Source organism: Corallococcus sp. RDP092CA, assembly GCF_041903675.1.
Classification (GTDB): Bacteria; Myxococcota; Myxococcia; order Myxococcales; family Myxococcaceae; genus Corallococcus.
This window is the reverse complement of sequence record NZ_JAYESI010000004.1, coordinates 1-57671: the sequence shown is the minus strand read 5'-3', so window position 1 is coordinate 57671 and position 57671 is coordinate 1. Positions and strand designations below refer to the sequence as shown.

At 70.5% G+C, this 57671-nt stretch carries 45 protein-coding genes and 1 pseudogene (1 of these 46 running past the window's edge); 27 read left to right on the top strand and 19 right to left on the bottom strand.

The features are described from left to right. The 3 genes in view from U8525_RS06310 to U8525_RS06300 are tightly spaced (each overlapping or abutting the next) and all read right to left on the bottom strand, a layout consistent with a single transcriptional unit that may run on beyond the window. Positions 1-617, bottom strand: the 5' end (the start) of a protein-coding gene (locus tag U8525_RS06310) for a sigma-54-dependent transcriptional regulator (RefSeq protein ID WP_374262435.1). It extends 769 nt beyond the left edge of the window; only the first 617 of its 1386 coding nucleotides appear in the window; the start codon lies at positions 615-617; the stop codon falls past the left edge of the window. Then, entirely contained in the window at positions 614-3568 is a 2955-nt protein-coding gene (locus U8525_RS06305; RefSeq protein WP_374262433.1) for an ATP-binding protein, read from the bottom strand. The genes U8525_RS06310 and U8525_RS06305 overlap by 4 nt, the downstream gene beginning before the upstream one ends. Then, positions 3565-3726: a hypothetical protein gene (locus U8525_RS06300; protein WP_374262431.1), complete on the bottom strand. Its 162-nt coding sequence runs from the start codon at positions 3724-3726 to the stop codon at positions 3565-3567. The genes U8525_RS06305 and U8525_RS06300 overlap by 4 nt, the downstream gene beginning before the upstream one ends. An 89-nt stretch (positions 3727-3815) precedes the next feature. Here U8525_RS06300 and U8525_RS06295 point away from each other — a divergent pair, with 89 nt between their 5' ends. Further along, the gene (locus U8525_RS06295) at positions 3816-5123 is read left to right on the top strand and encodes a GspE/PulE family protein (RefSeq protein ID WP_374262429.1); all 1308 of its coding nucleotides are present in this window, start codon (positions 3816-3818) and stop codon (positions 5121-5123) included. On the opposite strand, the gene U8525_RS06290 is transcribed toward U8525_RS06295, so the two are convergent. Continuing rightward, on the bottom strand, positions 5089-6702 hold the full coding sequence (locus U8525_RS06290) for a PAS domain S-box protein (protein ID WP_374262427.1): 1614 nt from the start codon (positions 6700-6702) through the stop codon (positions 5089-5091). The genes U8525_RS06295 and U8525_RS06290 overlap by 35 nt on opposite strands. Before the next feature lie 414 nt (positions 6703-7116). On the opposite strand from U8525_RS06290, the gene U8525_RS06285 reads away from it, so the two are divergent. The 6 genes and pseudogenes from U8525_RS06285 (at position 7117) to U8525_RS06260 (ending at position 12293) form a co-directional block, all read left to right on the top strand. After that, positions 7117-7260 carry a hypothetical protein gene (locus U8525_RS06285; RefSeq protein ID WP_374262424.1) on the top strand — a complete coding sequence of 48 codons (144 nt, stop codon included), beginning with the start codon at positions 7117-7119 and terminating at the stop codon, positions 7258-7260. A gap of 14 nt (positions 7261-7274) precedes the next feature. After that, positions 7275-8491: pseudogene (locus tag U8525_RS06280) on the top strand (AHH domain-containing protein). A 5-nt stretch (positions 8492-8496) separates the two neighbouring features. Continuing rightward, a complete protein-coding gene (locus tag U8525_RS06275; RefSeq protein WP_374262421.1) occupies positions 8497-9069 on the top strand; it encodes an imm11 family protein in 573 nt (190 codons plus the stop codon). 118 nt (positions 9070-9187) lie between these two features. Beyond that, positions 9188-10375 (top strand): enhanced intracellular survival protein Eis, encoded by a 1188-nt coding sequence (gene eis / locus U8525_RS06270; protein ID WP_374262418.1) that lies wholly within the window; start codon positions 9188-9190, stop codon positions 10373-10375. A gap of 74 nt (positions 10376-10449) precedes the next feature. Further along, positions 10450-11424: an NAD-dependent epimerase/dehydratase family protein gene (locus U8525_RS06265; protein WP_374262414.1), complete on the top strand. Its 975-nt coding sequence runs from the start codon at positions 10450-10452 to the stop codon at positions 11422-11424. Between the two features lie 11 nt (positions 11425-11435). Beyond that, complete coding sequence (locus tag U8525_RS06260; RefSeq protein ID WP_374262411.1) at positions 11436-12293, top strand: WGR domain-containing protein; 858 nt, start codon at positions 11436-11438, stop codon at positions 12291-12293. A gap of 29 nt (positions 12294-12322) precedes the next feature. On the opposite strand, the gene U8525_RS06255 is transcribed toward U8525_RS06260, so the two are convergent. Then, complete coding sequence (locus tag U8525_RS06255) at positions 12323-13159, bottom strand: hypothetical protein (RefSeq protein WP_374262408.1); 837 nt, start codon at positions 13157-13159, stop codon at positions 12323-12325. A 151-nt stretch (positions 13160-13310) separates the two neighbouring features. Between U8525_RS06255 and U8525_RS06250 the strand changes: the two genes are divergently transcribed. Then, positions 13311-14501, top strand: a complete 1191-nt coding sequence (locus U8525_RS06250; RefSeq protein ID WP_374262405.1) for a substrate-binding domain-containing protein — start codon at positions 13311-13313, stop codon at positions 14499-14501. Between the two features lie 84 nt (positions 14502-14585). Here the strand turns inward: U8525_RS06250 and U8525_RS06245 are convergent, their stop codons facing one another. The 4 genes from U8525_RS06245 to U8525_RS06230 form a co-directional block, all read right to left on the bottom strand. Continuing rightward, a complete protein-coding gene (locus tag U8525_RS06245; RefSeq protein ID WP_374263037.1) occupies positions 14586-14858 on the bottom strand; it encodes a FruA-associating protein, FapA in 273 nt (90 codons plus the stop codon). 138 nt (positions 14859-14996) lie between these two features. Next, a complete protein-coding gene (locus U8525_RS06240; protein ID WP_374262402.1) occupies positions 14997-15878 on the bottom strand; it encodes an aldo/keto reductase in 882 nt (293 codons plus the stop codon). Then, on the bottom strand, positions 15875-16684 hold the full coding sequence (locus U8525_RS06235; RefSeq protein ID WP_374263034.1) for a hypothetical protein: 810 nt from the start codon (positions 16682-16684) through the stop codon (positions 15875-15877). The genes U8525_RS06240 and U8525_RS06235 overlap by 4 nt, the downstream gene beginning before the upstream one ends. 92 nt (positions 16685-16776) lie before the next feature. Next, complete coding sequence (locus tag U8525_RS06230; RefSeq protein ID WP_374262399.1) at positions 16777-17223, bottom strand: Spy/CpxP family protein refolding chaperone; 447 nt, start codon at positions 17221-17223, stop codon at positions 16777-16779. Between the two features lie 255 nt (positions 17224-17478). Between U8525_RS06230 and U8525_RS06225 the strand changes: the two genes are divergently transcribed. The 3 genes from U8525_RS06225 to U8525_RS06215 all read left to right on the top strand — a co-directional run bounded on the left by U8525_RS06225 (position 17479) and on the right by U8525_RS06215 (position 23044). Continuing rightward, positions 17479-20616: a tetratricopeptide repeat protein gene (locus tag U8525_RS06225; RefSeq protein ID WP_374262396.1), complete on the top strand. Its 3138-nt coding sequence runs from the start codon at positions 17479-17481 to the stop codon at positions 20614-20616. 52 nt (positions 20617-20668) lie between these two features. Further along, a complete protein-coding gene (locus tag U8525_RS06220) occupies positions 20669-21550 on the top strand; it encodes a sigma factor-like helix-turn-helix DNA-binding protein (RefSeq protein ID WP_374262394.1) in 882 nt (293 codons plus the stop codon). A 162-nt stretch (positions 21551-21712) separates the two neighbouring features. Then, complete coding sequence (locus U8525_RS06215; protein ID WP_374262391.1) at positions 21713-23044, top strand: matrixin family metalloprotease; 1332 nt, start codon at positions 21713-21715, stop codon at positions 23042-23044. Between the two features lie 45 nt (positions 23045-23089). On the opposite strand, the gene U8525_RS06210 is transcribed toward U8525_RS06215, so the two are convergent. The 3 genes from U8525_RS06210 to U8525_RS06200 all read right to left on the bottom strand — a co-directional run bounded on the left by U8525_RS06210 (position 23090) and on the right by U8525_RS06200 (position 26294). Further along, positions 23090-23914, bottom strand: coding sequence for a serine hydrolase domain-containing protein (locus tag U8525_RS06210; protein ID WP_374262388.1), 825 nt, complete (start codon positions 23912-23914; stop codon positions 23090-23092). Between the two features lie 142 nt (positions 23915-24056). Continuing rightward, on the bottom strand, positions 24057-25994 hold the full coding sequence (locus U8525_RS06205) for a glycoside hydrolase family 15 protein (protein WP_374262385.1): 1938 nt from the start codon (positions 25992-25994) through the stop codon (positions 24057-24059). Between the two features lie 84 nt (positions 25995-26078). Then, complete coding sequence (locus tag U8525_RS06200) at positions 26079-26294, bottom strand: DUF4267 domain-containing protein (protein ID WP_374262382.1); 216 nt, start codon at positions 26292-26294, stop codon at positions 26079-26081. 39 nt (positions 26295-26333) lie between these two features. Here U8525_RS06200 and U8525_RS06195 point away from each other — a divergent pair, with 39 nt between their 5' ends. The 15 genes from U8525_RS06195 (at position 26334) to U8525_RS06125 (ending at position 42929) form a co-directional block, all read left to right on the top strand. Beyond that, complete coding sequence (locus U8525_RS06195; protein ID WP_374262380.1) at positions 26334-26738, top strand: helix-turn-helix domain-containing protein; 405 nt, start codon at positions 26334-26336, stop codon at positions 26736-26738. An 82-nt stretch (positions 26739-26820) separates the two neighbouring features. After that, on the top strand, positions 26821-27432 hold the full coding sequence (locus tag U8525_RS06190) for a hypothetical protein (protein ID WP_374262378.1): 612 nt from the start codon (positions 26821-26823) through the stop codon (positions 27430-27432). A gap of 902 nt (positions 27433-28334) precedes the next feature. After that, on the top strand, positions 28335-29144 hold the full coding sequence (locus U8525_RS06185; protein WP_374262375.1) for a YncE family protein: 810 nt from the start codon (positions 28335-28337) through the stop codon (positions 29142-29144). A 563-nt stretch (positions 29145-29707) separates the two neighbouring features. Beyond that, the gene (locus U8525_RS06180) at positions 29708-31027 is read left to right on the top strand and encodes an aldehyde dehydrogenase family protein (RefSeq protein ID WP_374262373.1); all 1320 of its coding nucleotides are present in this window, start codon (positions 29708-29710) and stop codon (positions 31025-31027) included. Further along, on the top strand, positions 31024-32160 hold the full coding sequence (locus U8525_RS06175) for a long-chain fatty acid--CoA ligase (RefSeq protein WP_374262370.1): 1137 nt from the start codon (positions 31024-31026) through the stop codon (positions 32158-32160). The genes U8525_RS06180 and U8525_RS06175 overlap by 4 nt, the downstream gene beginning before the upstream one ends. Then, positions 32157-33110: a hypothetical protein gene (locus U8525_RS06170; RefSeq protein ID WP_374262368.1), complete on the top strand. Its 954-nt coding sequence runs from the start codon at positions 32157-32159 to the stop codon at positions 33108-33110. Before U8525_RS06175 ends, U8525_RS06170 begins: the two co-directional genes overlap by 4 nt. Before the next feature lie 171 nt (positions 33111-33281). After that, positions 33282-34361, top strand: coding sequence for an LLM class flavin-dependent oxidoreductase (locus U8525_RS06165; protein ID WP_374262366.1), 1080 nt, complete (start codon positions 33282-33284; stop codon positions 34359-34361). Between the two features lie 158 nt (positions 34362-34519). After that, positions 34520-35464 (top strand): NAD-dependent epimerase/dehydratase family protein, encoded by a 945-nt coding sequence (locus U8525_RS06160; RefSeq protein ID WP_374262363.1) that lies wholly within the window; start codon positions 34520-34522, stop codon positions 35462-35464. After that, positions 35461-36666 (top strand): DegT/DnrJ/EryC1/StrS family aminotransferase, encoded by a 1206-nt coding sequence (locus U8525_RS06155; protein ID WP_374262360.1) that lies wholly within the window; start codon positions 35461-35463, stop codon positions 36664-36666. The genes U8525_RS06160 and U8525_RS06155 overlap by 4 nt, the downstream gene beginning before the upstream one ends. After that, a complete protein-coding gene (locus U8525_RS06150) occupies positions 36663-37580 on the top strand; it encodes a hypothetical protein (RefSeq protein WP_374262357.1) in 918 nt (305 codons plus the stop codon). Before U8525_RS06155 ends, U8525_RS06150 begins: the two co-directional genes overlap by 4 nt. Further along, positions 37577-38854, top strand: coding sequence for a M20 family metallopeptidase (locus U8525_RS06145; protein ID WP_374262354.1), 1278 nt, complete (start codon positions 37577-37579; stop codon positions 38852-38854). Before U8525_RS06150 ends, U8525_RS06145 begins: the two co-directional genes overlap by 4 nt. Next, positions 38851-40146: a DegT/DnrJ/EryC1/StrS family aminotransferase gene (locus U8525_RS06140; RefSeq protein ID WP_374262352.1), complete on the top strand. Its 1296-nt coding sequence runs from the start codon at positions 38851-38853 to the stop codon at positions 40144-40146. Before U8525_RS06145 ends, U8525_RS06140 begins: the two co-directional genes overlap by 4 nt. Then, entirely contained in the window at positions 40143-41090 is a 948-nt protein-coding gene (locus U8525_RS06135) for a GNAT family N-acetyltransferase (RefSeq protein WP_374262349.1), read from the top strand. The genes U8525_RS06140 and U8525_RS06135 overlap by 4 nt, the downstream gene beginning before the upstream one ends. Positions 41091-41140: 50 nt before the next feature. Further along, positions 41141-42136 (top strand): homoserine kinase, encoded by a 996-nt coding sequence (locus tag U8525_RS06130; RefSeq protein ID WP_374262347.1) that lies wholly within the window; start codon positions 41141-41143, stop codon positions 42134-42136. A gap of 7 nt (positions 42137-42143) precedes the next feature. Next, positions 42144-42929, top strand: a complete 786-nt coding sequence (locus tag U8525_RS06125) for an inositol monophosphatase (protein ID WP_374262344.1) — start codon at positions 42144-42146, stop codon at positions 42927-42929. A gap of 6 nt (positions 42930-42935) precedes the next feature. Here U8525_RS06125 and U8525_RS06120 read toward each other — a convergent pair whose 3' ends face one another. The 7 genes from U8525_RS06120 to U8525_RS06090 form a co-directional block, all read right to left on the bottom strand. Then, positions 42936-43985, bottom strand: coding sequence for an alpha/beta fold hydrolase (locus U8525_RS06120; RefSeq protein WP_374262341.1), 1050 nt, complete (start codon positions 43983-43985; stop codon positions 42936-42938). Continuing rightward, positions 43952-44779: a class I SAM-dependent methyltransferase gene (locus tag U8525_RS06115; RefSeq protein ID WP_374262338.1), complete on the bottom strand. Its 828-nt coding sequence runs from the start codon at positions 44777-44779 to the stop codon at positions 43952-43954. Before U8525_RS06115 ends, U8525_RS06120 begins: the two co-directional genes overlap by 34 nt. An 11-nt stretch (positions 44780-44790) precedes the next feature. Next, positions 44791-45567, bottom strand: a complete 777-nt coding sequence (locus U8525_RS06110) for a hypothetical protein (protein ID WP_374262335.1) — start codon at positions 45565-45567, stop codon at positions 44791-44793. Beyond that, positions 45564-46676, bottom strand: a complete 1113-nt coding sequence (locus U8525_RS06105; protein WP_374262333.1) for a saccharopine dehydrogenase family protein — start codon at positions 46674-46676, stop codon at positions 45564-45566. The genes U8525_RS06110 and U8525_RS06105 overlap by 4 nt, the downstream gene beginning before the upstream one ends. Then, on the bottom strand, positions 46673-47785 hold the full coding sequence (locus tag U8525_RS06100; protein ID WP_374262331.1) for a saccharopine dehydrogenase family protein: 1113 nt from the start codon (positions 47783-47785) through the stop codon (positions 46673-46675). The genes U8525_RS06105 and U8525_RS06100 overlap by 4 nt, the downstream gene beginning before the upstream one ends. Positions 47786-47805: 20 nt before the next feature. After that, the gene (locus U8525_RS06095) at positions 47806-54135 is read right to left on the bottom strand and encodes an amino acid adenylation domain-containing protein (RefSeq protein WP_374262328.1); all 6330 of its coding nucleotides are present in this window, start codon (positions 54133-54135) and stop codon (positions 47806-47808) included. A 117-nt stretch (positions 54136-54252) separates the two neighbouring features. Further along, a complete protein-coding gene (locus tag U8525_RS06090; protein ID WP_374262325.1) occupies positions 54253-55446 on the bottom strand; it encodes an MFS transporter in 1194 nt (397 codons plus the stop codon). Between the two features lie 688 nt (positions 55447-56134). On the opposite strand from U8525_RS06090, the gene U8525_RS06085 reads away from it, so the two are divergent. Continuing rightward, a complete protein-coding gene (locus U8525_RS06085; RefSeq protein WP_374262322.1) occupies positions 56135-57439 on the top strand; it encodes a nucleotide sugar dehydrogenase in 1305 nt (434 codons plus the stop codon). The last annotated feature ends 232 nt before the right edge of the window (positions 57440-57671 follow it).

Here is a 57671-nt window from a genome sequence, read left to right as displayed (position 1 = left end):
TCGCTCTCCAAGAGGCCCTCGGGGATGGCGGCGCAGTTGACCGCGACCAGGGGCCCTTCCGCGCGCGGGCTCTGCGCGTGGACGGCGCGGGCCACCAGCTCCTTGCCGGTGCCGGACTCGCCCAGCACCAGCACGGTGGCGGCGGACGGGGCCACCTTGCGCACGCGCTCGAACACGTCGCGCATGGCGGGGGAGCTGCCCACCATGCCGCCGGGAGACCAGGTCTGCTCCACCTCGCGCTTGAGGGCGGCGTTCTGGCGGGTGAGGCGGCCCTCGCGCAGCACGCGCTCCACCTGGAGCAGCAACTCGTCGTGGTCGAAGGGCTTCGCGATGTAGTCCACCGCGCCCAGCTTCATCGCGTCCACGGCGGACTTCACCGTGGCGAAGCTGGTCATGATGAGCACCGGCACGCCCGGACACAGCGCGATGATGTCCGTGCCCGGCGGCCCGGGCAGGCGCAGGTCGGAGAGGACCAGGTCGAAGGCGTCCAGCGCGTGCTCGGCGGCGGCCTCCGGCACCGCGCCCGCTTCCGCCACGTCGTGGCCCGCGCGGGTGAGCAGCCGGCGCAGCTCCGTGCGGATGATGGGCTCGTCCTCGATGACCAGGATGCGGCTCAAGCGGAGGCCTCCTGCTTCAGTGCGTCCGCGCGGGGCAGGCTGAGCGTCACGCGGGTGCCGCCGTCGTGGAGGCCCTCGATGTGCAGCGTGCCGCCGTGCTCGCGCACGATGCCCTCCGCCAGCGTGAGGCCCAGGCCGGTGCCTTCGCCGGGCTGCTTGGTGGTGAAGAACGGCTCGAAGATGCGCTGCGACAGCTCCGGGGCGATGCCGTGCCCCCGGTCCTCCACCTGGATGCGCACCTGGTCTCCCGAGGCTTCCGCCAACAGGTCCACGCGCGAGCCCGCGGGCGACGCGTCGATGGCGTTGGTCAAGAGGTTCACCAGCACCTGCTCCAGCCGCTGCGCGTCGCCGCGCACGTCCAGCCCCTCCGGGCTCTGGTGCGCGCACGCCACGTCGCGCCCCTTGCGCGACAGCCGGGCCAACTGCGCGGCCTCCGCGAGCAGCGGGCCCACCGCCACGCGCGTGAAGGGCCGGGACTCGCCGCCGACGGTGCCCGCGTGGCCGAAGCCCACGAGCGCCCGCACGATGGCGTCGATGCGGCGGCACTGCTGGAGGATGAGCCCCACGCGCTCGCGCACGGCCTCCGGGTCCTCCAGCTCGTACTTGAGGTTCTGGCTGATGCTGGCGATGGCGGTGAGCGGGTTGCCAATCTCATGCGCCACGCCCGCCGCCACCCGGCCCAGCGACGCGAGCCGGTCCTGGTGCGCGAGCCGCGCATCCACCGCCTTGCGCTCCGTCCAGTCCTCCACCAGGAACGTGATGCCCGCCTCCCCGGTGCTCGCGCCGTCCGAGGGCGCCAGCCGCGAGCGGTGCAGGCGCAGCGAGCGGGGCCTGCCGCCCACCGCCACGCGCGCCTCGTCGTCGCCTTGGGGCGCCCGCGCGAGCTCCGCGAACAGGGGCCCCCACGGCTCCGGCAGGCGCGCGAGCGGCTGGCCCCGCGCGGCGTCCATGGGCACGCCCGACAGCGCCTCCAGCGCGGCGTTCCAGATGACGACCTCGCCGTCCGGGCCCATGGCGCACACGCCCAGGGGCAGGTCCTCCAGGATGCGGTAGAGGTAGCGGCGCACGACCTCCAGCTCGCGCAAGGGGCCGCGCATGTCGCGCGCGTCGCGCAGCCGCTCCTCCACGAAGCGCAGCTGATCCGCCAGGGCCGTGCGCGCGCCGGGGTCCAGCCGCAGCGCCTCGCCCACCGCGAGCCGCGCCAGCACCGGGCCGATGAGTCCGGAGAGGTTGCGCTCCACGCCGTCGCGCAGGCGGCGCAGCTCCGCGGGGCGGCGCTCGTCGGGCGACAGCTCCAGCGCCTCGCGCGCGCGGTCCACCTCCGCGGCGGCCACCTGCGCGCCCAGCACGGGCTCCAACTGCCGGCGGAACTCGTCGGGCGAGCTGGCCGCCACGCTGCCCTCCGCGAGCCCCGGCGCCTCGCGCGCGCACACCCGCGCGGCCTCCTGCTCCTCCACGGACTGGCGCGTGACGAGCGACACCGCCACGAAGCACAGCCCGTTGAGGGTCAGCGAGGTGAAGGTGGCGAAGCCCCAGGGCTCGTCCGCGCTGAAGCCCAGCGCCTCGGAGAGCTGGTGGGTCCACGCCACCAGCGCGGGCGGCTCCCACAGCGGGGCCAGCAGCGTGAAGGCCCACGTCGCCCCGCCCGCGAAGAGGCCCGCGAGCAGCCCCGCGCGCGTGGCCTTGGGCCACGTCAGGAGCCCCAGCACGCCCGGCGCGAACTGCGCGGTGGCCACGAAGGACACGAGCCCCAGGTCCACCAGGCCCGTCTCGCGGGTGTCCAGCAGCAGGTAGAAGCCGTAGCCCGCGAGGATGACGGCGGCGATGAGCACGCGCCGGGCCCAGAGCAGCCACCCGTAGAGGTCGTCCCGGCCGCGCGCGGTGCCCAGCGGCAGCACCAGGTGCGTGAGGCACATGGGCGCGAGCGCCAGCGTGGTGACGATGACCATCGCGCTCGCCGCGGACACGCCGCCCAGGAAGGCGATGAGCGCCAGCAGCGGGGCGCCCTTCGCGGCGGGCACGGAGAGGACGTGGAAGTCCGCGGGCCAGGGCAGGCCGAGCGCCTCCCCGGACCACAGCAGCACGGGCACCGCCACGTTGATGAGCAGCATCAGCAGCGGGTAGGCCCACGCGACGGTGGCCAGCCCGTCGCGCTCCGGCGCCTCCGTGAAGGCCACGTGGTACTGCCGGGGCGTGAGGAAGGCGGCGATGGTGGAGAGCACCAGCAGCGGCGCCCAGGACGCGTCGCGCGCGGGGCGCTGGAGGGCCTCCACCGCCTCCGGGTGGCGCGTGAGCCAGTCGTCGAGCCCGCCCACCCCGCCGAAGACGGACACCACGCACCAGCCCGCGACGACGAGCAGCGCCAGCAGCTTCACGCCGGACTCGAAGGCGATGGCCAGCATCAGCCCCTCATGGCGTTCGCGCGGGGCGGGGTGGCGGGCGCCGAAGAGGAGCGAGAAGACGATGAGCACGCCGCAGAAGCCCGTCCCCACCAGCGCCGGGGCCGCGGCGGGGCTCAGGATGCGCGCGGACTCCACGACGGCGCGGAGCTGGAGCGCCAGGTAGGGCATGCTGCCGGCCAGCGCGAACAGCGTCACCGCCGTGCCCGTGGCCTGGCCGGGGTAGCGGAAGGCGAGCAGGTCCGCGAGCGAGGTGAGCTGCCGCTCCCGCGTCAGCCGCAGCAGCGGGCGCCACAGCACGGGGGCGAGCAGGCACGCGAGCGTGAGGCCCAGGTAGATGCCCAGGTAGCGGAAGCCGTGGCGGGCCGCGTAGCCCACGCTGCCGAAGTAGGACCAGGACGTGGCGTACACGCCCAGGGCCAGCGCGTACGTGAGCGGGTGCTGGGTGATGCGGGGCGGGATGTGGCCCCGCTCCGCCGCGTAGGCCACCAGGAACAGCGCGCCCAGGTAGGCCACGGAGGCGATGACGAGCGGGCCCAGCCCCAGCGTCATGGGCGCAGGCTCCGGTGCGCCACCCAGCCGCCCAGGGCGATGACGCCCAGCCACACGAGGAAGGGGAGCGCGGCGGGGGCCCCCTCGGCCAGCCACAGCCGGCGCAGCGGCGAGCCGAACAGCAGCACCGCCACGGCGAACACCAGCAGCGACGGCATGGCGGGAGGGTCCGCGGGAGGCCGCGACATGCCGGGGAGGATAGCAGCCCTGGCTGGACGCGAGGGGCGCCGTGATAATCCGGCGGGTCATGGCTCTCCCGGACGTGCCCCCGTTCTCCGAACTGCCCCAGTTCACCCTGGACCGCGACTCGCTGCGCCTGCTCCCGGAGTCCTTCTGCCGGCGCCTGGGCGTCGCGGTGATGGGGAAGGTGGACGCGGCCAACGACAGGGAGGCCGTGATGGTGGCGATGCTGGACCCCGAGGACGTGTCCGTGCGCCGCCGCATCGAGGACTTCCTGTGCCGGCCGGTGCGCCCGGTGCGGCTCAACCGCTACGAAATCGACTCCGCGCTGGAGGTGGGCTTCGGCGCGGGCGCGCCCGCGTCGGTGGACGTGGTGCTGAAGGCGGGCGCGCCGCTGTCGCGCCACCCCACGGCGGTGGAGCTGGTGAGCCACGTGCTCGCGGTGGCGGTGGCGCAGCAGGCCTCCGACATCCACCTGGAGAGCTACACGGACGACGTGGACCTGCGCTACCGCATCGACGGCATCCTCCACCACATGTACACGGACATCTCCCCGGCCTCGCTGCCGGAGGTGGTGAGCCGCATCAAGGTGATGGCGGGGCTGGACATCGCGGAGAAGCGCCGGCCCCAGGACGGCCGCCTGCGGGCGCTCCACGAGAGCGAGGCGGGGCGGAAGTTCGTGGACTTCCGCGTGAGCGTGGTGCCCTCCCCGGCGGGCGAGGACGTGGTCATCCGCCTGCTGGACGCCACGGTGGGCCTGGTGCCGGTGGAGCGGCTGGGGATGACGCCGGAGGTGCAGGCCACCGCGCTGCGGCTCTTGGGCAACCCGGAGGGGCTGGTGCTGGTGACGGGCCCCACGGGCAGCGGCAAGACGACGACGTTGTACGCGGCGCTGGCGCGGCTCAACGACGGGCGCAAGAAGATCATCACCGCGGAGGACCCCATCGAGTACGTGGTCCCCAAGGTGAACCAGAAGCAGGTGTCGCCGCAGATGCCGCACCTGACGCTGCTGCGCGCGCTCTTGCGGCAGGACCCCAACGTGATGCTGGTGGGGGAGATCCGCGACCTGGAGACGGGCAGCACCGCGCTGATGGCGGCGTCCACGGGGCACGTGGTGCTGGGCACGCTGCACACGGCGGACGCCATTGGCGCGGTGAGCCGCCTGCGCGGGCTGAAGCTGGAGGACGGCGACATCGCGGAGGCGCTGCTCGCGGTGCTGGCGCAGCGGCTGGTGCGGCGCGTCTGTCCGGAGTGCTCCGCGCCCAGCACGCCCACGGCGGATCAGCTGGCGCTGCTGGGGCCGCTGCTGGACGGCATCCAGCCCCGGGCGGGCTACATCGTCACGGCTCGGGAGGAGCGTCGGGCGCGGGGGTGATGTTCGCTTCGGCGATGGGGCCCGGGGGCAGCATCACGGTGAAGGTCGCGCCCTGGCCGGGGATGCTGCGCACCTGGACGATGCCGCCGTGGGCCTCGACGATCTGCTGGGTGATGAAGAGGCCCAGCCCCAGGCCGCCGTAGTTGCGCTCGGAGACCGCGCGCACGAAGCGCTCGAAGACGCGGGGCTGGTCCTCGTGCGGGATGCCGATGCCCTCGTCGCGCACGCTCAGCACGGCGAGCCCCGAGTCCATCCGCACGCGGAGGTGGATGGGCTTGCCCGCGCCGTACTTGAGGGCGTTGGTGAGCAGGTTGGTGACCACCTGGTCCACCCGGGCGCGGTCCCAGATGCCCTCGATGGGGGTGGTGGCGTCCAGCGTGACGGCGCAGCCCACCTGCGCGGACTGGGGCGCGTAGCGGGCCACCACCTCCCGCGTGAGCGCGGCCAGGTCCATGGGCGCCCGGTCCAGCCGCAGCTGGCCCATGCTGATGCGCGACACGTCCAGCAGGTCCTCGATGAGGTCGGACAGCTTGCGCACCTGCCGGCGGGCCACCTCCAGGTCCCGGGCGATGCGCTCCACGGGCAGGGTGGCGGAGGGGTCGTTCTCCACGGTGCGCAGCAGGGCCGTGAGCTTGAGCTGCAACGGGGTGAGCGGCGTCTTCAGCTCGTGCGAGGCGACGGAGAGGAACTCGTCGCGGGCGCGCACGGCGTCGCGCAAGAGCTCCAGCTCGCGCCGCTCCTGGGTCTGCTTGCGCTGGGTGATGTCGCGCGTCACCTTGGCGAAGCCCCGGAGCTTGCCCTGCGGGTCGAACATGGCGGTGATGACGGCGCTGGCCCAGAAGAGGCTGCCGTCCTTGCGGACGCGCCAGGCCTCCTCCTCGAAGTGGCCCTCGCGGGCGGCCACCTGGAGGGCGTGCCAGGGCTTGCCCCGCGCCACGTCCTCCGGGGGGAAGAAGCGGCTGTAGTGCTGGCCGAGGATCTCCGCGGACGTGTAGCCCTTGATGCGCTCGGCGCCGGCGTTCCACGTGGAGACGCGGCCGTCGGCGTCGAGCATGTAGATGGCGTAGTCCTGGATGTGCTCGACGAGCAGGCGGAAGCGCTCCTCGCTCTCCCGCAGGCGCTCCTGGACGAGCTTGCGCTCGGTGAAGTCGCGCGTCACGTGGCCGTAGCCCACGAGCTGGCCCTGCGGGTCGTGCATCGCGGTGATGACGACGTTGGCCCAGAAGAGGCTGAGGTCCTTGCGGACGCGCCAGCCCTCTTCCTCCAGGCGGCCCTCGCGGTTGACGACCTCCAGGTCCTGCTGGGGCTTGCCGGCGGCCACGTCCTCGGGCGGGTAGAAGCGGCTGAAGTGCTGGCCGAGGATCTCCGCGGACGTGTAGCCCTTGATGCGCTCGGCGCCGGTGTTCCAGCTCATGATGTGGCCCGCCGGGTCCAGCGTCAGGATGGCGTAGTCCTTCACGCTGTCGATGAACAGGCGCAGCTGGGCGCTCGGGTCGCGGGGCGCTTGGGGACTCGCATACGCGATGTCGCCGCCGCTGGCGGACGCAGGGGGCTGGCTGTCGTCCAGGGGGCTCCTCATAGATTGTCCAGCGTAACGCACGGTAGGGGGGCTCCGGGGAGGAACGTCAAGGTGGATCCATCCACCATCCAACCCTGCTGGGGCACCGGGCTTCCGAGCAGGGCGGAAGCTCACACCCAGCGTGGAGAACGCGTCGTCTTCGTTGCGTCATCCCGGCTTGGGGTCACTGCGCGGGCCCGGCGCCCGTGTGGCAGGCGGTGGAGCAGGCGGGGACTCGCGACAGCCAGGGGCCCAGGCACGCCGGGCGAGGAGCGGGGGCCGGCGGCGAGCGTTTCTGGGAATCCGGTGGCGATGGAGCCAGGGAATCCGGCTCCTTTCGCTTCCGCCTGATGTCCGGTCCTTGGCGCCGGGGGCGTGGAGGCACCTGCTAGAACGACGGGGCCCGTTGTCCGCACGGCAGCCGAGGGAGGTGCCATGGGAATCCTGTGGGGGCTGGGGTCGGTCCTGACGCTCGCCGCCGGGGTCGCGCTGTGGCTCCAGGCCACGGGGCCCACGCGGGCGCTGAGCGAGGTGCACGTGGAGAACCGCACTGGCCAGGACGTGAGGTCGGATCCGTGAGTCGCGGAGGGCACATGAAGCTCTGGGCGATGGCCTTGCTGCTGTGCTTGACGGCTGGCTGCGCGACGACGCGCGTGGTGCACCTCGACACGGGGCGGGGCAGGTCCATCGCCTATACGCCGGTGGAGACGAAGCCGGTCCGGATCGACGAGGAGGCGTTCCGGGACGCGGTCGCGCAACTGGTGCTCGAGCTGAAGCTGGACGTCGCGTTTCGGGAGGAGGGCCGGTACTCCCTGCTCGCGTCGGCGGGCGGCATCGTCGATGGCGTTCGAGGTCGGCAGGCGCTCCGCTTGACGGATGGCGTCCCCCTGGACCCAATGGAGCGGCGGATGCTGGCGCTCTCCTTCGCGCTCGATACGGTCTGGGACGCGATGGAGGACCTGCTGGACCCCGCAGCGCTTCGGGCCATGGTCACGACGATGATTGGCACCGCGATGGTGATGCTGGTCGCGCCAGAGCCCATCACCAAGCTGGTCGCGGTGGTGCTGACGGCCTCGCTCATCGCATATCTGGGCACAGGGCCTGTGTGGAACATGGGGCAGGCCTTCTTGCGGCTCATGGCGGAGTCGCGGGACGCGCGGGACGTGGCCGCCCTCAATGAGGCGGGGCATCGCTTCGGGCGTGTGCTGGGAGACAACGGAGCCCGGGTGCTGGTCCTCGTCGCGATGACGGCGCTCGGGGGCCGGAGCGCGATGGCCGCGCATGGGCCACGGATGCCGGGCTTCCGGCAGGCGGCGCTGAGGGCGGAGGTCGAGGGTGGGTTCCAGTTGTCTCGGGCACTGGCCGGCGAGGTGCGGTCCATTTCCGTGTCGTCTGCGGGAGTGCTCAACGTCACGTTGGCTCCCACGGCCGTGGCGGCCGTGGCCATGGGGCCTGGGGGCGGAATCCAGGGCGATCCTGATGGAGAGGTGCATCACATCTGCACGGACAAGAACGAGGTATCGGAGCAGTCAGGCGGTCCCTGGACGCCCATCTTCGAAGACCTCTTCCAGAGCGCTGGACTGAAACTCTCCGATGTCGCGAATCAGGTGCGCATCCAGGGGCATCGGGGACCGCATCCTCGCGAGTACCATGCAGAGGTGCTGCGCCGGCTCGACTTGCCATTCAAGGATGCCAGGACGCCGGGCAGTGCAGGGCCGCATTGGTTGATGAACTGGCGAGGATCGCGAAAGAGCTCATGACTGCGGGGACCCGGCTGCGGAAGCTCGTCACGAAGAACCCACAGGGGTAGCCACCATGCCGCGACGCTTCTTCGAGCTCGACCTCGACATCGATGTTCCGGGTCGCTGGTATCTGCGGGAGCCCACGGACCTGGATGGGAAGACGGTTCCGGACATCTGGGCGTTCGTCTCTGGGAAGCCCATCACGGCCCCCGGGCCGCTGCGGGTGCCGCTGTCTCGTCCCGGTCAGACGCTGGACTTCGACAAGACGACGGTGGCTGGGACGCCGATCGTCAGCGCGCGCATCGCGTCCGTGTTCCGCGAGCTGGCCCCGAATGACGTGCAGCTCTTCCCGGTGGACGTCCAGGGGCAGTCCGAGCCCTTCTCCCTGCTCAATGTGATGCGTGTGATCCGCTGTATCGACGATGCCGCCTGTGAAGAGGCGCGGCTCTGGACGACCGAGGACGGACGGCCCGACAAGGTGGGGGAGTACCACGTCGTCTCCGGCCTGCGCATCGACACGTCGAGGGTGGGGGACGCCGGTGTCTTCCGCCCCTGGGGATACCTCCTGCCCATCATCGTCGCTGGCCACCTCAAGGAGGCCCTGGAACGGACCGGCATCGTGGGGGGGCGGTTCGTCGAAGTATAGAACCCGGGCCCGCCGCCAGCCCCGAAGCCCACGAAGCGACAGCGGCTCCGCCCGGCCTTCCCTGGCCTCCATCCGCTGCGCCATGCTGCGCCGCCTGACGCCAGCAAGGGGATGCGGGATGGAGACGGACGCCTACGGACCGCCGAGGGATGAAGAGGAACTGGCCGCCATCGCGGACATCACCACGCAGGCGTTCGCCATGCCGCTCGCGGACTCCGAGGCCGTGGTGCGCAAGAACTTCTCCGAGTCCTCCCTGCGCATCCTGCGCGTGAACGGCGACGTGGCCGCCACGCTCACCCTCATCCGCATGGGTCAGTTCCTGGGCGGTCGCTCCGTGCCCCTCATCGGCGTGGGCGGCGTGGGCGTCGCTCCCGCCCACCGGGGCGCCGGCGCCGCCACCCGCCTCTTCCACCGCTTCCTGCGCGAGATGCGCGACGAGGGCGCCCCCCTCTCCGTCCTCTACCCCGCGACCCAGCCGCTCTACCGCCGCGTGGGCTACGAGGTCGCCGGCGCGCGCCATGAAATCCACGTCGACGCGGCCGCGCTGGAGCTGGGCGAACGCTCGCTGTCCCTGCGCCCCCTGCGCCCGGACGACGACGCGGCGGTGGAGGCGTGCTACCGGCGCTTCGCCGCCCGGCACCACGGCTGGCTGGACCGCGGAGGCTACATCTGGCGGCGCGTGCGCTCGCCGCGCAACGACACCGCCTACGGCTACGTCGTCGAGGGGGCCTCGGGCGTGGAGGGCTACGTGTACCTCGTGCGCAGCCTCTCGCCCCAGGGCGCCGTGCCCCGGCAGGTCCTGAAGCTCACGGACCTCGTCGCCACCACGCCCGCCGCCGCGCGCCGGCTGCTGCGCTTCCTCGGCGACCACCGCTCGCTGGCGCAGGACGTGATGTGGTTCGGCGGCGCGGACGAGCCGCTCCTCGCGCTGCTGCGCGAACAGACCTACCAGGTGAAGCTCTCCATGCACTGGATGACGCGCCTGCTGAACGTCCCCCAGGCCCTGGAGGCGCGTGGCTTCACCCCCGGCCTGTCCGGCGCGCTCCACCTGGACGTGGAGGACGACCTCCTCCCGGAGAACCAGGGGCGCTTCGTGCTGGAGGTGGAGGACGGAGTCGCCCGCGTCCGGCCCGGAGGCGAGGGACACCTGAAGCTGCACGTGCGCGCCCTGGCCCCGCTCTACACCGGCTTCCTCACGCCCCGCGCGCTCCAGCTCGCCGGCATGCTGACCGCGGACGACGCCTCGCTCGACGCGGCCAGCGCCCTGTTCGCGGGCCCCGCCCCCTCGCTGCGCGACATGTTCTGACGCGCGGGCGCGGACTACCCGGCCCGCGGCGGGAGTGGTAGGAGCGGCGTCCTCGGACGGAGGAGGCTTCACACGTGCGCGCGTTCGTCACCGGTGGCTCGGGGTTCGTCGGGAAGCACCTGCTCGCGGCGCTCGCGAAGCGAGGCGAGCCGGCGCGCGCGCTGGCCCGCTCGCCGGAGGCCGCGCGGGCCATCCAGGCCGCGGGCGGCGAGCCCTGGGAGGGCGACCTCACCGACGCGGAGCGCCTGCGCCTGGGCATGGAGGGCTGTGACACCGTCTTCCACGCCGCCGCGCACGTGAAGATGTCCGGCCCCCGCGCGGCCTTCTATGAGACCAACGTGCGCGGCACGGAGGCCGTGCTGGAGGCGGCGCGCGCGGCGGACGTGAAGCGCTTCGTGCACGTGAGCACGGAGGCCGTGCTCGTGGACGGCGGCCCCATGGCGAACCTCCACGAAACGCGCCCGCTGCCCCAGCGCCCCGTGGGCCCGTACCCGTCCACCAAGGGCGAGGCCGAGCGGCGCGTGCTCCAGGTCAACTCGCCGGAGCTCACCACCGTCGCCGTGCGGCCCCGGCTGGTCTGGGGACCGGGGGACACCACGGTGCTGCCGCAGCTGGTCGCCGCGGTGAAGGCCGGGCGCTTCCGCTGGATTGGCGGCGGGCACTACCTGACGTCCACCTGCCACGTGGAGAACGCCGTGGAGGGCCTGCTCCTGGCCGCGGAGAAGGGGCAGGGCGGGCAGGTGTACTTCCTCACCGACGGCCCGCCCGTGGAGTTCCGCGCCTTCGTCACCGCGCTCCTGAAGACGCAGGGCGTGGAGCCCGGCGACAGGTCCCTGCCCACCGCGCTGGCCGCGACGGCGGCCGTGGTCGGCGACTTCGTCTGGGACCTGCTGGGCCTCAAGAGCACGCCGCCCCTGTCGCGCACGGAGCTGCTGCTCGTGGGCCAGGAGGTGACGGTCAGCGACGCGAAGGCCCGGCAGGAGCTGGGCTACACGGGCCACGTGTCGCGCGAGGAGGGACTGCGCGCGCTGGCCACGAAGGTGGAGTAACCTCCGCGGCCATGCGCAGGTTCGAATTCGTCGACGGCAACAGCTCCAAGTTCTGGATGCCCGAGCTCCAGGGCGCCACCTTCATCGTCACCTACGGCCGTATCGGCACCGCGGGGCAGCGCAAGGAGAAGGTCTTCCCGGACGAGGAGGCCGCCCTGCGCGAGTACAACAAGAAGGTCGCGGAGAAGGTGCGCGAGGGCTACGCCGAGGTGACCTCCGGCGAGGCCCCGCCCGCGCCGCCCCCGAAGGCCGCCGCGCCGCCGGCCCCCGCGCTCGTGCTGCCGCGCCGGGTGGCCCCCGCTACGCCCGGCCCGGAGGCCGTGGCCGCCGCCGCGTCCGCGCTCGCGCTGCTCCAGTCGAAGCTCAAGGGGCCCAGCTGGAAGGTGACGCGGCTCGCGCGCAAGGCCCGCCACGCGCTCCGCGCCCTGGGCGGCGTGGACCCCGCGGCGCACCCGTCCCTGGCCGCCCCCTTCGCGGCCCTGATGGCGCACGTGGTGGGGCCCAAGGCGGAGGGCCGGCTGCCGGTGCGCCACGCGCTGGGGCTCCTGTCCCAGGTGGACGTGGCGGCCTTCCAGCGCGCGACGGAGCTGTGGAAGGCCGCGCCCGCGGGCTCGGTGCCGTCGGGCGTGGCCGCCGCGCGGTCGCTCAACGACCCGGAGCTGGCGCTGCGCGTGACGGCGCTCCTCACCGAGCGCCCCGACCTTCGCGACGGCTCCGAGGACGCGTGGACGAAGCGCTGGGCCGCGCTCAAGCCGCACGTGGAGGCCCACCTGTCCGGCGTGGGCCAGTCCCTGGCTGCCTTCGTGGGCGGTGTGGACGCGGGCCAGGACGCGCACCTGTCGAAGCGGCTCGCCCGGCTGGGAGCGTGACGGCGGAGGCCCGCGCGGCACGCCTCTTCCTAGGGGGCGCCTTCCGCCGCGCTGCCGCCTGCGGACGTGGCGGCCTTCTGGAGGGTGGCGGCCGTGGGCTGGCGGTCCACCTCCTCCGGCGGGTAGGCCAGCGCCGCGTCCAGGTACTTCTTCGGCTGGATGCGCCGGCGCTCCCACTTCGACAGCCCCTCGGGGCTCAGCAGCGTGGGCTCCGCGTCGCCGGACTTCTCCACGACGTGGCCGTCGCAGAAGAACCACTCGATGCGCCCCCCTTCCGGGGACTGCCGCGCGAAGAAGAGGTCCGGCTGCCCCACCTTGGGGGGCTTCGGGCACCAGGTGTCCTTGGCCTTCGCCTCGCGCTCCGCGCCCTGCTCGCGCCACTGCTTCTGGGCCTGGCGCAGCGCCGCGGCCGCCTGGATCTGGGGCGCCAGCGCCATCCGGCCCCGCGCCTCCGTCAGCAGCTCCGCGCCGCGCTGGGCCAGGTCCGGGAACGCCCCCGAGCGCCGGAAGCCGCAGTCCTTCAGCGCCCGCAGGTTGTCCTCGTGGACCTTCAGGACCGGGGGCAGCGTGCGCAGCCCCTCCTCCAGCAGGGCCAGGTGCTTCGCGTGCTCCAGCGCCTCCGGGTCCAGGGCCTGCTCCGTCTCCTTGACGAAGCGCGCCAACAGGCCGTTCACGGCGGTCAGCTCGTCCTGGAACCAGCGCGGCTCCGCGTCGCAGGGGCTCGCCTTCGCCCCCGTGTAATCCCGATACTCCGCCCGGGACATGCCCAGCGCGTAGTGCTGGACGGGAGGGGGCTGCTTCGCCGCGCAGCCCCCGAACACCGCTCCCAGTCCCAGGAGCGCGATGCTTCGTGCCAGTGTCCTCATCTGGGCCATTGTGCCACCCCTATGAGGACAAACAACCCATTGGACGGGTTCCTGGACGGGGAGCGGCCTGGGGAGAAGCCGTGAGTGACAGGGTTGTGACAAAAGCACCGCCGGGCTTTCCAGGCCGGCGGCCCAGGGTACGAGGGGGGGAATGAAGGCCCGGATCCTCCTCCTCATTGGCGTGCTGGCCGCGGCGCTGGGGGTGTTCTACCTGCTGGCGGCCCCGGAGGCGCCCCGCCCGGAGGCGCCGGAGCCGGAGGCCTCGCCGCTCCCGTCGCGCAAGCGGGTGACGGACATCACGTTCCTCTACAGCACGGAGAAGCGGGCGTGGGTGGAGGCGGCGCTCGCGGACTTCGAGCGGACGCACCCGCACGTGCGGGTGACGCTGGAGGGGCAGGGCTCGCTGGAGGCGGCGCGGGCCATCCTGGAGGGGCGTCAGCGGCCCACGGTGTGGAGCCCGGCGGACAGCGCCGTGCTGCGCATGCTCGCGGCGGACTGGGCGACGGACGACTCGCACGGGCCGCTGTTCGCCACGCGGGGGGACGCCGCGCCGCAGCCGCTGGTGATTACGCCGCTGGTGTTCGTGGGCTGGCGGGACCGGATGGACGTGCTGCGCAAGGCGGGCGGGGGCGCGGCCCTGTCGTGGAAGACGCTCCAGCGCGCGGTGGCGAGCGGCCGGGGCTGGCCCGCGGTGGGCGGCCCGCCGGAGTGGGGCTTCGTGAAGCTGGGCCACACGGACCCCACGAAGTCCAACTCCGGCCTCCAGGCGCTCCTGTCCGCGACGCTGGAGTACCTGGGCCGCCGCGCGGGCGTGGAGGAAGGGGAGCTGCTGGAGCCGGCCTACCAGGCGTGGCTCCAGGGGCTGGAGCGGGGCGTCACGCGCTTCGAGCCGTCCACGGGCACGTTCATGACGGACCTGGTGCGCTACGGCCCGTCCCGCTACGACCTGGCGGTGGTGTACGAGAGCCTGGCCATCGCGCAGCTGGGCAACGCCGAGGGGCGGTGGGGCCAGCTGCGGGTGGACTATCCGCCGGTGACGCTGTGGAGCGACCATCCGGCGGCGGTGCTACAGGCGGACTGGGTGACGCCCGAGCAGCGCGAGGCGGCGCTGGAGTGGGTGTCCTTCCTGCGAAGCCCGGAGGTGCAGGCCCGGGCGCTGGCGTTCGGCTTCCGGCCGGCGGACCCCTCCGTGCCGCTGAAGACGCCGGGCGCGGACAACCCCTTCACGCGGCTGGCGGCGCAGGGCATCCGCGTGGACGTGCCGCCCGCGGCGGACGTGCCGGACGCGTCCGTGCTGCGCACGCTGCTGGAGCTGTGGACGCGCATGGGCGTGGGGCGCTGAGCGCCGCCCTGCTGCCGGAGCTTCTCCCGGGGCTCCGGCGGAGGCGGAGCGCGAGCGTCCGACACCCATCGACACCGCGACGACCTAACGCACCTGCGCCACGAACTCGGCGACGCGCAGGGCCCAAGCCTCCGCGGAGTCCAGCTCGGCGCGGGCGTCCGCGTAGCGGTCGAGCGAGGCGTCCGAGCCGTCCCGCTCGAAGACCGCCGCGTTGAAGTCCTTCTGCGCCGTGGTGAGCCACTGGCTCGCGCGCATGCGCAGCCAGTTCGCCACCTGCGGCGTGGGCTCCACCTGGTTCAGATCCAGCGCCGTGGGGTGCAGCTCCACCGCGTCTCCATCCTTCTGAGACTCTGGCATCACGTTCATGGATCGGATGGTTGCCACGGCCCCGAGGCCTAGCACCCGGCCCGTTTGGACGAGACAAACGTCGGTCCTGCACAGTTGCCAGCGCTGAAATCTTCGCTGGAGGACGGAACCTCGGACTGGCGGGCTGCGTCAGATGACGCCATCCCAACCGTTGTCATGGCGACGGAAGGCGTCCCGGATGGCCTGGACGGTGGGGTCCGGGAGGGGCCCCTGCTCCAGGGTGCGCGCGTTGGCGCGCAGGTTGTCCAGCCGCGTGGTGCCCACGATGCAGGTGGCCACGCCCGGCGCGAACGCGGTGAAGCGCAGCGCCAGCTCCGGCCACTCCAGGCCGTCCGTCGGGAGCGCCATGCGCTGCATCCGTTGCCAGTACTCGCCCACGTCGTGCGCGTAGGGGCGCCCCGGGAAGCGCCAGGGCGCGTTGGCCAGGGGGCGCTTGGCGATGACGCCGACGCCGCGCTCGCGGGCCTTCGCCACGCCATGGTCCAGCGAGCGCTGGTCGAAGAGGTTCACGGACGTCTGCACCACGGCGAACGCGCCCGTCTCCAGCGCGGCGTCCAGCCCGGCGTTGTCGCCCGAGTACGCGGCGGCGCGCACCTTGCCCGCCTCCACCGCGCGGGTGAGCGCCTCGATGAGCCCCGGGCGGAGGAGCACGTCCGGCGGACACGAGTGGAGGTGCAGCACGTCCAGCACGTCCGTGCGCAGGCGCTGGAGCGCCAGGTCCACGCCGCGCGTGATGCACTCGGGCGTCCAGTCCTCCACGCCGGGCACGCCGTAGCCGCACTTGGTGGACAGCACGAACTCGCGGCGGCGCGAGCCGAGGAACCGGCCGATGCGCTCCTCGGACACGCCGTAGCTGGGCGCGGTGTCGATGAGGGTGATGCCCGCGTCGAGCACGCCGTTGAGGAGCGCCTCCGCGTCCGCGTCGCTCAGCGCTTCGTTGCCCAACGGCCCCGCGCCGAAGCCGAGCGCGGACACGGTGAGGCCACTCTTTCCCAGGGGACGTTGAATCATCGGGTGGGGCCCTCTCCACGCGCGGCCAGGTCGATGAAGCCGCGGATCCAGATGAGGTTCACGGCGTCGCACGCGTCCTGCGGCGTGGGCGTGGTGGTCTCCAGCGCGGCGGTGTAGGGCACGCCCTGGCGCATGTACCAGTCGGTGACGCTGCCGTCGTGGAAGAGGACGAGGCCGTGCTCGTCGGCGTAGGCGTGGTCATCCACCTTGCGGCTCGTCACCACGGTGGCGTGCGCGGCGGAGGCCTCCAGCATCGGGAGGTAGGCGGCCTTGTCGCCGAAGGCATACGCATAGGTGGCGACGCCGCCCAGGTAGTTGTCCTGGTGGATGTCGAGCGCGGCGTCCGGGGCGGGGAAGCGCGCCAGGTCGCCTCTCACCGCGCGCGTCTCCTTGGGGCCGCCGTCGTACAGGGCCCAGCGGAGGATGGACGGGTCGCCCACGAGCTCGCCGCGCCACTCGCCGGGGGCGACCTCGTAGCGCATGAAGTCGTTGTTGGGCTTCTCGCCGCTGCGGTTGTAGCGGGTGCCGTCCTCGAAGCCGGAGGGGTTGATGCACGGGTAGACGCGCAGGCCCACGCCCTTCGACTTCGCGTACGCGACGACGTCCGGCAGGTGCCTCGCGAGCGTCAGCGGACCGGCGGGCTCCTCCCCATGGAAGCCGGACGTGATGACGAGCCAGCGGTCGCCCGGGACGATGAGGCGGAAGAGGGGATAGTCGCGCCCCCCTTCGTGCACCTGGCCGTATTCAGAGAGCTCCCCCAGGGAGGCGTGGGAGCGGATGCGTCGAGCGTAGTCGGTGTAGTCCACCGTCCGACCATAACCGCGCGCGTCAGCCCTGCCCACGGCAGGTTCCGGGGGCGCCGCGGAATGTGTCATTCCGCGCGCACCGTGGGCGGGCGTTACTTCTCGCCGGCGCGCTCGCGGAAGTCGCTGACCAGCTCCTGGCGCTGGGCGGGGGTGAGCGTGCGGTGGACCTCGAGCACGGCATCCACGGCCTTGTGGGCGAAGGCGCGAGCGGCGTCGATGCGCGCGTCGACCAGGGCGTGGAGCTTCGCGGCGTCGGGCGTGTCGGACGCCAGCTGGGTGACGGCCTCGGAGCGGGCGGCCTGCTGGTCCTTCATGAGCGCCTGGCCGTCGCTGAAGAGGCGGTCCTTCACGGCGTGGATGGAGGAGCGCTGGGCCTCGGTGGCGTTCAGGTCATCCAGCTTGTCATCCAGCTTCCAGGTGACCATCTGGTGGATGCGCTCCGGGTCGGGCGCGCCGCGGTGATGGCGGCCGAAGCCGAAGCCGGTGAGCAGGGTGACGGCGACGACGGCGGTACCGGCGATGATGAGCGTCTTCTTCATGGCGTGTGGCTCCAGGCGGAGGGGCTGTTGTTTCCCGCTGCTTGACTGGAACCAAGATGGAAGCCGCGGGTTGCGGTGGCTTGAGCCGGCGGTGAAGAAGTGTGAAGGCCGCGGATGTCGCGGGCTGGTGGGTCGCCGCGCCGTCTCGGCCATGCAGCGCGTTCGCGCCAGGGCACCAGCCGGCGCCGCTGCTTCTGTTCCCGGGGGCTTTGCGTTTAGATGCCCGCCGCTCCCCCAGCGCCGCGCGGTTCATTCATGTCTCAGTGCCCTGACGAGAACGAGCTGCTGGATGGGGCGCGAGCGCGGCTGTCGGCGGAGTCGCAGGCCCGGCTGGAGGCGCACCTGGACGGGTGCGCCGCGTGCTGCGAGGTGCTGGCCGGCCTGGAGGGCGGGCGCTCCCTGTCCCAGCGTCCCCCGCCCCGTGGCGCGCCGCTGGAGCCGGAGGCGACGCCGCGGCCCGGGGGGCGCGTGGGCCGCTACGTGCTGCTGCGGCGCGTGGGGGAGGGCGGCATGGGCGTGGTGTTCGCCGCGTATGACCCGGACCTGGACCGCCAGGTGGCGCTCAAGCTGCTCAAGCCCGGCCGGGTGGCGGACGCGGAGGCTCGCGCGCGGCTGATGCGGGAGGCCCAGGCCCAGGCCCGGCTGTCCCATCCGAACGTCGTGACGGTGCATGACGTCGGCCTGGATGGCGACACGGTCTTCCTCGCCATGGAGCTGCTGCGCGGTGGGACGCTGCGCCGCTGGTTGGCGGAGGCTCCGCGGCCCTGGCGCGCGGTGCTGGCGCGCTTCGTCCAGGCGGGACGGGGGCTGGCCGCCGCGCACGCGGTGGGCCTCGTGCACCGCGACTTCAAGCCGGACAACGTGCTGCTGGGCGAGGATGGCCAGGCGCGCGTCGCCGACTTCGGCCTCGCCCGCGCCGGGCCCATTCCGTCAGGCGCACCGGACGACACCCGCGCCGAAGCGTCCCCCGCCCGCGAGGCGCCGCGCCCCGGAGGCGCGACGCCCCCTGGCGCCGCGCTGGGCACGCCCGCGTACATGTCCCCGGAGCAGTGGCGGGGGCACCCCGCGGACGCGCGCAGCGACCAGTTCAGCCTCTGCGTCGCGCTGTACGAGGCCCTCTTCGGCCAGCGGCCCTTCGCGGGGGAAACGGCGCGGGAGCGTGGGCTCGCGGTGCGCGAGGGCCGGGTGCTGCCACCGCCCCGGAACACGCGGGTGCCCGCCGGGGTGAGGAGGGCGGTGCTGCGCGGCCTGGCCCCCGAGCCCACCCGGCGGCACCCTTCGCTGGACGCGCTGCTCGCGCGGCTGGAGCCTGCTCCGCGCGCGTCGCGCTGGCGGCTGGCCGCGGCGGCGCTGGCCCTGGGCGTGATGATCAGCGCGGCCGTGGGCTTCGCCGTGATGCGGGGCGGCGCCCGGCAGCGGGTCTGCGCCGGCTTCGAGGCCCGGCTCGCGGGCACGTGGGACGCGGCGCGACGGGCGCGGCTGGAGCAGCGCTTCCGCTCGGGGGCGCTGTCCGCGCCCGAGCGCGCCTTCCAATCCACCGTGCGCGCGCTGGACGCCTATGCCCAGGCGCTGGTGGCCCAGGAGCAGCGGTCCTGTGAGGACACGCGCGTGCGCCAGACCCAGTCCGAGCGGCTGATGGACCTGCGCGCGGCATGCCTGGATGGCCGGCGCCAGGCGCTCCACGTCCTGGTGGAGCTGCTCGAAGGCGGCGAGCGCGAGGCGCTGCTCCGGGCTCCCGAGGCGGCGCGACGGCTGCCCTCGCTGGCCGCGTGCGCGGACCTGGCGGTGCTGGCCCGGGTGGATCCGCTGCCGGAGGCCCCGGAGACCCGCGCGCAGCTCTCGTCGCTCGTCCGGGAGCTGGACGGGCTGCGCGCGCAGGGCGCGGCCGGCTTCCACGCGCGGGTCCTGCCCCGGCTGGAGGAGGTCGTGGCGGCGCTCCGCGGGCTGGGACACCGCCCCACGCTCGCGCGGGCCCTGCTCCTGCTGGGTGAGCTGCGGGGCACCGACGGCGGCTTCACGGCGGCGCGCGAGGTGCTGGAGGAGGCCGTGCGCGTCGCGGAGGCCGGACACGACGACGAGACGGCCGCGTACGCCTGGAACCGCCTCCTCTACACGGAGGGCGAGGGGCTGGGCCTGGTGAAGGAGGCCCAGCGCACCGCGCGCATGGCGGAGGCCGCCCTGGCCCGGCTGGGGCCCGAGGGCTCCGCGGAGGTGGCGGCGGAGCTGTACCGCTTCCGCGGCGCGCTGAGCTACCGGCAGGGCGAGTTCGCGCGGGCCCTCGCCGACGCCGAGCGGGCCGTGGCGCTGCTGGAGCACGCGGAGGGCGCGCGGGACGAGGCGCTCGCGGAGTCCCTCGCCTGCATGGGCCGGGCGCTCAACGGCCTGGGCCGCTACGCCGAGGCGGAGCGGCACTCCGCCCGAGCCCTGGCGTTGGTGGGCGCCGTGTACGGGCAGGACCACCCGCTGCGCGCGGTGTACCTCAACAACGTGGCCACCGCGCTGCGGCTCCAGGGCCGGGTGGCCGAGGCGGTGGCGCGCTATCGCGAGGCGCTCGCCCTGGGCGAGCGCCACTACGGGGCGGATCACCCCACCACGTGCGTCATGCGCGCGAACCTGGGCGACGCGCTCGCGCGACAGGGCCGGCTGGAGGAGGCGCTGACGCACTACGAGCGCGCCCGGGCCAGCCTGTCCGGCGGCGGGGACGGGGAGCGACTGCGGCTGACGGCCGTGCTGCTGAGCCTGGGCAACGCGCGCTCGGACCTGGGCCAGCTGCGGGAGGCGGAGGCCGTCTACCGCGAGGCGCTCGCGCTCCAGCAGGCCCAGCTGGGCCCCCGGCACCCGGACGTGGCCCTGTCGCGCAACAACCTGGGGACGGTGGCGCTCGACGCGGGTCGCCTGCGCGAAGCGCGCGAGCACTTCGAGGCGGCACGGGAGCTGTGGGAGGCCGCGCTGGGACCGGAGCATCCGAAGGTGGCGAGCGCCCTGTACAACCTGGGCCACGTGGCGCTGCGCATGGGCCAGGTGCGCCCGGCGATCGCCTACCTGCGGCGGGCGCTGGCCGTGCGCGAGGCGGCGCTCGGCGCGGAGCACCCGCGCGTGGTGCCGACGCTTGGGCTGCTGGGCGAGGCGCTGTGGGACGGCGGCCAGCCGCGCGAGGCCCGTGAGCGGTTGGAGCGGGCGGTGGCGCTGTCCACGCGGGTGGAGGTCCCCCCGCCGGAGCATGCCCGGGCGTGCTTCGCGCTCGCCCGTGTCCTCTGGCCGACGCGCGCCGAGCAGCCCCGGGCGCTCGCCCTGGCGCGGGAGGCGCTGGAGGCCTATTCGCGTGGCTCGCCCATCGACGCGCCCCGCGCGCGCGAGGTGCGGGCCTGGCTGTCCGCTCACGGCCCGTCGTGAGCGGGAGCGCGTGTCCCCGCCCGCGTGGGCGGGTCTGTCGCAGGAGGTGGCCATGCCGTCCGAGCAGACCGAGTTCTTCCTCTCGCGGGCCCCCCGCGCGCTCGTCCCGGCGCTGCGGGCGCACCCCGGGCTGGAGGAGGTGCTCGCGGGCCTGGTGCGGACCGCGCGCGAGGCCTGGCCGGAAGTGGGCCTGGACGTGGAGGCCTTCCTGGCGCACGCCGCGGAGCGGCTGCCCGCCACGGGTGACGCTGGTGACGCGCTCGCGGGCCTGTGCGCGCAAGACCTCGCCCTGGCCTTCACCTGCGCGCGCGGCGACGCGCGGGCCCTCCAGGCCTTCGACGCCCACGTCCTGTCTCAGGTGGGGACGTGGCTGCCGGGCGAGGCACCCTCGCAGGTGGACGAGCTGCGGCAGTTGCTGCGCCAGCGGCTGCTCGTCCCGGTGGGCGGCGGCGCGCCGAAGCTGGCCTCCTATTCCGGGCGCGCGCCGCTGGCGCAGTGGGTGCGGGCGGTGGCGCTGCGGCTGCACATCGACCAGCAGCGCGCCGCGCCGCGCGAGCAGCCGGTGGGCGAGCGGCTGCCGGGGCTGGCGGAGCGGCTGGGCGCGGACCCCGAGCTGGCCTTCATCCGCGAGCGGCACCAGGAGGACTTCCGCGGGGCCTTCCGCTCCGCGCTGGGCAGGTTGGACACGCGGGAGCGCAACCTGCTGCGGCTGCACCACGTGCATGGCCTGTCCATGGACGCGATGGCGGCCACCACGCAGGCGCCGCGCTCCACCGTGGCGCGTTGGGTCGCCCGCGCCCGAGAACGGCTCCTGGCCCTCACCCGCGAGGAGCTGACGACGCGGTTGGGGCTCACCCCCGGCGAGCTGGACAGCCTGCTGCGCCTCGTGCGCAGCGAACTGGACATCAGCCTGCGCCAGCTGCTGGCGGACTGACCCCGCGCTCCGAAATCACGGCCGGGTGAGACGAAATTCGCGAACTCTCGTCCCTGGGGAAAAACCGCAACCGATGGAACCACGGGCCGCCGCCGCGTCGAGTCGCGCGGCGTCGTGGACGCCGTGTGTCCGGAGGTGCGCGTCACGCCAGGGAGGAAGCCCATGAAGCCGTGGACCCGATGGAGCACCGCCAAGTCCGAAGTCACCGCCTGTCTGCGGGCGCCCCGCGCCTGGGCCGTGCCGCTGGCCTTGCTGGGCATGTTGGGGTGCACGAACGACGCGGGGAAGGAGGAGGCCGTCACCTCCGCGCCGGGGGACGCGCACGTGAAGGCGTGGGTGCCGGAGACGCCGGTGCCCGCTCCTGCGCACGCCGAGGGGACGGAGCACACGCTCCAGGTCGACTGGGTCCTCCAGGAGAAGACCGTGGAGGCGCTGACGGACCACTCGGCGCTGATCATCGACGGGACGGTGGAGTCCACGCGCTACGACGTCCTGCGCACCTACGCGCGGTCGAAGGAGGAGGGGGCGGTCCCGGGTGAGCTGAGCGGCCTCTACACGGACCTCCCCGTCACCATCGCGACCGTGAGGATCTCCGACATCGCGCGCACGTCGAGGGAGCTGCGGAGCGCGTCGGGTGGCGTCGTCGCGCAGGGAGCCACCGTGGACGTCATGTATCCCGGCGGCCTGCTCGCCGATGGCTGCACGCTCGCGCCGGAAGACAGCCCGCTGCCCGAGGTGGGGGAGCAGGCGGTCCTCTTCCTCGCGCCGCAGGACGGCGTCAAACCGCTGGCCACGCAATCCCTGACGGGCGTCTACGGCGTGACGGGGGGCCCGGTGGGGCGCGTCCTCGTGAAGGGGGGCTTCGTGCAGGGCCCGAGCTCGCCGCTTCACGCCACCGCGCTCAAGGCGCACCTGGGCGGCCCCGTCGGCGCGCTGCTCGCGAGCGCCAGCGCTCGCGCCCGGGCCGTCGAATACGTCCGCCCCGAGGCGCGCGCGCTGCCTTCGGTGGAGGACGCGCCGGGCGGACCGACCGCCCAGAGCTGGTGCGGGGTGCCGCTCTTTGGCTACAAGTGGTGCCGCCGCCCCACGAACGTCACCTATACGGACTACACGACCACGCGCTGGCCGGTTGGCGACGCGATGAACGCGTGGATGTATACGAGCGTCTCGAACAGCCTGTACCTGTACTGGCGCGGCAGCGGCTCCTCCGACGTCATGGTCTATGAGAACTGGTACGGCACCAACGGCTGGTATGCCTATACCTGGAACTACGCGTCGGGGGGCTGCATGACCGGCAGCATCGTGAACATGAACAACACGTATCACGCGGGTGCGTACCACGCGAAGAGCGTCAGCGTTCATGAGATTGGTCACACCCTCGGCATCGCGCACCATCGGGATTGCAACTCAATCATGTATTACAATCCCCCCGCCTGCGGCTCCGCCGTCACGTCCTGCGACGCGCAGGTGGCGTCGGAGCTGTATCGGTACTGAAAGCCGCTGGCAGGCGAGGTGGCGGCGGTGGACGGGCGCTGATGCTCAGCGTCCGTCCCAGAACGCCATGTCGCCGTACTCCCAATCCCAGGGCACGCCAGCCTCGCCCAGCACGAAGCGAACCAGGTGGGGATAGGCGGGCTCGGCGCGGACGTCGTTGCTCAGGATGAGCACGCAGCGGCGTCCGCGCGGCAGGCACACGAGGGTGTTGGCGGTGCTGTCGTTGTGGCCGTTCTTGAAGAACCCGCGTCCCTGGGGGCCGTCGAACACCACCACGCCCAGCCCCGCCGCCAGGTCCTTGCGCCGCGACTCCGGCGGCAGTTCATCCTGGAGGGTGGGGAACTGGCTCCGGGGGGTGATGGGCAGTTGCGGCGAGGTCATCCGGGTGAAGGTTTCAGGCGACAGGCCCTCACCGCTCACCAGCGCCGCGGCGAAGCGCGACAGGTCGTCGAGGGTGGTGTCCATGGAGCCTGCCGCGCGCACCCGGCTGCGTTCGTCGTGCGGCTCCACGCCGCCGTCGAGCTTCCAGCCGTCCGCCAGGTTCGTTGCGAAGTCGGGCCGCCACGTCATGCTGGTCGTGCGCATGCCGAAGCGGTCGAACACGCGCCGTTGCAGCTCCGCGCCCACGTCCAGCCCGAGCCCGCGCTCGAGCACGAACTGCATCAGGATGATGCCGTCACCGGAGTACGCGAAGCGGCTGCCGGGCGCGAAGTGGATGCGCAGCCGCTCGTCCGGTTCAAGGAAGCCGAAGTTGGCGAAGCCCGCGCTGTGGGTGAGCAACACGCGCGGCGTGATGTCCCGCCAGCGTTCGTCACCCGCCAGGTGGGACCAGGTCGAGTAGCGGTCCTCGTCCGGGTACTGGCGGCTCACGAACCGCTGACGTCGTGGCACAGCCGCTGGCAAGCAACACACACAGGGCCCAGGTCCGCAGCGCGTTCCGCAATCGGCTCTCCTCCAGCGCGAAACAACCGCGAAGCACGAAGCGTACTCCACGGCTGGAGACCGCCCAGGGTCACTCGATGGAGGGCGGCTCGGGCTCCAGGAGGTGCGGGGGCTCCGACTGCCCTTCATCTCGGAGCCTGAGCGCGCGGTCGATGCGCGCGGCGGCGCTGATGAGGCCGAGGTGACTGAAGGCCTGTGGGAAGTTCCCCAACTGCTCGCGCGTCAGCGGGTGGAGCTCCTCCGCCAGCAGGCCCAGGTGGTTCGACGCCTCCGCGTGCGCGACGAAGACGTCCTCGGCCTCCTGGATGCGATTGGCCAACGCCAGCGCCTCCGCCAGCCAGAAGCCGCAGAGGATGAAGCCTCCCTCCGGCCCCGCGACCCCGTCCTCCATCCGGTACCGGCGCAGGAACGGGCCCGCGCCCAGCTCCGCGCGCAGCCAGTCGAGCGTCCTCAGGATGAACGGATCCGTCCCCCGGAAGCAGCCCACGATGGGCAACTGCAGCAGCGCGGCGTCTGGCTCGTCGCCTCCGTAGACCCCGACGAAGTGCTTGCGCGCCGGATCCACGCCGTTGCGCAGGATGTCCGCCCGGATGACGTCCGCCAGGTCGGCACTGGACTGCTCCAGCGCCGTCTCCCCGAAGAGCCGTGCCAGGTGCTGCCCCCGGCGCAGGGCCAGCCACCCCATGAGCTTCGAGTGGACGTTGTGCCGCATCTCCCGGCGCGGCTCCCAGATGCCGTGGTCGGGCTCGCTCCAGCGGCGGGCGGTGGCGTGGATGACCGAGCGGAGCAGCCGCCAGGTGCGCAGCGGCAGCCGCCCGCCGGAGCGCTCGTAGAGGTACGCCGCGTCGAGCAGCGCGCCCGCGGTGTCGAACTGGAATTGGTCCTTCGCGTCGTTCCCCAGCCGCACCGGCCGCGAGCCCTGGAAGCCGGCCAGGTGGTCCAGCTCCCGCTCCGGCGGCACGGAGGCACCGTCCAGCGTGTACATCACCTGAAGCGTGTCACCGCGCTGCAACGTGTCGCGCACGAAGTAGAAGAACTCGCGGGACTCGCTCTGGAAGCCGAGGAGGTTGGTGGCGCGCACCGCCATCGCGGAGTCGCGGACCCAGCTGAAGCGGTAGTCCCAGTTGCGAGGCCCTCCCATCCACTCGGGGAGCGAGGTGGTGGGCGCGGCCACCATCGCGCCCGTGGGGCCGTACATCAGCAGCTTCAGCGCCAGCGCGGAGCGCAGCACGTGGTGCCGCCACGGCCCTTCGTAGTGGAGCTGCTGCGCCCACTCGCGCCAGGCCTGGCGCGTCTCCCGCAGGTGGTCGAAGGGCCGGTATGCGGCCAGGGGCTCCGGCCGGTCGGAATCCCACGACAGGATCATCCAGCGCCGCTCGCCCGGTCCCATCCGGATGCGCGCCTGGAGGCCCGTGTCTCCCCGGCAGGGTTGGCCGCGCAGCGCCTCGCAGGGCCGCCACTCCGCCTCCCCGCTGAGCACGGCGACCAGCCGCTCCCCTCCCGAGCCCCGGGCGACAAGGCCGTGCTCCTCCCGCTCCACCCGCGTCCGCGACGCGCCGTAGCCGAAGCGCGGGTCGAAGACGATGCTCAGCTCCACCGGGCCCTCCAGGCACTCGATGCGCCGGTGCACCTCGTGGACGGTGGAGCGGGGGTCGTTGCTCCACGGCATGTAGTCGATGATGCGGATGGCTCCCCTGCGCTCGAAGCGGAACAGCGTCTCCAGGACGTTGGTGTCCGGGTCGTAGCGTTGCAGGCTCTCGAAGGGCCACACGACGGGGGTGATGCCGGTGATGCCGCCCTTCGCGTCATCGAGGATGCCCGCGAAGACGCTCGGGCTGTCGAAGCGGGGGAAGCAGAGCCAGTCGATGACGCCGTCCGGCCGGACGAGCGCGCAGGAGCTTCCATCGCCAATCACCCCGCGGGCGGCCAGGGAGATCTCCCGGTAGGACGCCGGGTTGGTGAACCGGAAGGGGCGGGCCATCCGCCTGGCGGCGCTGTAGAGGTCCATGAGCAGGCGTGTCGCGGGGCAGGAGCGCGACCTCCCGCCCTCAAAGTAGCCACGCCCGCCAGACGGCCGCGCCTGGACGCTGAATCAAGCGGTGCCCTTCTGGGGGCGCAGCAGCGCGGCGGCCAGCACGGCTCCGTCGGCCGCCGCGCTTCCATGAACGGCGAGCGCGAAGGCGAGCGAGGCACCGCCATGCAGCACGGTCAGCGCGTCCACGGTGGGCATCACGATGCAGGCGAGGACGAAGACGCCCGCGGCCTGTCGCTGCCGGATGGCCACCAGGGCGAACATCGCCAGTGCCACGCCGAGTCCCTGCCTGCCTTGACGTAGTAGAGCCAGGGGATGACCTCGCCCCCGGAGTTGGGGGCGCTCGGCGACCAGACGCTCGCCAGCGCCCTGGGCTGGATGCACGCGGAGCCAGGGCGGAGCTGGACCGTGAGCGAGCTGGCGCGGCGCGCGGGGGCTTCGAGGGCGACGCTCGCGCGGCGCTTCGCGAGCGAGGTGGGCGTGGCGCCTCATGAGTACCTGACGCGGCTTCGGATGCAGGAGGCCGCGCACGCGCTGCGGGAGGGGCAGGACGGGCTCGCGGCCATCGCGGGCCGCGTGGGCTACGAATCGGAGTTCGCCTTCAACCGGGCGTTCCGGCGGGAGATGGGAGTGCCTCCCGGCGAGTACCGGCGCCGTGCGCACCGGCTGGAGGGAGCTTCTTCCGGGACCCCTCAAGGCGCCATCCCCCAGAAGAGGTAGAGACAGTCAACGTCCGCCTGGACATCGTGCGCCCCGAACACCGACCTCTTGGGGGCGTCACACAGGTATGAAGATTCATCGGATGTTGGCAGTGGTCGCGGGACTGTCCCTGGCGGGTTGCGGCGGCGGTGACGACCCGGGGGAGGACAACACCCCGCCGGTGACATGCTCCGCGGCGAACTGCGCGGGCTGCTGTTTCAACAACACCTGTCAGACGGGGAATACCGCTTCCGCGTGTGGAAAGGCCGGGGCCACGTGCCAGACGTGCAACGCGGCCCAGGTCTGCAAGACGGAGCAGACGTGCGGCGCGGACCCGGCGGGTGTCTGGCTCGTCCAGCCCCTGTCCGCTCAGATCACGGCCAACAACAATGGCTCGGCCTGGGATGCGGATGGCTCCGCGCCGGATGTCTTCGTGGAGATGCAATGCCCGGGGGCGACGCTGGCCTCCTTCACACCGGAAGTGGAGAGCTATACGCCCGCCTGGGCTTCGGGCGGTTGCACCGCCACGGCGGGTCGCCTGCTCTCGGAGCCATGGGGCTTCCGCGTCTGGGACAGTGATATCAGCGTCAATGACACCATCACCGGCGTCCTCCTGTATCAGTTCAGGGAGGAGGACCTCACCGCGGGCCGTGTCACGCTCCAGTCTTCGGGGGGAATGACGTCCATCACCGTCGGCGTCCGGAAGCAACCGTAAGGGCGCGAACCAGGACCTGCCAGGGGATGGCGGCACCGAGCGCCGCGCCTGCTGCTCGAAGCGCCGCGTGGCCGCTGTCGAGCAGCACCGGGCTGAGCATGTGGGCGCAATCGAAGCTCAGCCCGGAGCGCGCCGTGGCGGACGGGTCATATGGCTTTGTCTCATTGCCCGACGTGGCGACGAGCAGGTGCGCAGGGCAACGGCGGCGAGGTCTTTCTCCTCTTGCGCGAACCGGGGCGCCACCCTCGTCCGCCATGGCTTTCCCCTCCGAGCCGTCTTCCGTCGCCAACCCTCCCGCTTTCGCACCGTCCCCACGCCTGGACGGTGCTGCTCGCGTTCGTGCTCCTGCTGGTGACGCTCGTCGTTGGGAGCGTCAGCGTGGCCAGCATCGCGGCGGCCATTGGGATTGCGCGGTCCGGTGTCGCTCCTGGGACAGCGCCGCCATGGCCGCGCTGATGGAGAAGCTCAAGGTCATGACGCTGCTGGCGGTGTGCGCGCTGGCCTTCGTCGGCGCATCCGGGGGGAAGCTGCGAGGATTTGTAAGGTGTGTGCCTCCGCCCTGGCACGTGGTTCGCGGTGCCGGGGGCAGCGGGATGAGACCCAGGGCCCGGTGCTGCCCTGAGCCGCCATGTTCTTCTCATGACGCGTCCGAAGGCATGAGACGCCAGTGACATGCTCTGGTGCGTCCTTGACGCGCCCGGGATGAGGCGAGCAGATTTTGAGCTGGCACGGGCCCGATGTGTGTCATCGGCGCCTCATTGCTCATCGCCTGTCCAGCGCAACGGGCGGACCGGTCATCCAAGCGAGGTCTGTTGATGGTTGCCGAGAGCCGGAGCTCGACCCCCCTCTTCGTGGCGAGCTGTCTGGAGGACCGTGTCTGGTGCCTGGACGGTGACTCCGGGATGATCCTGGCGAAGATCCCCGTGGGGCATGAGCCCCGCTCCGTCGCGCTGAACAGTGACAAGAGCCTGCTCTACGTCAGCAACAGCGGCGATGGTTCGGTCTCGGTTGTCTCGACGCGTGAGCTTCGGGTCGTGGACACCTTCGCCGTCGGCCCGGATCCGCGAGGCCTGGCCGTCAGTCCCGAGGGGCGCTGGTTGTGGGTCCTGAGCAGACAGGGCTCCAGGCTCTGCGTGCTGGAGGCGCTCAGCGGTCGGCCTGTCCACGAAGTGGCGGTCGGGCGCGGACCCCGGAACCTGACTCTGGCGCCCGAACGGAACCTGCTCTTCATCACCAACAACGCGGACGACACAGTCTCCGCGGTGGAGCTGGATTCGCTGAGGGTACAGAGGACCTTCCCCGTCAGGGGACAGCCATATGGCGTGTTGTATTGCGACGGCCTCCTGTATGTGACGTCCATCCGAGACCACGTCGTCTCCATCCACGACCCGGGCTCGGGCCGGGAGGTGGGCTGCATCCTCGTGGGAAGACATCCCACCAGCATCGCCCCCAGCCCGGATGGGCGCTGCCTCTATGTCACCAACCTCGACGATGACGCGCTCTCACGGGTGGACCGGCACGCTCGACAGCGGCTGGAGTCACTCCGCGTGGGGAAGAGCCCCTTCGCCGCCACCCTGAGCGCGGATGGGCAGCGGCTCTTCGTGTCCTGCAATGGAGACCACTCCGTGTGGGTCATGGAATCCTCAACGGGTAGAAAACTGAGCGTTGTTCAGGTCGGCCGCGACCCGCATGGCCTTGCCGTGGCGGATTAGCAGGCCCAGCGCGCCTTGGGACAAGACCGTGGAGGTTACAAAGACAACCTCTCACGTCTGGGTGCTCGAACGTGTGAGCCCTTGGCTACATACCCAGGATGACGGGGCGCGACCAGCCAATATCAAGAGTTTCGTCTGCTCCTCAAGTGCTGGATTTCACACGGCGTTCGAGTCGCAAAAGGCCAATCCTCATCAGGATTCCTGGCTCGCGTGAGGTGTCCCAATACGGTGTGTTCATGCGAGAGGGATTGATTGGGAGGAACGCGGGATGAAACGGGAGAACCCGTTTTTCTTTGATGGCGGCTTGAAGTGTGTTTGGGTCTCTGCTAGGTAATCAACAACTCATGCACGCGGGCGGGGCAGTGTGAGCCGCCATGGGGCGGCAGTCCTCGCATTGGGACGCGGCTGCTGGTCTCGCTGAGAAGCGTTCGAGGGGGCTCTAAATGATCAGGGATGTGCCATTCATCATCAGGGGGGAGAAATACAGCCCGAGCGAGGGCTCTCATCGTCTCCTGACGCTTGATAATGGCTCGGTCGTCAGGTTTCCCATCCTTGATGCCGCCATGACGAAGCAGATCGTGGAGCAGGACACCAAGGCCCTGGAGAAGCTGTCACTGCATGAGATTGTCGGCTTCCTCTACAACGCGGGACAGAGCTGGAAGTCCAAGGAGTATACCCGGCGCAAGATGTACATCCGGGCGCTGGTGAGCCACCTCGGCTTCTCCGAGAAGATGGCGGAGCTGGAGGCGAACTGGATCTCCATGCTGCTGTCGTCCCACGCCGTCACGTACGACATCGTGACGACGGAGCTGGGCAGCCGACACATCCTGGACAAGTGGGTCCTTCGCGAGGAGGCGGAGGTCCGCGCCTATCCCAAGGGGCTGTCGCTCCACACGCTGGCCGGCAACGTCCCCCTCTCGGGGGTCGGCTCCATCGTCCGGGCGCTCATCACGAAGAACAGCGTCGTCGTCAAGTCCTCCTCGGGGGACCCCTTCACGCCGCTCTTCCTGGCCCAGAGCTTCCAGGACATCGAGGCGAACCACCCGGTGACCCAGGCGATGTCGGTGATCAACTGGGCCGGTGGGCAGGAGGGGGCGCTGGAGGATCAGATCGCGCGGGCCGCGGATGTCATCTGCGCATGGGGAGGCCGGGATGCCATGCGGTGGGCGGCGCGCTACGCCTCGGAGAAGACGGACGTCGTCAAGTTCGGCCCCAAACGGAGCCTGGCCGTGGTCACCCAGGGGAGCGACCTCAAGGCCGCGGCCCGCTGTCTGGCGCACGATGTCTCCTATTATGATCAGCGCGCCTGCTTCTCGGTCCAACAGGTCTTCACGGACGTGGACCTCGGCGAGTTCATCCCCCACCTCGTGGAGGCGATGAATGTCTACAAGCAGGTCCTGCCCAAGGGCTTCCACGACTTCGACGAGAAGGCCGCGCGCACGCTCGCGGTCAGCGAAGCGCTGTTCATGGGGATGCCTTTCTACCACGACCCCGAGGGCAGCTGGGCGTTCGCGGTCTGCTCTCCTGAGTTCGTGGGGCTCCACCCGCTGGGGCGGACGCTCTTCATTCACCCCATCAAGTCTGTCGATGAGGTCGCGCAGTACGTGGACGGTGATGTCCAGACCGTCGCCGTGATGCCCTTCCACGCCGTGGAGGGCCTGCGGGACCGGATGGCCAGCAAGGGCGTGTCCCGCTTCGTGGAGCTGGGCATGAACAACATCTTCCGGGCTGGCACGGCGCACGACGGCATCTTCCCCCTCCAGCACCTGGTCCGCCTGTCTTCGACGGAGCAGCCCAGCGCCCTCTACACGAAGACCATGACGATCCGAATTGATCAAACAAGCTTCCTTGAGAACGACCGGTTCGTGGAGTTCGTGCCGTGAGGGCCCTCACGCTTCAGGAGCCGCCGCTGGACTACCGCGTCGTCAACGCGAGCTCCGACCTGGACCTGCTCATCCACTCCGAGGAGCCCTGGTACGACCTGCCCCTGGTCGAGCAGCAGCAGCTGACCCAGCGCTTCGTGCGGGAGGCCCTGGTCAGGCACCTGGATTCCTGCCCCCAGTACCGGATGTACTTCGAGCGGAGCCATGCCCGCGTCGACGGACCCCTGGAGAAGATCCCGCTGCTGTCCACGCGGGCGTTCAAGTACAGCGAGGTCCGCAGCGTTCCCCGCGATGACATCGAGCAGTGGTATCTGAGCAGCGGCACCAGCGGGGGGCCCCAGAGTCGGATTGGCCGGGATCGCGTCACCATCGAGCGGCTCATCGGTTCGGTCCGCACCAGCCTTGGGCTCATCCAGGACTGGCACGAAGAGGACTTCACGGTCATCAACCTGGGGCCGGGCCGCGAGGATGCGGGCAACGTCTGGTTCCAGTACGTGATGAGCCTCATCGAGCTGCTCTTCCCCACGTACTCGGTGGTGAAGGACGGGGTCCTGCACCCCGACGAGGTGCTCCCGGTCCTGGACTACTTCGCCGCGCGCCCCGGCTTCATCGGCATCGTGGGGCCGCCCTTCCTCGTCCACGACCTCTGTCAACGGGTCCGGGCGCGCGACCGCCGCATGGACCTGGGATCCCGGCTCACCATCCTCACCGCGGGCGGCTGGAAGCGACAGTCGGGGCGGATGCTGCCCCGCGACGAGTTCGAGACGTATTGCGTTGACACCTTCCGGCTGGAGGACGGCTCGCAGGTGCGGGATGCCTTCAACCAGGTCGAGCTCAACACTGTCTTCATGGAGTGCTCGGCCCGGGAGAAGCACGTTCCGCCCTGGGTCCTGGTCGCTGCCCGGGATCCCCATACTTTGGAGGTCCTTCCTCCCGGGACGCCAGGTCTGATGTCATACCTGGACGCTTCGTCCAACAGCTATCCCTGCTTCCTGGTGACAGAGGACGTGGGGAGCACCCGGGCGGGGGTTTGCGGATGCGGTCGTGAAGGCATTCGCGTCGATATCCAACGCAGACTGGTCACGCGCGCCCAGAAGGGGTGCGCCTTGGCAATGGAGGCACAGAAGAGATGAGCGCGACAGCTCCTGCTCCGGAGATTTCCTTCCAGCAGTTCGAGATCGGCCCTCCGGATCGACGGGTGATGGTCTGGCGGACTGTCAATATCGACAGGGCCATGCGGTCCATCCCCATCCTGATTGCGCCGGGCTTTGGTCGGAAGATGTCGGCGTTTGGTCCGCTGGCCATGTACCTGGCCTACAGCGGGTTCGAGGTCTTCCGCTACGACCCGCTGGACCATGTGGGGCTCAGCTCCGGCGGCATGGAGGACTTCACCATGAGCAAGGGGCTGGCCTGCATGCAGCAGGTCATCGACTGGATGCGCGAGGAGCGTGGCCTGTCGGGCGTGGGCGTCGTCGCCACCAGCCTCTCGGCGCGGATCGCCTATCGCCTCGTGGCCAGGTCCTCGGACGTGCGCTTCCTGGTCACCGCGGTGGGGGTCACCAACCTCCAGTACACGCTCAAGCAGGTCTTCGGCGTGGACTACTCGACCTATGCCCCGGAGGCGCTGCCGGAGTTCGTCACCTTCGAGGAGCGTCACAACGTCCGGGCGGCTACCTTCCACGCCGACTGTGTGGCCCACGACTGGTTCGCCCACGCCACGACGGTGCGTGAGGTCTCCTCGTCGGCCACGCCCATCATCGCGTTCATCGGCAGCAACGATGAGTGGGTCCGCGAGGAGGACGTGCGCGGGGCCCTCGCGTCGGGCAACGGGCTGCGCCGGCTCTACAACCTGACGGGCAGCGGCCATGACCTGGGCAACAACCCGCAGGTCGCGCGCTACCTGTTCAAGGAGGTCGCCCGGGCCGCCGACATGGTGACCGAAGGCAAGCCGGAGATGACGGAGCTGGAGCTCGAGCCACAGTTCAATGTCATCTCCGAGCACTCCATCCGGGAGCGCAGGCTCTATCAGGCCGCGGATGCCCAGGCGATCGGGGCCGCGCAGCTGGCGGCGAAGGCCGGTTGAGAGGGTTGTGTTGACACTGTCGGCCAAGGCCGGATCACAAGGGGAACCGGAAACCTGAACACGAGGCATCGGGGGCCTATTGACGTATCAGTGGGGGCGCGTCGATTCACGCGTCTGGTCTCTCAATGCTTGGCGAGGGTCCTTCGGGGCCCCGCATAGGGGGTAATGAACATGAAGTGGGGAATGTATCTCAACACCGCGAAGCCGCCTGACTTCACGGAGCGCGAGGTCCTGGAGAACGCGCTCTTCTACGGGCAGATCGCGGAAGAGACGGGGTTCGAGAGCGGCTGGGTCCTGGAGCATCACTTCACCAACTACGGCCTCTGTGGCTCACCGATGGTGATGGCTTCCTTCGTCCTGGGGGCGACCCGCAAGCTCAAGATCGGCACGGCCATCAACGTGCTGCCCATCGAGCACCCGGTCCGTCTGGCGGAGCAGGTGGCCCTCCTGGACCACATGAGCAACGGCCGCTTCATCCTGGGCATTGGCCGGGGCTTCTTCGACAAGGACTTCGCGGTGTTCGGGGTCGACATCCGGAACACGCGGAAGATCTTCCAGGACTGGTATGAGATCATGCGAGACGCCTGGACGAAGGGGACGGTCGCTGGCAACAGCGAGTTCCTCAAGTTCCCGGCGGTGCCCGTCCAGCCCAAGCCGATCTCCGACCCGGTGCCAGTCGTCGTCGCGTCGATGTCTCCGTCGACCATTGAATGGGTTGCCAAGAACAACCTGTCGATGATCATGCAGCACGACATCGAGCACGAGGCGAAGGTCGCCAACATCGAGCTCTACAACGAGACCTCGCGCCAGCACGGCCATGACCCGAGCAAGGTGGAGCACACCCTCTCCATGGTGGTGGGGGTCGGCCGCAACGGCGATGAGATCCGTGAGAAGTGCCGCCGCTATCTGCTCTGGTTCGAGCAGGAAGTGGAGCACGCCCAGAACATCGTGAACATCGTGCGCGAGCACAAGGTGGAGGCGTACGACTGGCACCTCCAGTACTGGCGCCAGGCCGCGCTGAAGGGGGACACGCCGATTCCGCGCGTGGTCAGCAACCTGCTGCGCCTCAACCCCATCGGCACCCCCGAGGAGTGCATCAAGACGATCCAGCAGATCGTCGATGCCACGGGCGTGAGCCGCATCGTGTGTGCCTTCGAGGCCGCGGGCAAGCGCGAGGACGTGCTCCAGTCAATGAAGCTCTTCAACGAGGAAGTCCGGCCGCACATCAAGCCGGCGAAGAAGAAGACCTGAGCGGGTGGTCGTTCCGAGGAAGCAGGGGCCACCGGCTCTGCCGTGTGGCTCCTGTGAAGGCTTGCATCCATTTCATTCTTGAGAGCGCATCGGGTGCGAAGCCATGGGGGTTCGCGGCCCCGGCGCCCGTGTGCCTTGTCAATGTTGGGGGAATGGCTGTGAATAAAATCTTTGTGACGGGGGGCTCCGGCTTCGTCGGAAGCAACGTCCTCAAGCTCCTGCTCCAGCGGGGTGACTGCCAGGTCACTGTCTTCGATCTCAAACCGCCCCAGGGCCTGGCGGTGGACTTCGTGGAGGGCTCCATCGGTGACGCGGAGGCGCTGGCGCGGGCCATGAAGGGCCACGACCGGGTCTTCCACCTGGCGGCGATGCTGGGCGTCGAGGCGTGTCAGAAGGACGAAGCGCTGGTCTATGAGACCAACGTGCAGGGCACGCGCAACGTGCTCGCGGCCATGGAGGCGCACGGCATCAAGCGGCTGCTCTTCTCGTCCTCCTCTGAAATCTACGGCGACGGGCAGGCGGAGCAGTTCCGCGAGGTGGACGTGCCACAGCCGAAGTCCGCCTATGGGAAGAGCAAGGTGGAGGGGGAGCGGCTGTCGCAGCAGTTCGCCGAGCGCACCGGCTCCGTGGCCACGGTGGTGCGTCTGTTCAACGTGTACGGGCCCGGGCAGCGCGAGGACTTCGTCATGGTCCGCTTCTGCCGGGGCGCGATCTCCAACTCGCTGCTGCAGGTGCATGGGACGGGCGCCCAGACACGGACGTTCACCTTCATCGACGACGCGGCGAAGGGCATCGTCGCCGCGGCCTTCGCGCCCCAGCAGCGCCCGTTTGAAATCTTCAACATCGGCTCCAAGGAGACGGTGACCATCTCCACGCTGGCGCAGCGGATCCGGGAGATCGCCAACAGCCAGAGTCCCCTGGAGGTCGTCCCCTTCGGGGCGACGCAGGTCGGACGGAACCTGAGCTTCGAGGTCTTCCGCCGCATCCCGGACGTGGCCAAGGCCGCGCGGCAGATCCCCTTCGAGGCGAGCACCTCCCTGACGGAAGGCATCCGGCGGACGCTGGAGTGGGTCCGCGACGGCAAGCAGGGAGACGGCGCTTGAGCCAGGACTTCATCCCGTACTCGAAGCCCTTCTGGACCTCCGAGGAGACGGACGCGCTCACGGAGGTCATCCAGTCGGGCTGGTGGACGACGGGCCCCCGTGTGCAGCGGTTCGAGGAGGGGCTGCGCGAGCGGATGGGCGCGAAGGGCGTCGTCTGCGTCGCGAACGGCACGGTGGCGCTGTATGCCCTCTTCCACCTGCTCAAGCCGAAGGAGGGCAAGGTCCTCTACGTGACCTCGGCGCTCAACTTCCTGGCGGGGCCGGCCAGCGCCAGCCTGCTGGGCTTCGATGTCGCGTTCACGGACGTGGAGCCGGACACCCTGAACATGGAGCCGCGCGCCCTGGAGCACGTGCTGCGGACCCGGGCCAGCGGCTACGCGGCCGTCATCATCAACCCGGTGCACTTCGCCGGGGTCCCCGCGGACATGGACGCGCTCGCCGGGGTGGCGGCGTCCCATGGGGCGCTGCTCGTCGAGGACAGTTGTCACGCGCTGCTGGGGAACTTCCCGGGCGGCGCCCTGACGGGCAACCACCCTTCCGCGAGGGCGGGCGTCTTCAGCTTCCACCCCACGAAGAGCCTGGGGACGGGAGAGGGGGGCGCCATCCTCTCCAACGACGAGGCGCTGCTCCAGCGGCTGCGGCTCTTCTGTAGCCACAACATGCAGCGCTCCGGCTTCGCCAGGAAGGAGCAGGCGTTCGACGAGCGGGGCGTCCAGCACCCCTGGTACTACGAGGTCGCGGAGCCCGGGCTCAACCTGCGCATGTCGGAGCTGCACGCCGCCGTGGGCCTGGTCCAGCTCAAGCGGCTGGATGAGAGTCTGGCCCGCCGGCAGGCGCTGGCGCGCACCTACCGCCAGGAGCTCGCCGGACTGGGACCCGTCACCCTGCACCCCAGGGACCCCCGCCGCACGTCCGCGCTGCATCTATTTCCGGTGGAGCTGGACCTGCGGCGCCTGGGCCTGTCCAAGGCCGCCGTGTTCCAGTTCTTCGAGGCCCGGGGCATCCGCCTCCAGGTGCACTACACGCCCCTGCACTGGCAGCCGGCCTTTGAGTCGCTCCCCCTGGTGCGTGGCGCTGGGTTTCCCGTCGTGGACGCGGTCGCGCCGGGGCTGGTGAGCCTGCCCATGTATTACGGTCTGACGGACGCGGAGCAGGCGAAGGTCATCTCGGCCCTCCGCGAGCTGTGTGGGGCCGTACGATGATCCTCTCCATCCCGTTCCTGGCCAGCCGCATGGAGCAGTTCTCTCCCGCGACCCTGGAGCAGGGGTTCGGCGTGGAGGCGTCACTCTTCGACCGCCAGGACATCGTGGATCCCGAGGTGTGGCGCCAGGTCCAGGCGAACACGCTGCGCATCGCCCGCGAGCACCGTCCCGCGAGCTACACCTTCCACTTCCCGGTCAATGACTGCAACTACCTGGAGGACCCGCTGGTCCGGCAGCGCGTCTGGGAGAGCCTGGAGCTGGTGGATGCGTGCGGCATGGATGGGCTCGTGCTGCACTCCAACCTCATCTATCCGACGGACGAGTGGCGGCGGCTGGACCCGGCCCGGAAGTGGGAGCAGTACCGGGAGTTCGCGCAGGAGCTCCAGCAACGGACCCGGGGGGCGCGCTTCTGGGTGGGGCTGGAGAACATGCCCATCCACGGAAACGACGCCGAGGAGCTGGATCCCGTCCTGGTGTTCCCCCACGACTTCGAGGGGCTGTACGGCGGGAACGTGGGCATCACCTGGGACTTCTGCCACTACAGCTATTCTGTCTTTGTCGCCAGCAAGCTCCTGGCGAACGAGCTGGACGAACTGGACGAGTACCCCCGGGTGCAGCCCGCGGGCTACATGGACTTCCTGGCGCTGGGGGACCACATCGTCCACTACCACTTCAGCGCCTTCCGTGGCGTGGCGTCCCGCCGGCGGGGAACGCGGTGCGTGGAGGGCATGCCGCCCTGGGACGCGGACGTCCCGGAGTCCGTGTATCGCGAGGCCTTCGCGCACATCTGCCGGAGCAAGGCCAAGGCGACCACGCTGGAGATCCGTGAGACGGATTACCGGTTCCGGAAGATGGCGTTCCAGGTCGCGGACTGGTGTCGGACCCTCATGGAAGACTCCCCAGTGCACCGATGAGCCAGGCACGACACGAGGATGGATTCGCGCGGCTCGAAAGCCCGGCTCCCAGGCACGGGGAGCTGGTCGCGCTGCTGCAAGCGCTCATCCAGGCGCACCCCATCTACGACTCGGAGGGGATCCTCGAGGCGCAGCGCATCTGCGCGCGGGAGATGGAAGCCCTGGGGCTCCAGGTGACGTGGGAGCGGATCGACCATGCGCGGCTGCGCGAGTCCCCGCACTACGTGGACGTCACCGCCTTTGGCGGGCGCTTCAGCGACTACGGCAAGGGCGAGCGGTTCAACCTCGTCGGCAGGGCGGAGCTGGGGCCGGGGGGGCCGGCGCTCATCCTCAACGGGCACCTGGACGTGGAGTTCGTGACGGGACCCGGCCAGTGGGCCCACGCCGGGCTGTGGCGCTCCGGGGCGCTGCGGGACGGGCGCATCTATGGCCGTGGCGCGTCGGACATGCTGGGGGGGGTGGCGTGCTTCCTGTTCGCGCTGAAGCAGGTCATGGGCCGGCTGGGCAAGCGCGGCAGCATCGAGGTGCAGCTCGTCGTGGACGAGGAGATTGGAGGCAATGGAACGCTCTGGTCGCTGATGTCCACGCCAAGGCGCCGGGACGCCATCGCGCTCATCGGCGAGCCCACCGGCGGCGTGGTCTGCCATGGCTCGCGGGGGTTCCATCAGTTCAAGGTCGTGTGCGAGGGGCGCCCCGTCCACATGGTCTTCGCCAGGCCCTACGACAACGCGAACCAGCTCCTGGCGGTGGTGAGCCTGTGCCTGGAGGAGCTGGATGCCTGGGTGGGGGAGCGGTGCGCCAATCCCGGCTCCCGGTACATCATGTATGGGGAAATGTCGGGCGGCTCGGACGCGGCGGTTCCCGCGAGCTCGGCGGAGCTCCGGGTGACGGCGGCGCTGCCGGTCAGCCTGTCGCTGGAGCAGGTGATAGACGAGCTGCGGCGGTTGATGGCCGAGCGCTTGCGGGGCCGGTGCGACCGGCTGCCCACGGTGGAGCCGTATGGGATCCGCTTCGCGGGCAGCTCCCTGTCGGACCTCCCGCTATGTGACGCGTTGGTGCGCAATGGCGTCCCGGGGGGGACGCCGCTGACCGTGGACCACTTTCCGAGCCCGTGTGACGCACGGCTCTTCGAGGCCTTCGGGATTCCCTCCGTGGTCTTCGGCCCCGGGGACCTGCGCCGGGCGCATGGGGCGGATGAGTACGTCACGGAGGACGAGCTGGCGCAGTACGCCTGGACGCTCTCCGCCACCCTCCTGGAGCTCTTCGCCCCATGAGCCCGGCCGTGGACGCAGGCTCCCGTCAGCAGATGCGGGAGCGCACGCGCTACAACCCGCTCCCCGCGCGGATCCGCGTCCCGCTCTATCCCGTGCCCTGGTCGCTCGCCCAACTGCTCCGGGTGTCCCTGGGGCGGACCGCGGCGAAGGAGGCGCCCTGGGGGCTGCTGGCGCGGGCCGGGGCGGACGTCGCGGAGCGCCTGGGCGGACGGGGGCAGGTGCTGCTCACGTCCAGCGGGACCTGCGCGCTGACGCTCGCGCTGCGGGCGCTCAAGCGGGGGGACACGGATGAGGTGATCCTCTGCTCGTTCAACTGCCCGAGCGTCATCGAGGCGGTCCTGGGCGCGGGGATGGTCCCGGTGTGCTGTGACGTGGGCGAGGCGTTCAACCTGTCGGTGGACACGGTGCGTCCGCTTCTGGGGCCCCGGACGCGCGCGGTCATCATGACGCACGTCTTCGGGCTGGGCGCCGCCGCGGGGGCGCTCCAGCGGCTGTGTCAGGAGGCGGGCGTCGCGCTCATCGACGACGCGGCCCAGGCCTTCGGGGAGTCGGAAGAGGGACGGCCGCTGGGCTCCTGGGGAGACTTCGGGGTGCTGAGCTTCGGCCGGCACAAGCCGCTCTTCGCGGGCGGAGGCGGGGCCCTGGTCTGCCGGGACCGGGCCCTGGTGGAGCCGCTGCGGCGGCAGCTGGGACCCGCGCCACGGCGCCGCCGGCGGGACGCCTTGGCGCTGCTGGCGGTGGACAGGGCGAGCCGGGTGTCCTCGTCCGTCCGCGCGTCGTCCCTCCGCTTCACGGACGTCGTGGACGCGCTGGAGGCCTACCCGTCGGACGTGAAGCTCACGGCCATGGACGGGTTGAGCGCCCGGCTCCTGCTCACGCAGCTGCCCCTGCTGGAGTCGTATGGGCTCCGCGCGCGGCGGTTCGCCAGGCGGTACGTGGAAGCGCTGCGCGACGTGGACGGCGTGACGGTCGTGCCGGCCTACGCGCGGGGCCTCCCCAACTTCTTCACGCTCCTCTGTCCCCCGGAGCAGCGGCCGGCGCTCGCGGCGCACCTGAGCGCGCGGGGCATCGAGAGCACCTGGCTCTATTACCCGCTGCACCGGCTCTCGCGCTTCCAGCGCTTCGCCCGCTCGGCGCTCCCCCGCTGCGAGGCGCTCTGGATGCGCACGCTGTGCATCCCCTGCCGGGGCTGGCATGACGAGGCCCAGATTGAATGGGTCATCCGCGCGCTGCGGAGCTTCCGCGCCGCTCCAGCGGCGCGCTCCGCGCGGCAAGAAAGGCAAGGGCCATGACACGCGTCGAGGAGTTCCCGGGCGAGCGTTGGGACGAGCTCGTCCCGACGCTCCTGGGGGGTGGGCCGTACCAGACGGCGGCCTGGGGACGGAGCGTCGAGGCGGCCTTCGGAGGCCGCTTCCAGGTGCTGACGCTCGTGGACGAGGCGCGCTACTTCATCCCCGTCCTCTCCGGGAGCGCGCTGGCGCGCGACGGGTTCCTCTGCGGCCACGTGGGCTACGGCGGGGTGTTCCACGAGTCGCTGGGGGCCGGCCTCCCCCTGTCCCGTCAGCTGGAGGTGCTGGGCGCGGTGGAGCAGTCCCTGGGCCTGGGCTGCCGGCGCTTCGTCAGCAGCCCGAGTCCGCAGAAGCTCTTTCCCTCGCATGTGCCGGGGCTGGCGACCACGCTGCAACCCCTCCCTTCCACCGCGGAGGCGCTCCCGAAGGTCTACAGCGGCAATGTGCGGAACATGTTGAAGAGGTGTGAGAAGGATGGCCTGACGGCCCGGCCGCTGGGGCCGCAGGACTTCGAGGTGTGTCTTTCGCAGATCCAGCAGACGCAGGCCCGCGTGAACGCCAGCTACCAGACGCCGCGCGCGTTGTTGCAGGCCCTCTTCTCCGCCGGAGAGGGCTTCTTCCTGGGCATGGGTTGCTGGCAGGGGGAGCGGCTCCTCTCCGTGGGCGTGTTCCTGTGCTCCGGAGCCCGGGTCGCGTACTACCTGAATGGTTGGGACCGGGACTCGGCCGGCCTCTCACCCAACTACCTGATGCTGCACGAGACCTTCCGTGCATGTGTTCAGCGGGGGCATCAGGTCGTGGACCTGGGGTATTCCCACTCCGACGCGCTGCGAGCCTCCAAGTTGCGCTGGGGCGGCGCGCCAGCTTTCTATATGAGTTTGGTGGGGGGCCCTGGCAGGACGGTGCATGAGGCCTACCAGCAAGCGGTCCGGTCCGCTCCCGCCTGAGCGGGAGCCTGTCGTCCACAGGTGCATGTCCATCAGGAGAAGCGCTGAAAATGGGTAGGATCAACGAGGTGGTGCGAGTGGAGCTCCCCCAGGTCGCCGAGGCCCTGGAGGGGTATGGGTTGGGGAAGGTCAAGCGCCTGCGGTTGTGCGCGAATGGCATCATCAACACCAACTACGCCGTGGAGACCGAGCGCGGCGTGTACCTGCTCCGCATCTACAACCAGGAGCGGGACCGGGCCGGCATCGAGTTCGAGCTCTCCATCCTGGAGCACCTGAGCAGGTCTGGCTTCATCGTGCAGCGCCCCTTCGCCGACGCGCGGGGCAACCACCTGGGGTCCGTGGCGGGCCGCGCCTTCGTGGTCCTTCAGTTCATCGAGGGGGAGGTGCTGGCCCAGGCCGACATCGCGCCGAAGCTGTGCGTGCAGGTCGGGGCGCGGCTGGCGGAGATGGAGAACCTGCTGGATGGCTTTACCCCGAAGGGCGGCAAGCCCAACGCGGACTACCCGCTGATTGAGAAGCTGGCGCTCAAGAACCTCGCCCGGCTGCGGGCGCTCGGCCCGGAGGGGGAGGAGGTCGCGCGGGAGCTCCAGGGGGACTGGGATGCGCTGGGGCCCGTCTTCCGGGACATCGGCCTGCCCAGGGGCGTCGTCCACGCGGATCTGTATTACCAGAACGTCATCGTCCGGAACGGCGAGCTGGTGGGCTTCATCGACTTCGACGACTCCTATTGGGGCGTGCGCTTCTACGACCTGGCCCTCGTGATGATGGAGTTCTCCATCAAGCAGGAGGGGTCGATGGAGCTGGAGCTCGTCGAGTCCCTGCTGACGGGCTATCTGCGCCAGCGCAAGGTGTCCCCGGAGGAGCGCGCGCTGCTCTTTGACGCCATGCGCTTCCTCTGTTTCAAGTTCCTGGGCTACACGGCGGAGCTCGAGGAGTTCCAGGGCGAGAAGCTGCTCACGAATGGCTATATCGAGCGGCTGCGCTTCTTCAGGAGCGCCGACGTGAAGGCCCGGTTCAACACGCTGCTCGAGCGAATGACGGGATAGCCTGGCCATGGACCTGAAGCACGCGTCGCAGATCGCCGAGCAGGCCGCGGACCGCTCCCGACTCGTCCTGCTGGAGGCGTTCGGGGGCAGGCGCGAGGTCTTCATCAAGCACGACGACTCGCCGGTGACGGACGCGGACCGGGCCGCGGAGCGCGCCATCCGGGAGGTCCTCACCGCGGCCTTCCCGGAGCACGGCGTCATCGGAGAGGAGTTGGGCGCGGAGCGCACCGAGGCCGAGTACTGCTGGATGATCGACCCCATCGACGGGACGGTCTCCTTCATCAACGGGCTGCCCTTTTCCTCCACGCTCATCGCCCTGTGCCGGCGAGGGGTGCCCCAGGTCGCGGTGGTGGACCTGCCCATGCTCGGGCAGCGCGTCACCGCCCGCGTCGGGCAGGGCGCGTGGCTCAACGGGCGCAGGCTCTCCATCCAGGAGAAGTTCAGCCCGGAGCAGTCCATCGTCTGCCACAGCGACCGCTACGTCTTCGAGCTGGGCGGCTACGGAGCGCTCTACCGGGAGCTGGAGGACGGGCTGAAGTTCTTCCGCGCCTACACGGACGCGTTCGGTCACTACCTCGTGTCGACGGGTGTCGCCGCGGTGGTGGTGGACTCGGCGATGGAGGTCTGGGACGCGGCCGCGCCCACGTTGATCGTCCAGGAGGCGGGGGGACGCGTGGTGCGCTTCAAGGACCCGAACGACCCGAACCGGCTGCTCGTGGTGTCGGGCAACCCGGAAGGGGTCGAGTGGGTCTGTCGCCACGTCGAGCGCGCCGGGGGACGTCCCCTGGAGTGAGGGGCCTCAGGGCGGGATGGGGGCGGCGAGCGGGTCCCGCCTGAGCCTCGTCACCATGCGATGGATGGCCTCCGTGATGGCCTCGGGGTGCTCGGCGGGCAGCTCATGGCCGGCCTCCTGGAGCAGCCGGGCCTCCCCCTGGGAGGACAGCGCCGCGAGCTGGAGGGTCTGCTCCACCTGCCACGCGGGCTTGTCCTGTCCTGCCACCAGCACGCTCAGCGGCAGCGCCCCGAGCCCTCCGCGCTGGTGGAGCTCCTCCATCTGGCGCGGTCCCACCTCTCGCTCGAGCAGCCCCGTGCGGAAGAAGCCTGTGCATCGCATGGCCGCGAGAATGGACTCCCGCGCCTCCGGGGGGAGCCGGGCCAGGCGCCGCGCGTCCCCCGAGCGCTCCAGGGCGGGGCCCTGGAGCAGGCGGAACACCCCCAGCCGCTCGGCCAGCGCCAGCCCGCGCAACATGCCCACGGTGGCGTCCCACGCCTCGCGCTCCGGCGGGGACATGCGCTCGACGTAGTGGTCCGGGAGCGGGTCCACCAGCACCAGCCCCGCCACCTGTTCGGGGAAGCGCAGGGCGTGGTAGCGCGCGAGCATGCCACCCCAGGAGTGCCCCACCAGCACGACCGCCCGCGCGACGCCCGCGCCCTGGAGCAGGGCGTGGAGGTCCTCCGAGGCCTGGCTGGGGGAGCGCACGTCCGGGCCGGGGTCGCTCCACCCATAGCCTGCCCGGTCATAGGCGCAGACCCGGGTGAATGCCGCGACCGCGGCCTGGACCCGCGCCCATTCCCCGGAGACGCGCGGCATGCCGGCCTCCAGGAGGACCGTGGGCTGGCCTTCGCCCAGGCAGTGGAGGTGCAACTGGCGCCCCCCGATGGACACCCGCTGTCCCGGCGCCGGGTGGCGGGCGCGGTCCGCCTCGCTGGCGAAGGACTGCCACGTGGCGCCCGCCGCCGCGAGCGCTCCCAGGCCGAGCCCCAGCACCGCCGCGAAGCGCGCCAGGGCGCGCAGGCCCCTCCGCCGCGCGCGCATCAGCTCGCGGAGAGCTTGAGCAGGCAGGAGCACTTGTCGATCCGCGCGGGGAGCGGCAGCAGGCGCAGCAGGCGGTTCTTGCGCACCAGCAGCTCCCGAAAGAGTGAGCGCAGCGCGAGGACCTGATAGCCCGCCTCGGCGCGGTAGAAGTCCTCGACGCTCTCGGGGGCCCAGGAGAACCCTACCTTCTTGCTGCCGGTCGCCTCGGAGGACTTCCGGTTGTTCATGTCGACGGCCCACCGGTTCATCGCGTCCATCACGACGACGGCGCGGGGGGCGCGTGCCTTGATGGCACCCAGCAGGCGCAGCTTGTCCTCACGCCCCAGGTAGTCGATGACGCCTTCCAGCACCACGAGCACCGGTCCGCTCGTGGCCGGCAGGCTGTCTGGAAGTCCATGCACGAGGTTGCCCGGGTGCTGCCGCACCTGCTGGTACTTCTGCCGGAAGGGCGAGTCCTGGAGCAGCCGGGCCTTGCTCTCCAGCAGGGCGGGCTGGTCGAACTCCAGGTACTCGTGGATGGTGCTCCCCAGGTACGCGTGGAAGCGGTCCCACCGGTAGTCGAAGCCGGCCCCCAGGGACCAATAGCTCACCCGTTCACCCGTGGCCTGGAGGCGGCGCAGCTCCTCCTCGATGAGGCCGTCCAGGAGCGATGAGCGCAGCGCCACCCCGTCCACGGTCCTCCACGCGAGCCCCTCCGCGAAGGAGGGCTTGCCCACCTGTTCCAGCATCCAGTCCGCGAACGCCTTGTTCAGCGCGTAGCGCTCGCCCGCGACGCTCTGGCAGTAGATGGTGAGCCAGGCGGTCTCCTCCAGTGCTGACAGCTGCATGATTCCCTCTCCTAGGGGCCCTTCGCGACGGAAGGGCCCTCCTGTGGGTGAAAGACGAAGTCGCATTCCCAGGTGGCGCCGTGCTGTCGGCAGCCCACGCTCACCGACACGCCCAGGGGCGCGCCCAGCTTGTTGAGCGCCGCCACCTCCATCCGGTGCACGAGCGGCGACAGCTCCGGGCAGCCCAGGCGGTGGAACACGTCGTGGAACAGGCTGCCGCGCACGGTCGTCCGCGCCAGCGCGGCGCCCGGGCCCCTCTCGACCGGGAGGACCTCGTGCACCGCCATCCGCTCATAGGCCCGCAGGTAGGCGGTCCAGTAGTCCAGCAGGCCGTCCAGGGGCTCCGGCCCCGCGAGGAAGGTCTCGGCGGAGGGCCACAGCCAGTCCATCTCCATCTCGCCGGTGGCGAGGAACATCTCGCTGTACAGCGCGTGGGCCCGCTCGTGCCCGAGCAGCTCCCGCAGCTCCGTGTAGCCCGCGCTGAAGAGGGTGAACTCCCTCAGCAGCGGCCTCAGGCTGGCGGGCCCTGCCTCCCGCAGCGGTCGCGCCTCCCGGCCGTGCTGGCGCCAGCGCCACAGGATGCGATGGACGAGCAGCAGCTTGGAGTGTCCGGCGAGCGCTTGGTAGAGCCGCGACTCCTTCAAGCAGCGCAACTGCGCCTTGCCCATCCACCGGGGCTTGGGGACGCTGTACCAGCACTGGCCGTGGTTCGGCGCGGAGTGGATCCAGGGCGCTGCGACGAGGCCCGGGGACGCCGGGGAGGGGACGGACTGGGATGCGGCGCTCATGGTTCGCTCTGGAGGGTGATGTTGCGGCGCTGGAGGTACTCCGAGAAGGGCAGCTCGGGCGCGTAGAGGTCCTCGAAGCTGGCCACGCCGGTCGGTCGGGGCAGCGTCCGGTCCAGCAGCATCTCGACGACCATCGCGGCGAAGGAGGCGGTCAGGTGGTAGGCGCTCAGCGCCTCGCCGCTCACGAAGCGACGCCGGCGGGCCCCTTCCCCCTTGCAGTCCACCACCAGCGAGGTGAGCCCGAGGCTTCCCTTCCTGTCCCGCGTGACGCCATGCATCCCCGCCAGCATCCGGCTGTAGCGCTGGAGCACCGGCCGCGTCCTGAGCAGGGGCAGGGCCGCGAACGCTCTCGCCATCAGGAAGGGGAAGAACTGCACGTGGTAGCGGTGGCTCACCCGGCGCAGCCCGGCGGCGCGCGGCCGGGGGGCCCGCGCCAGGGTGAGGCTCTCCGGGCAGGAGAAATGGAAGGTGGGGGCCGCGCCGAAGCCGGGAAAGTCGTAGTGCAGCTCCGGGCCCCCCCACTGGGTGGGCACCTGCTCCATCCGGCCCTCGCGCAGCTCCGCGGTCCGGGGACGGAAGCCCGCGAGCAGCGTGTAGGGGCTGGTGCTGCCGCCGCCGTTCTTCGCGCCCATGAACAGCCGGACGGAGACCTCCCGCGCGCCCGGAGGCGTCTCCTCCAGCGCAGACATCACCAGCAGCGTGGAGAGCCCGGGGACGAGCCCCATGCCCGTGGCCACCAGGACGCCCCGCTCCTTCGCCAGCGCGTCCAGGGCGAGGATGCGCTCGGCTGCCTCGAAGGAGTCGTTGATGTCCACGCAGTCCGTCCCCGCCTCGATGCAGAGGCGGTGGATGGTGCCGCCATGGAGCTCGAAGGGCCCGAGCGCGAGCACCACGAGGTCGTGCTCGCGGAACGTCCGCGCCGCGGCCCCGGGGTCCTCGACATCCAACGCCACGAAGGTGACGCCCTCCGGCAGGAGGCCGGGCAGGGGAGGACGCCGACCGGCGACGCACAGCGCCACCTCCGGACAGGCGCTCCGCAGGTCCGCCGCGATGCGGCGGCCCGTGGCGCCCGTCCCTCCCACGAGCAGGACCCTCTTGCGTGCCGTCATGCGGCCTCCTTGAGCGCGGACGTGCCGGGGAGGCCGCAGGCGCGCAGCTCGCGGAGCAGCGCGCCCGCGTCGACGGCCTCATGCAGCATCCGGGGGCCGGGGCCGCCCAGCCCCCCCTCCGTCGCGAGCTTCGCGGCGAAGCCCGTGATGACGCCCGTGGCCCGGTACGTATCGCCACACAGCCAGGTGCCGCCCACCGTGGCTTCCTGGCCGCCGCGCAGCCCGCGGGCCTCCACGTGGATGGCGAAGCACGGCGCGCCGCGCGCCATGTCCCGCTTCGAGGCCGACACGATGAGGCGCGCGGCGCGCATCCGCTGCTTCTCGGTGCGGTAGTGGCGCAGCAGCTTCACGGCGACCATGGCCAGCATCGTCCAGCGCCCGTTGTTCGTGCCATAGCCGTACACTGCGGGGATCTTCTGGGCCTCCGCGAGCAGGCGCAGCTCCTCGGTGAAGACCAGCATCGGCGACTGGGCTCCCAGCGGGGCTGGGAGCTCCACGCGCTTGAAGGCCGAGCGCAGCCCCACCCTTCGCGCCTGCCCGTCCTGGCAGTAGGCCGGACCGTGCTCCGCGCCGAAGTCCCCCAGGCTCACGGCGATGTCATAGGCGGAGCCGTAGCTCCACGCGTCCCGGCCGATGAAGGCGCACTCCAGCCGGTGCACCGCGTCCAGCCCTTTCATGACGTGCAGGGGATAGGCGCCCGACAAGCCCGGGAAGAGCCCCGCGTTGATGACACAGCGCAGGCCCGCGCGCTCCAGCGCGCCCCGCCGTTCGCGCAGCCGCGCGTACAGCGGATCATACCCCCCTGGATCCACGTAGTGGATGCCCCGCCGGAGCGCCGCCCGAGCGACCCGATCCAGGATGACGGTGGCGGGGCCGGCGCAGTTCACCACGACGTCACAGGCCCCGCAGAACGCGTCGAGCGAGGCATCATCGCCCGTGTCCACCTCCCGCCCCTGGCAGCGCTCGCCAAGGGGGGCCGCCGCCCGCGTCGCGCGCTCCAACGCGCGTCCGCCGAGGAGGACCTCGTGCGACGTCCTGGCGAGCAGGTAGCCCGCCACTTCGAGACCGACCCTGCCGTAGCCACCAACGATGCCGATGCGGACGCTCATGGATGCTCCTGGTGGACGGGCTAGGCCGTCTGACGGCTCGCCTCGGACAGGTCTCGCGCGAACGCGGCGGTCCGCTCCGCGAGCGCCGAGGCGTGGGTCCTGATGAGCATGTGCCCTCCGGGCAGCTCCTCCAGCCGGCCCCGCGTGAAGCAGCGGGCCAGGGCGGGCATGGCGTCCCGGGCCTCCAGGTCCTCCTCGTCGCGGCCCACGAGCACCAGCGTCGGCGTGGACAGCTTCTGCGGGGGGAAGGCGTAGTCCAGCATCGCCGCGGACTGTCGCCGGAGCATCCGGAGGTACCGCTCGCCCTCCTGCTCCAGCCAGGCGGAGAAGTCCGCCAGGTACACCCGCTGCATGTACGCCTTGATGTCGCTGTTGGAGGAGGACACCACCAACTGGAGCTCACGGCGGACGCCGGGGGCATTGGCGGACACGAGGATGAGGCCCGCGGGCGGCGTGCCCTGCTTCTCCAGCAGGTGGGTCAGCTCCATCGCCACGTGCGCGCCGTAGGAGTACCCCAGCAGCAGGGTGGGGACGCCGTCGGCGTACGTCCCCAGGTGGCGCCGCAGCGCCTCCGCCCAGTGGTGGATGGACGGGTCGGCGCCTCCTTCCATGGGGGAGACGTTCACCGCCACGAGCTCGATGTCGGCGGGCAGATGGCGCCCGAAGTCGACGAAGGCCGTCGCGTTGCCGCAGGCATAGGGGACACAGAGCAGGCGCGCGCGAGGACGGCTCGGGCCGCGCAGCCGGGTGCAGAGCTCCTCGTGCCCGCCAGGCAGGGAGGGCGCGGTGTAGCCCTGGGCCGCGCGCGAGTCGAGCAGCCGCGCCGCGTCCGCGATGGTCTGGTAGTGGAACGCCTCCCGCAGGCCGAAGTGGGCGAACCCCTCCTGCTTCATGCGCAGGATGAGCCGCATCGCCTTCAGCGAGTCGCCGCCCACGTCCCAGAAGCTGTCGTGGATGCCCGGGCGGGAGACGCCGAGCACCTCCTCCCAGAGGACCGCCAGCCGCTTCTCCAGGTCGGTCTGGGGCGGCTCGTAGTCGAGCGAGCTTTCGGAGCCCTCCAGGTGGAGCGCCGGCAGCTTCTTGTAGTCCAGCTTGCCGCTGGGCGAGGTGGGCATCCGCTCCAGATGGTGGAAGTGGGCAGGCACCATGTGCGCGGGCAGCCTGGCGCGGAGGAACTCGCGCAGCTCCTGGGCGGCGATGGGGCCGCCCTGGGCGGTGTAGAAGGCGACGAGCGCCTGCTTGCCGATGGCGTCCGGCCGCGTGGTGACGACCGCCTCGATGATGGCGCTGAACTCGCGCAGGGCGCTCTCGACCTCGCCGGCCTCGATGCGGTAGCCCCGCAGGTTGATCTGGAAGTCCTGGCGCCCCAGGAACTCGATGTTGCCGTCATCCAGCACGCGGGCCATGTCACCCGTGCGGTACATCCACTGGCCGTCGCCGGCGAACGGATCCGGGACGAAGGCCTCCAGCGTCCGCTCGGGCTTGTTGAAGTAGCCCAGCGTGACGCCCTCGCCGCCGATGCACAGCTCTCCGAGCACGCCGGGCATGCAGGGGTTGCCCAGCGGATCCAGGATGTAGACCTGGGTGTTGTAGACGGGCTTCCCGATGGGGACGATCTCCAGCTCCACCTTGCCGCTCTCCGCGACGGGGATGCGGAAGAAGGTGGAGGCGACGCTGGTCTCCGTGGGGCCGTACTCGTTGATGAACCGGTGCTCCGGGTACAGTTGGAGCCACAGGTTGAGGTCCTTCACGTTGATGACCTCGCCTCCCAGCATGATGCGCATGCGCGGGAAGAGGGGCAGCGGGTCCTCGAACATGAAGGCCCGCGCATTGGCCAGCAGCGAGAAGTGGGACGGGGTCACGTTGAGGAAGGTGATCTCCTTGTCCCGGATGAAGGTGAGCAGCGTCTGGACGTCCCGGGTGTCCTCCTCGGAGAGCACGTGCAGCGAGGCCCCGGTGAGGAAGGGGACCCAGTTGCTCGTGAGCGTCATGTCGAAGGCGTAGGACGAGACGAGCGCGAAGCGCTCCTCCGGCTGCACCTGGAACTCCTGCCGCACCCAGTGCAGGAAGTTGAGGATGTTCCGGTGCCGGACCATGACCCCCTTCGGGTTCCCGGTGGAGCCGGAGGTGTAGATCATGTACGCCGGATGCTCGGGGCTGGCGCCCTGGGACAGCCGCGTTTCCGGGAAGCGCCGCAGGTCGCCGCGGTCGAGGAACTCCACCGGGATGGGGCTGGAGGCGGGGGGCGCGTCCGTGTCCAGCAGCAGGATGTGCTTCAGGTGGTGCTGGAGCCCCTGGACGTTCTTCAGGGCGCGGGTGTCGGTGATGAGGACGTGGGCCTGGCAGTCCTTCAGGACGTACTGCAGGCGCTCCGGCGGGTACTCCGTGTCGATGGGCACGTAGGCCCCGCCCGCCAGGAGGATGCCCAATTGGGCGACGAGCAGGTCCGCGCTGCGCTGAAGCAGCAGGGCCACGAACTGGCCGGGGCGCACCCCTTGCGCGCGCAGCAGGTGCGCCAGCTGGCGGGCGCGGCGCTGGAACTCGCCGTGGGTGAGCGTCTCCTCCCGGAAGGTGATGGCCAGCCGGTCCGGCATCCGGTCCGCCACCTGCTCCACGAGCGCGTGGAGGGTGTCGATGGGGTGCTCGGCGGTGGTCTGGTTGAGCTCCGTGAGGAGCCGCTGGTGGCGCGGAGACATCAGGCCCCGCCCGGTGAAGGCCGCGTCCAGCTGGCCCCCTTCGAGCTGGTCGCAGAGCTGCTGCAACAGGGTCTCGTACTGCCAGGCCAGCGTCTCGATGAACTCCGGGTCGAACAGGCTCCGGACGTAGTTCCAGTTGAAGAAGTACTCCCCATGGTAGTCGTACAGGACCAGGTCGATGTACGTCCCCGGCGCGCCGGTGCGGAACTCGGGCCGGCTGATCTCCAGGTGCTGGAAGGCGCGGTCGTCGGTCGAGTGCACGCCGATGGAGTTGCTGAAGATGATGGAGCTCAGCGACGTGGCGGTCCGCTGGGCCCGCTCCGCCAGCAGGCGTGACAGCTCGATGGATGAGACCGGCACCCGGAGCAACTGGCGGGTGAAGCCCTCCACCCGGCGGGCAACCTCGATGACCGGCTCCTCGAAGCGCGTGCGCACGCGGACCGGGAAGATGTCGATGAAGCTGCCCAGCACCTCCCGCGCCCCGGAGAAGTACTGCTCGCGGTTGAAGACGGGCATGTTGATGATGAGGTCATCCTGCCGGCACCAGATGTTCATCAGCTTGAAGTACGTGGCCAGCAGCAGGGAGTTGATGCTGACCTCCCGCTCTCCGCACAGGCGGAAGAGCTTCTGGAACAGCTCCGCGGGGACGCGCCGGTAGTGCGTGTCGAACTGGACCTCCGGGAGCGTCGCCGGGTTGCGCTTGAGCGGCGGGTTCGCCTTGGGCGGCGGATCGCGGAAGATCTCCAACTGGAACTCCATCGACTCCCGGTACTCGGGGGTCCGCTGGCGGATGGATTCGATGAGGACGTAGTCCTGGAACTCCAGCGTGAGCGCGGGGGCCGGGGCCTGGGGCTGGCCCAGGCCCTGCTCATAGAGCGAGAACAGCTCATTGAGGAGCTGCATGAAGCTGTAGCCGTCCACCAGCAGGTGGTCGATGTTGAAGAGGAACGTGAAGGTCTCGGGCCCGACCTTGTAGACCTCGCAGCGGAACATCGGGAAGGTGTCGATGGGGAAGCGGTGGTCGTTGAGGTCGCGTCCCTTCCGGGTGAGGTGGCGTTCGCGCTCCGCCTCCGACAGGTGGCTGATGTCGTAGAAGGCGGAGCGCGTCGGCGGGACCTCCGGGAGGATGCGGAAGCGCGGGCGGTCCTCCGCCTCGTCCACGATGGCCCGCAGGATGGAGTGCCGGCGGATGAGCGCGTCGAAGGCGCGGTCCAGCGCGTCCTGCCGCAGGTCCCCCTTCACGTCGAGCCGCAGGAGGATGTAGCAGCTGAGCCCCGAGGGCTCGTTGCGGACGATGCCCTTGCGGTGGAAGTAGAGGGTCTCCTGGAAGTTCATGAGCGGGAAGGGCTTGTCGCGCTCGGCGCCGCTGCGCCTGGACTCGATGACCTCCCTCCAGAGACAGGCCGCCATCTCGCGGATCGTCTTGAGGTCCATGAACCCGGAGGGCAGCGCCTTCACGCAGAAGATGCGCTGGACCTCCGTCATGAGCTGGAGGACATCGGACAGCTTCCGGGCCTTGGAGACGAGCTCCTCCGTGACGCTGAGGGACTCGGCCGGGAGCTTGAAGACGGAGGCCACCAGGCTGCGCAGGATGACCTCGAACTCCGTCTGCGGAGGCGTGATGGAGCGGTCCAGCTGCTGGAAGAACTGGACCTGCTGCCTGAGCAGCGGGTGCATGTAGCTGAAGTTGCTCTCCAGGCGGGTCTGGAAGAGGGCCTCGAGGCGGCCCTGGATGCGCATGGCCTTGATGGAGTCCCCTCCCAGGTGGAACAGCCCGGTGGTGGGGGTCAGCTGCTCGGGGGAGACCTCCAGGACCTCCGACCAGACGGCGCGGACCACCTGCTCGGGATCCAGCTCGCCGGCGTCCGTGGCGGCCCGCTGCTTGCGCAGCAGCGCGTCCAGCCGCTCGCACCGCTCATCGAAGTCCCCGGCGATGAACTGCTCGGCCAGGGCGCGGCGCATCACCTTGCCGCTGGTGGTCCTGGGCACCTCCTTCTGCGTGATGGGGACGAAGTGGTGGATGGGGAAGCCCGCCAGGGTGTTGACGCGGTCGCCCATGGCCCGCAGGAAGTCGGCCGCGTCCTCGTCCTTGGAGATGTGGTGGGGCACATAGAAGAGCACCACCCGCTCGCGCCCCACGCGGGGGTCGTGGAAGCCACACACGACGATGAGCCGCAGCTTGTCCGCGGGGGCGCCCTGCAGCGCCAGTTGCTCGATGTCGAAGGGGTAGTAGTTCTGACCGTGGACGAGGATCATCTCCTTGGCCCGCCCGGTGATGGTGAGCCGGCGCTCGTCGTCCATGAACCCCACATCCCCCGTGGACAGCCACCCGTCCGCGCTCACGGCCGGCTCCGGGGTGTTGAAGTAGCGCTCGAAGACGTTTTGTCCGCGCACCTCGATGATGCCGAGCTGGTGGGGCGGCAGGGGGGCGCCGTCGGGCCCGCTGATGCGCACGGCGCACTCGTCCACCGCCGGGCCGATGCAGGCGAACTCCGCCACGTCCGGGCCCGGCTCCCGGCGGTAGACGATGGCTCCGTCGCGGATCATCCGCTGACGGTCGACGCGGACGGCGCGCAGCGGCTCACCCAGGGGGTGGGCCGCGGCCGCCATGGTGGTCTCCGTCAGGCCGTACCCCGGCACGAAGACGTGGGGCGTGAAGCCGCTGGGCGCCAGCACCTCGGCCAGCTTCTCGCAGGCGGAGACCGACACCATCTCCGCGCCCACGGAGAACGACTTCAGGCAGGAGAGCTCCAGCGCGGGGACGCGGCCCTTCTTCGCCTGGAGGTACTTCAGCAGGTACTCCAGCCCGGTATTGGTGGAGCAGGTGTGGGTGATGCGGTGCTGGTGGATCTTCTCCATCCACAGGTAGGGCCGCCGGGCGAAGTGCTGCGGCGCCATCTTGTGCTGGTGGAGGCCCGCCAGCAGCGGCATCAGGTGACAGCCGAACAGGCCGTAGTCGTGGAAATAGGGCAGCCACGCCAGGAGGCTGTCGGACGGCTGGACGTGCAGCCCTGCGGCCATGGCGCGGGCATTGGATAGCAGGTTGGCGTGTGAGAGCAGGGCGCCCTTCGGCGTGCCCGTGCTGCCAGAGGAGAACTGGAGGATGACGGTGTCCCCGGCGGAGCTCCGGGGCAGCTCCTGGCGCCGTGCCGGGCTGATGGTCGCCTCGGCGAGCAGCTCCTCCGCCGTGAGGAGCCTCCCCGCGTCCCCCAGCAGCGCTCTCAGGACGCCAAAGGTCTCGTCATGCCTCGAATCACAGAGAATGGGACAGCCGAGCACCTTCCAGACATTGAAGATCCGCTGGGCCTCGAGCGCGTCCGGGCTGGCGCTCGCCGGGGGCGCCAGGGGGGCCGGGACGATCCCGGCCAGGACACATCCCCAGAAGACCGTCAGGAACATCCGGGAGGAGTCCACGAGGAAGATGAGCGGATCCCCCGGCTGGAGCCCCTTGGCATAGAGGACCTGCGCGACGTCCTCGGCCTGCTTCAGCAGCTCCGCGTAGGACTGGAAGTCCTCGGACGCGTCGCCCGGGAGCAGGTGGGTGATGCCTTTGGCGGAGCAATGGGCGGCGGTGTTCCGGAGGACTTCCGGCAGGGTCGCGGAGGCGTGATTGAAACCGCGATACCTGGACAGGGCACTGATCTGCGCGCTCATCGTTTCTCCGGCGGAGGTGCGTCTTGAGAAGGAATTCAATTCAGCTCATGGAAGCCTTTCAGGTGTCGTGATGTACAGAACGTATGGGGTTCTGGGCGCCCGCACGCGGAGTCCGCCTCAGGTTGGAGGGAGCCGGGACGCGGGAATGCCCCGGGCCAGCAGGCGTTTCCCGATGACAAAGGACATCAAGAGGCCGCTGATGACGAGCAGGGCGGTCTTCAATCCGACCGACTGCGCCAGGGCGCTTCCGGCGACAGGCCCCCCAATCATCCCCAGCGCCCAGGCCATGTTGAACATGCTGGACGGGATGCCATAGGCGCCGGCGCCCCCTTCCTTGTCGATGATCTCCGTCAGGGCCGGCATGGTGGGGGTGATGGCAATGCCGACGGCGATGCCCACCGCGGCCATGGTGACGAACTCCAGCGCCACGCTGTCTTGCATCACGACGAGTGGCAGGCACGCGGCGGTCAGGGCCAGCCCCAGGTAGGAGACCCGCAGCCTCCCCCAGCGATCAGACAGGGCCCCGACAATGGGGGACGCGACGCCGAACGCGATGGTCGATACGGCGAAGATGAGCCCGATGGTGAGCGGGGGCAGCGCCAGGTGGGTCGTCAGGTGGAGCGGCAGGTTGGCCTCCAGCAGGGTCAGACCGCATGCCCCGAGGACGACGAGGGTGAGGACCTCCATGACGGCCGGGATGCCGAGGATTCGTCGGGCCGACAGCTGCGTCTCCCTCGGGGTGGCCGGGGGGGTGATGAGCACCAGCCGGCCGACGCCGTCGAGCAGCGCCAGTCCCGCCGCGACGAGGAAGGGGGCCTGATGGCCTCCCCAGTCGAACAACAGCCCGCCTGCGGGAGGCCCCAGCAGGGTGCCCATGGCGTTGCCGGCCATGGCCAGGCCAATGGCCTGACCGCGCTTCTCCGCGGGGTAGGCGGCCGCCAGGAGGGCCAGCCCCGCCGTGGCCGTGGCCGCGCTGGCGACGCCCTGCACTGCCCGCACGAAGAGCAGCGCCCAGTAGGACTCCAGGAAGGCGAAGGACAGCGTGGTGATGCCCAGGCCGAACAGGCCAACCAGCATGGGGACGCGGTAGCCGATCCGGTCGCACAGCATGCCCATCAGCGGGGTGGCCAGCAGGAGCGCGACGGCGAAGATGGCGAACAGCAGGCCGACCGCGGCCTGGGTGGCGCCCAGCCTGTCCAGATACGAAGGGAGGATGGGGACCAGCAGGGAGAAGACCAGGCTGTCCGTGAACATGGCCAGCGCGACGACCAGCGTCGCGGTCGTGGGCGAGCTCCGGAGGCGTGACAACATGAGGCAGGTCCTTGACGGTTGTGGTTGATAAGCGAATGGGGCGGGACGCGCTTGCTCATCTCCCGCCAATTTCACCAGGAGTACATGGTTTCGCAGTCATTGGCGAGGGGGCGCTGATGTCTCGGCTGCCCATCGTGGCAACGGATTCCTGGTGAGAACGACGCCCCCGAGGCATATCCATATGTTTTTGGGAGATTGAGAAAGAGCAGGGTCAGGCCTGCCCGGAGTCCGGCGGGGTGTGTGTGCCCGGTCCACAGCGGGGCCTCTGTGGGGCCATGATGTCCCTGGATACACCGCCGAAGCCGGACAGGAGTTCGTGGAATTCTGTTTGATCCTGGTAGCTACCTGTTGGGTTTCTGACAGAGCGCGCCCGCTTGCGGGCCATGCGTGGCCGGGGGGCGCTGCTGTCTGGCTCGCGCTTGGACAGCCCTCCTCTGGCTTTCAGCCTGACATGGCGTTTGTAGAACCAACCCAGTCTCGTTGCACAGACTCACTTGATACGGTGGGTGTGACTGTGATTCCAGGCTCGGCTTGGAAGATGTCGTGTCTGGTTTGTCCCCACTTCGAGGGTAGGAATACATTTACACCCTTGAAAATGAGTCGGTTTGTCGAACATATGGAGGTGTTTTTGATTTAGAGGTTTCACGGGACGAAGCAGGGGGACCGAGGGATGAATCCAGGCATCACGATGTCGGAATCGATCCGGACGAAGCAGGCGAAGATTGGGATTCTCGGGCTGGGATACGTGGGGCTGCCACTGGGGATGGCGTTCGCGGAGGCTGGCTTCCAGGTCACGGGGCTGGAAATCGATACGGCGAAGGTCGAGCAGCTCAACCGGGGGCACAGCTATATCCGCCACATCCCTTCCGAGGAGCTGGCGCCGCTGATGTCCTCGGGCAGGTTGACGGCCACCGTGGATTCCTCGGTGTGCCCGGCGCTGGACTGCATGATCATCTGCGTCCCGACGCCCTTGAACGCCTCACGGGAGCCGGACCTGAGCTATGTCATCCAGGCAGGAGAGATGCTCAGCCCGCATGTGCGGCCCGGCCAACTGTATGTGTTGGTTTCCACGACGTATCCGGGGACGACCGAGGAAGTCCTGATGCCCATCCTGGAGCGGGGGGGGCTCAAGGCTGGCGTCGACTTTCATCTGGCCTTCAGCCCTGAGCGCGAGGACCCGGGAAACAAGGACTTCAACACCCGGACCATTCCCAAGCTCGTGGGCGGCCATACGAGCCGGTGCCTGGAGGTGGCTCAGCAGCTCTTCTCCTCGGTGTTGAAGAATGTGATCCCCGTCTCCTCCATGAAGGTGGCGGAGATGGCCAAGCTCCACGAGAACATCTTCCGCGCCGTCAACATCGGCATGGTGAACGAGCTGAAGATCCTGTGTGAGCGGATGGGGATCGACGTCTGGGAGGTCATCAACGCGGCCTCCACGAAACCCTTCGGATTCATGCCGTTCTACCCGGGGCCAGGCCTGGGGGGGCACTGCATCCCCATCGATCCCTTCTACCTCACGTGGAAGGCGCGCCAGTACAGCTTCAACACGCGTTTCATCGAGCTGGCGGGTGAGATCAACTCACAGATGCCCAGCTACACGGTGGCCCGCACGATGGAGGCGCTCAACCACCGGAGCAAGAGCCTCAAGGGGGCCCGGCTGCTGGTGCTGGGGGTGGCGTACAAGAAGGATGTGGACGATCTGCGAGAGAGTCCCTCGCTCCAGGTGCTCCAGCTGCTCGCGCAGAAGGGCGCCCGGCTCGAGTATCACGACCCCTACATCGACAGGCTGCAACCCGGCCACGGCTTCACCCTGGACATGGCCTCGGTGCCGCTCGAATACGACCAGCTCGGGGAGTATGACGCGGTGTTGATCCTCACCGACCACTCCAGCGTGAACTATGAGCGGGTCGTGTCAGAGGCCCAGCTGGTCGTGGATACGCGCAATGCCACGAGAGGCATCCGTCGCGGCCGGGAGTCCATCGTCCAGGCCTGATAACATTGCCACGGGCCGCCCCGCCGGATTGCGCGCGGTCACCCGTTCGGAGCGCGGCTCCGGTCGGAACTCGGAGAGGTCTCTCTCGCTCGACCTGGGGCGCTAGTAACCGTTCACCGGCTCACGCTGCGTGCGCGAGCTGAGGGGCCTCCGCGAGAGGTAGCAGTGAGGGTGGCTGCAAACCTCGGCGGTGCGCGCGCAGCGAGTCCGTCAGGAAGTCGAGCACGCCCCG

Coding starts and splice junctions, on each gene's coding strand:
- U8525_RS06100 (WP_374262331.1), bottom strand. CDS start 47,785: ATGAGCGTCCGCATCGGCATCGTTGGTGGCTACGGCAGGGTCGGTCTC.
- U8525_RS06145 (WP_374262354.1), top strand. CDS start 37,577: ATGAGCCAGGCACGACACGAGGATGGATTCGCGCGGCTCGAAAGCCCG.
- U8525_RS06225 (WP_374262396.1), top strand. CDS start 17,479: ATGTCTCAGTGCCCTGACGAGAACGAGCTGCTGGATGGGGCGCGAGCG.
- U8525_RS06125 (WP_374262344.1), top strand. CDS start 42,144: ATGGACCTGAAGCACGCGTCGCAGATCGCCGAGCAGGCCGCGGACCGC.
- U8525_RS06085 (WP_374262322.1), top strand. CDS start 56,135: ATGTCGGAATCGATCCGGACGAAGCAGGCGAAGATTGGGATTCTCGGG.
- U8525_RS06295 (WP_374262429.1), top strand. CDS start 3,816: ATGGCTCTCCCGGACGTGCCCCCGTTCTCCGAACTGCCCCAGTTCACC.
- U8525_RS06135 (WP_374262349.1), top strand. CDS start 40,143: ATGACACGCGTCGAGGAGTTCCCGGGCGAGCGTTGGGACGAGCTCGTC.
- U8525_RS06190 (WP_374262378.1), top strand. CDS start 26,821: ATGTTGGCAGTGGTCGCGGGACTGTCCCTGGCGGGTTGCGGCGGCGGT.
- U8525_RS06195 (WP_374262380.1), top strand. CDS start 26,334: ATGACCTCGCCCCCGGAGTTGGGGGCGCTCGGCGACCAGACGCTCGCC.
- U8525_RS06115 (WP_374262338.1), bottom strand. CDS start 44,779: ATGCAGCTGTCAGCACTGGAGGAGACCGCCTGGCTCACCATCTACTGC.
- U8525_RS06170 (WP_374262368.1), top strand. CDS start 32,157: ATGAGCGCGACAGCTCCTGCTCCGGAGATTTCCTTCCAGCAGTTCGAG.
- U8525_RS06275 (WP_374262421.1), top strand. CDS start 8,497: ATGCCGCGACGCTTCTTCGAGCTCGACCTCGACATCGATGTTCCGGGT.
- U8525_RS06185 (WP_374262375.1), top strand. CDS start 28,335: ATGATCCTGGCGAAGATCCCCGTGGGGCATGAGCCCCGCTCCGTCGCG.
- U8525_RS06300 (WP_374262431.1), bottom strand. CDS start 3,726: ATGCCGTCGCTGCTGGTGTTCGCCGTGGCGGTGCTGCTGTTCGGCTCG.
- U8525_RS06290 (WP_374262427.1), bottom strand. CDS start 6,702: ATGAGGAGCCCCCTGGACGACAGCCAGCCCCCTGCGTCCGCCAGCGGC.
- U8525_RS06260 (WP_374262411.1), top strand. CDS start 11,436: ATGCGCAGGTTCGAATTCGTCGACGGCAACAGCTCCAAGTTCTGGATG.
- U8525_RS06110 (WP_374262335.1), bottom strand. CDS start 45,567: ATGAGCGCCGCATCCCAGTCCGTCCCCTCCCCGGCGTCCCCGGGCCTC.
- U8525_RS06230 (WP_374262399.1), bottom strand. CDS start 17,223: ATGAAGAAGACGCTCATCATCGCCGGTACCGCCGTCGTCGCCGTCACC.
- U8525_RS06105 (WP_374262333.1), bottom strand. CDS start 46,676: ATGACGGCACGCAAGAGGGTCCTGCTCGTGGGAGGGACGGGCGCCACG.
- U8525_RS06255 (WP_374262408.1), bottom strand. CDS start 13,159: ATGAGGACACTGGCACGAAGCATCGCGCTCCTGGGACTGGGAGCGGTG.
- U8525_RS06220 (WP_374262394.1), top strand. CDS start 20,669: ATGCCGTCCGAGCAGACCGAGTTCTTCCTCTCGCGGGCCCCCCGCGCG.
- U8525_RS06250 (WP_374262405.1), top strand. CDS start 13,311: ATGAAGGCCCGGATCCTCCTCCTCATTGGCGTGCTGGCCGCGGCGCTG.
- U8525_RS06140 (WP_374262352.1), top strand. CDS start 38,851: ATGAGCCCGGCCGTGGACGCAGGCTCCCGTCAGCAGATGCGGGAGCGC.
- U8525_RS06285 (WP_374262424.1), top strand. CDS start 7,117: ATGGGAATCCTGTGGGGGCTGGGGTCGGTCCTGACGCTCGCCGCCGGG.
- U8525_RS06165 (WP_374262366.1), top strand. CDS start 33,282: ATGAAGTGGGGAATGTATCTCAACACCGCGAAGCCGCCTGACTTCACG.
- U8525_RS06095 (WP_374262328.1), bottom strand. CDS start 54,135: ATGAGCGCGCAGATCAGTGCCCTGTCCAGGTATCGCGGTTTCAATCAC.
- U8525_RS06240 (WP_374262402.1), bottom strand. CDS start 15,878: ATGATTCAACGTCCCCTGGGAAAGAGTGGCCTCACCGTGTCCGCGCTC.
- U8525_RS06090 (WP_374262325.1), bottom strand. CDS start 55,446: ATGTTGTCACGCCTCCGGAGCTCGCCCACGACCGCGACGCTGGTCGTC.
- U8525_RS06130 (WP_374262347.1), top strand. CDS start 41,141: ATGGGTAGGATCAACGAGGTGGTGCGAGTGGAGCTCCCCCAGGTCGCC.
- U8525_RS06150 (WP_374262357.1), top strand. CDS start 36,663: ATGATCCTCTCCATCCCGTTCCTGGCCAGCCGCATGGAGCAGTTCTCT.
- U8525_RS06305 (WP_374262433.1), bottom strand. CDS start 3,568: ATGACGCTGGGGCTGGGCCCGCTCGTCATCGCCTCCGTGGCCTACCTG.
- U8525_RS06245 (WP_374263037.1), bottom strand. CDS start 14,858: ATGCCAGAGTCTCAGAAGGATGGAGACGCGGTGGAGCTGCACCCCACG.
- U8525_RS06180 (WP_374262373.1), top strand. CDS start 29,708: ATGACGAAGCAGATCGTGGAGCAGGACACCAAGGCCCTGGAGAAGCTG.
- U8525_RS06215 (WP_374262391.1), top strand. CDS start 21,713: ATGAAGCCGTGGACCCGATGGAGCACCGCCAAGTCCGAAGTCACCGCC.
- eis (WP_374262418.1), top strand. CDS start 9,188: ATGGAGACGGACGCCTACGGACCGCCGAGGGATGAAGAGGAACTGGCC.
- U8525_RS06205 (WP_374262385.1), bottom strand. CDS start 25,994: ATGGACCTCTACAGCGCCGCCAGGCGGATGGCCCGCCCCTTCCGGTTC.